The sequence below is a fragment of the Hymenobacter antarcticus genome (assembly GCF_039539545.1).
Taxonomy (GTDB): Bacteria; Bacteroidota; Bacteroidia; order Cytophagales; family Hymenobacteraceae; genus Hymenobacter; species Hymenobacter antarcticus.
In genome coordinates this window covers 1-57,020 of sequence record NZ_BAABDI010000014.1, presented here as the reverse complement: position 1 = coordinate 57,020, position 57,020 = coordinate 1, and the positions used below count along the sequence as shown (strand labels likewise).

General features: G+C 60.8%; 53 protein-coding genes and 1 pseudogene (1 of these 54 running past the window's edge). 31 read left to right on the top strand and 23 right to left on the bottom strand.

Features of this window, described 5'->3' with window-relative positions; all coding sequences use genetic code 11:
- The 5 genes from ABD819_RS11365 to ABD819_RS11345 all read right to left on the bottom strand — a co-directional run.
- Positions 1 to 422, bottom strand: partial view of a heavy metal-binding domain-containing protein gene (locus ABD819_RS11365; protein WP_345124293.1) — the 5' portion only. The gene continues 1,030 nt to the left of window position 1, outside the view; the window shows 422 of its 1,452 coding nt (coding positions 1-422); it begins with the start codon at positions 420 to 422; its stop codon lies off the left edge, out of view.
- Entirely contained in the window at positions 400 to 1,704 is a 1,305-nt protein-coding gene (locus ABD819_RS11360) for a TolC family protein (RefSeq protein ID WP_345124291.1), read from the bottom strand. The genes ABD819_RS11365 and ABD819_RS11360 overlap by 23 nt, the downstream gene beginning before the upstream one ends.
- A 37-nt stretch (positions 1,705 to 1,741) precedes the next feature.
- Positions 1,742 to 3,634, bottom strand: coding sequence for an efflux RND transporter permease subunit (locus tag ABD819_RS11355; protein WP_345124289.1), 1,893 nt, complete (start codon positions 3,632 to 3,634; stop codon positions 1,742 to 1,744).
- Entirely contained in the window at positions 3,627 to 4,994 is a 1,368-nt protein-coding gene (locus ABD819_RS11350) for an efflux RND transporter permease subunit (protein WP_345124287.1), read from the bottom strand. The genes ABD819_RS11355 and ABD819_RS11350 overlap by 8 nt, the downstream gene beginning before the upstream one ends.
- 164 nt (positions 4,995 to 5,158) lie before the next feature.
- Positions 5,159 to 5,554, bottom strand: a complete 396-nt coding sequence (locus tag ABD819_RS11345; RefSeq protein ID WP_345124285.1) for an HYC_CC_PP family protein — start codon at positions 5,552 to 5,554, stop codon at positions 5,159 to 5,161.
- A gap of 433 nt (positions 5,555 to 5,987) precedes the next feature.
- Here ABD819_RS11345 and ABD819_RS11340 point away from each other — a divergent pair, with 433 nt between their 5' ends.
- Positions 5,988 to 7,022, top strand: a complete 1,035-nt coding sequence (locus ABD819_RS11340) for a DUF1259 domain-containing protein (RefSeq protein WP_345124284.1) — start codon at positions 5,988 to 5,990, stop codon at positions 7,020 to 7,022.
- 67 nt (positions 7,023 to 7,089) lie between these two features.
- On the opposite strand, the gene ABD819_RS11335 is transcribed toward ABD819_RS11340, so the two are convergent.
- Positions 7,090 to 7,272: a hypothetical protein gene (locus ABD819_RS11335; protein ID WP_345124282.1), complete on the bottom strand. Its 183-nt coding sequence runs from the start codon at positions 7,270 to 7,272 to the stop codon at positions 7,090 to 7,092.
- 602 nt (positions 7,273 to 7,874) lie between these two features.
- Here ABD819_RS11335 and ABD819_RS11330 point away from each other — a divergent pair.
- The 7 genes from ABD819_RS11330 to ABD819_RS11300 all read left to right on the top strand — a co-directional run bounded on the left by ABD819_RS11330 (position 7,875) and on the right by ABD819_RS11300 (position 17,301).
- Positions 7,875 to 9,212 carry a family 1 glycosylhydrolase gene (locus ABD819_RS11330; RefSeq protein ID WP_345124280.1) on the top strand — a complete coding sequence of 446 codons (1,338 nt, stop codon included), beginning with the start codon at positions 7,875 to 7,877 and terminating at the stop codon, positions 9,210 to 9,212.
- A 46-nt stretch (positions 9,213 to 9,258) separates the two neighbouring features.
- A complete protein-coding gene (locus tag ABD819_RS11325; protein ID WP_345124278.1) occupies positions 9,259 to 10,311 on the top strand; it encodes an NAD(P)H-dependent oxidoreductase in 1,053 nt (350 codons plus the stop codon).
- Positions 10,312 to 10,946: 635 nt separating this feature from the next.
- Positions 10,947 to 12,212, top strand: coding sequence for a PQQ-dependent sugar dehydrogenase (locus tag ABD819_RS11320; RefSeq protein WP_345124276.1), 1,266 nt, complete (start codon positions 10,947 to 10,949; stop codon positions 12,210 to 12,212).
- Positions 12,213 to 12,870: 658 nt separating this feature from the next.
- Positions 12,871 to 13,248 (top strand): ArsR/SmtB family transcription factor, encoded by a 378-nt coding sequence (locus ABD819_RS11315; RefSeq protein WP_345124274.1) that lies wholly within the window; start codon positions 12,871 to 12,873, stop codon positions 13,246 to 13,248.
- Positions 13,245 to 13,904: a mercuric transport protein MerTP gene (gene merTP / locus ABD819_RS11310; protein ID WP_345124271.1), complete on the top strand. Its 660-nt coding sequence runs from the start codon at positions 13,245 to 13,247 to the stop codon at positions 13,902 to 13,904. The genes ABD819_RS11315 and merTP (ABD819_RS11310) overlap by 4 nt, the downstream gene beginning before the upstream one ends.
- A gap of 171 nt (positions 13,905 to 14,075) precedes the next feature.
- Positions 14,076 to 15,863 carry a mercury(II) reductase gene (merA, locus tag ABD819_RS11305; protein ID WP_345124268.1) on the top strand — a complete coding sequence of 596 codons (1,788 nt, stop codon included), beginning with the start codon at positions 14,076 to 14,078 and terminating at the stop codon, positions 15,861 to 15,863.
- An 85-nt stretch (positions 15,864 to 15,948) separates the two neighbouring features.
- Positions 15,949 to 17,301 carry a dihydrolipoyl dehydrogenase family protein gene (locus ABD819_RS11300; RefSeq protein ID WP_345124266.1) on the top strand — a complete coding sequence of 451 codons (1,353 nt, stop codon included), beginning with the start codon at positions 15,949 to 15,951 and terminating at the stop codon, positions 17,299 to 17,301.
- 53 nt (positions 17,302 to 17,354) lie between these two features.
- Here ABD819_RS11300 and ABD819_RS11295 read toward each other — a convergent pair whose 3' ends face one another.
- On the bottom strand, positions 17,355 to 17,804 hold the full coding sequence (locus ABD819_RS11295) for a GNAT family N-acetyltransferase (protein ID WP_345124263.1): 450 nt from the start codon (positions 17,802 to 17,804) through the stop codon (positions 17,355 to 17,357).
- Entirely contained in the window at positions 17,801 to 18,397 is a 597-nt protein-coding gene (locus ABD819_RS11290; RefSeq protein WP_345124261.1) for a hypothetical protein, read from the bottom strand. Before ABD819_RS11290 ends, ABD819_RS11295 begins: the two co-directional genes overlap by 4 nt.
- 369 nt (positions 18,398 to 18,766) lie before the next feature.
- Here ABD819_RS11290 and ABD819_RS11285 point away from each other — a divergent pair, with 369 nt between their 5' ends.
- Together ABD819_RS11285 and ABD819_RS11280 are read left to right on the top strand one after the other, a co-directional pair.
- Complete coding sequence (locus ABD819_RS11285) at positions 18,767 to 18,997, top strand: hypothetical protein (RefSeq protein ID WP_345124258.1); 231 nt, start codon at positions 18,767 to 18,769, stop codon at positions 18,995 to 18,997.
- 48 nt (positions 18,998 to 19,045) lie between these two features.
- The gene (locus ABD819_RS11280; RefSeq protein ID WP_345124256.1) at positions 19,046 to 19,921 is read left to right on the top strand and encodes a sterol desaturase family protein; all 876 of its coding nucleotides are present in this window, start codon (positions 19,046 to 19,048) and stop codon (positions 19,919 to 19,921) included.
- Positions 19,922 to 19,934: 13 nt separating this feature from the next.
- Here the strand turns inward: ABD819_RS11280 and ABD819_RS11275 are convergent, their stop codons facing one another.
- Positions 19,935 to 20,735, bottom strand: a complete 801-nt coding sequence (locus tag ABD819_RS11275) for a DUF547 domain-containing protein (protein WP_345124254.1) — start codon at positions 20,733 to 20,735, stop codon at positions 19,935 to 19,937.
- A 179-nt stretch (positions 20,736 to 20,914) separates the two neighbouring features.
- Between ABD819_RS11275 and ABD819_RS11270 the strand changes: the two genes are divergently transcribed.
- Together ABD819_RS11270 and ABD819_RS11265 are read left to right on the top strand one after the other, a co-directional pair.
- Positions 20,915 to 21,484, top strand: coding sequence for a hypothetical protein (locus tag ABD819_RS11270; RefSeq protein ID WP_345124252.1), 570 nt, complete (start codon positions 20,915 to 20,917; stop codon positions 21,482 to 21,484).
- 29 nt (positions 21,485 to 21,513) lie between these two features.
- A complete protein-coding gene (locus tag ABD819_RS11265) occupies positions 21,514 to 22,443 on the top strand; it encodes a class I SAM-dependent methyltransferase (RefSeq protein WP_345124250.1) in 930 nt (309 codons plus the stop codon).
- 138 nt (positions 22,444 to 22,581) lie between these two features.
- Here ABD819_RS11265 and ABD819_RS11260 read toward each other — a convergent pair whose 3' ends face one another.
- Positions 22,582 to 23,865 (bottom strand): PQQ-dependent sugar dehydrogenase, encoded by a 1,284-nt coding sequence (locus ABD819_RS11260; protein ID WP_345124248.1) that lies wholly within the window; start codon positions 23,863 to 23,865, stop codon positions 22,582 to 22,584.
- Between the two features lie 381 nt (positions 23,866 to 24,246).
- Positions 24,247 to 25,116 (bottom strand): hypothetical protein, encoded by an 870-nt coding sequence (locus ABD819_RS11255; protein ID WP_345124245.1) that lies wholly within the window; start codon positions 25,114 to 25,116, stop codon positions 24,247 to 24,249.
- Between the two features lie 98 nt (positions 25,117 to 25,214).
- Between ABD819_RS11255 and ABD819_RS11250 the strand changes: the two genes are divergently transcribed.
- On the top strand, positions 25,215 to 25,706 hold the full coding sequence (locus tag ABD819_RS11250) for a hypothetical protein (RefSeq protein WP_345124243.1): 492 nt from the start codon (positions 25,215 to 25,217) through the stop codon (positions 25,704 to 25,706).
- Between the two features lie 11 nt (positions 25,707 to 25,717).
- Positions 25,718 to 26,113, top strand: coding sequence for a transposase family protein (locus ABD819_RS11245; protein ID WP_345124240.1), 396 nt, complete (start codon positions 25,718 to 25,720; stop codon positions 26,111 to 26,113).
- Here the strand turns inward: ABD819_RS11245 and ABD819_RS11240 are convergent.
- The 6 genes from ABD819_RS11240 to ABD819_RS11215 form a co-directional block, all read right to left on the bottom strand.
- Positions 26,107 to 27,192 (bottom strand): AAA family ATPase, encoded by a 1,086-nt coding sequence (locus ABD819_RS11240; protein ID WP_345124238.1) that lies wholly within the window; start codon positions 27,190 to 27,192, stop codon positions 26,107 to 26,109. The genes ABD819_RS11245 and ABD819_RS11240 overlap by 7 nt on opposite strands.
- Entirely contained in the window at positions 27,182 to 27,634 is a 453-nt protein-coding gene (locus tag ABD819_RS11235) for an ABC-three component system middle component 4 (RefSeq protein ID WP_345124235.1), read from the bottom strand. The genes ABD819_RS11240 and ABD819_RS11235 overlap by 11 nt, the downstream gene beginning before the upstream one ends.
- A gap of 56 nt (positions 27,635 to 27,690) precedes the next feature.
- Positions 27,691 to 28,944: an ABC-three component system protein gene (locus ABD819_RS11230; protein WP_345124232.1), complete on the bottom strand. Its 1,254-nt coding sequence runs from the start codon at positions 28,942 to 28,944 to the stop codon at positions 27,691 to 27,693.
- Positions 28,945 to 29,084: 140 nt separating this feature from the next.
- Complete coding sequence (locus ABD819_RS11225; RefSeq protein ID WP_345124230.1) at positions 29,085 to 30,065, bottom strand: tyrosine-type recombinase/integrase; 981 nt, start codon at positions 30,063 to 30,065, stop codon at positions 29,085 to 29,087.
- Between the two features lie 126 nt (positions 30,066 to 30,191).
- Positions 30,192 to 30,896, bottom strand: coding sequence for a nucleotidyl transferase AbiEii/AbiGii toxin family protein (locus ABD819_RS11220; protein WP_345124227.1), 705 nt, complete (start codon positions 30,894 to 30,896; stop codon positions 30,192 to 30,194).
- Positions 30,886 to 31,434: a hypothetical protein gene (locus ABD819_RS11215; RefSeq protein WP_345124225.1), complete on the bottom strand. Its 549-nt coding sequence runs from the start codon at positions 31,432 to 31,434 to the stop codon at positions 30,886 to 30,888. Before ABD819_RS11215 ends, ABD819_RS11220 begins: the two co-directional genes overlap by 11 nt.
- A 405-nt stretch (positions 31,435 to 31,839) precedes the next feature.
- On the opposite strand from ABD819_RS11215, the gene ABD819_RS11210 reads away from it, so the two are divergent.
- Both ABD819_RS11210 and ABD819_RS11205 read left to right on the top strand, forming a co-directional pair.
- The gene (locus ABD819_RS11210) at positions 31,840 to 32,559 is read left to right on the top strand and encodes a hypothetical protein (RefSeq protein ID WP_345124223.1); all 720 of its coding nucleotides are present in this window, start codon (positions 31,840 to 31,842) and stop codon (positions 32,557 to 32,559) included.
- Between the two features lie 33 nt (positions 32,560 to 32,592).
- A complete protein-coding gene (locus ABD819_RS11205) occupies positions 32,593 to 33,339 on the top strand; it encodes a T9SS type A sorting domain-containing protein (RefSeq protein ID WP_345124221.1) in 747 nt (248 codons plus the stop codon).
- A 298-nt stretch (positions 33,340 to 33,637) separates the two neighbouring features.
- Here ABD819_RS11205 and ABD819_RS11200 read toward each other — a convergent pair whose 3' ends face one another.
- Positions 33,638 to 35,059 (bottom strand): Glu/Leu/Phe/Val family dehydrogenase, encoded by a 1,422-nt coding sequence (locus ABD819_RS11200; protein WP_345124218.1) that lies wholly within the window; start codon positions 35,057 to 35,059, stop codon positions 33,638 to 33,640.
- 439 nt (positions 35,060 to 35,498) lie between these two features.
- Here ABD819_RS11200 and ABD819_RS11195 point away from each other — a divergent pair, with 439 nt between their 5' ends.
- The 15 genes and pseudogenes from ABD819_RS11195 to ABD819_RS11125 all read left to right on the top strand — a co-directional run bounded on the left by ABD819_RS11195 (position 35,499) and on the right by ABD819_RS11125 (position 50,761).
- On the top strand, positions 35,499 to 35,849 hold the full coding sequence (locus tag ABD819_RS11195; RefSeq protein ID WP_345124216.1) for an ArsR/SmtB family transcription factor: 351 nt from the start codon (positions 35,499 to 35,501) through the stop codon (positions 35,847 to 35,849).
- A pseudogene (merTP, locus tag ABD819_RS11190) lies at positions 35,849 to 36,439 on the top strand (mercuric transport protein MerTP); the annotation flags it as partial. The gene ABD819_RS11195 and the pseudogene merTP (ABD819_RS11190), both read left to right, overlap by 1 nt.
- Positions 36,440 to 36,479: 40 nt before the next feature.
- Positions 36,480 to 36,662, top strand: coding sequence for a GDCCVxC domain-containing (seleno)protein (locus ABD819_RS11185; RefSeq protein ID WP_345124213.1), 183 nt, complete (start codon positions 36,480 to 36,482; stop codon positions 36,660 to 36,662).
- Positions 36,663 to 36,758: 96 nt separating this feature from the next.
- A complete protein-coding gene (locus ABD819_RS11180; RefSeq protein WP_345124211.1) occupies positions 36,759 to 37,142 on the top strand; it encodes a hypothetical protein in 384 nt (127 codons plus the stop codon).
- A 357-nt stretch (positions 37,143 to 37,499) separates the two neighbouring features.
- Entirely contained in the window at positions 37,500 to 37,928 is a 429-nt protein-coding gene (locus ABD819_RS11175; protein ID WP_345124209.1) for a Fur family transcriptional regulator, read from the top strand.
- 150 nt (positions 37,929 to 38,078) lie between these two features.
- Positions 38,079 to 38,429, top strand: a complete 351-nt coding sequence (locus ABD819_RS11170; RefSeq protein WP_345124207.1) for a hypothetical protein — start codon at positions 38,079 to 38,081, stop codon at positions 38,427 to 38,429.
- 153 nt (positions 38,430 to 38,582) lie between these two features.
- Positions 38,583 to 40,979, top strand: a complete 2,397-nt coding sequence (locus ABD819_RS11165) for a TonB-dependent receptor domain-containing protein (RefSeq protein ID WP_345124205.1) — start codon at positions 38,583 to 38,585, stop codon at positions 40,977 to 40,979.
- A gap of 78 nt (positions 40,980 to 41,057) precedes the next feature.
- The gene (locus ABD819_RS11160; RefSeq protein WP_345124202.1) at positions 41,058 to 42,239 is read left to right on the top strand and encodes a hypothetical protein; all 1,182 of its coding nucleotides are present in this window, start codon (positions 41,058 to 41,060) and stop codon (positions 42,237 to 42,239) included.
- A gap of 2 nt (positions 42,240 to 42,241) precedes the next feature.
- Positions 42,242 to 42,943: an ABC transporter ATP-binding protein gene (locus tag ABD819_RS11155; RefSeq protein ID WP_345124200.1), complete on the top strand. Its 702-nt coding sequence runs from the start codon at positions 42,242 to 42,244 to the stop codon at positions 42,941 to 42,943.
- A gap of 152 nt (positions 42,944 to 43,095) precedes the next feature.
- Complete coding sequence (locus ABD819_RS11150; protein ID WP_345124197.1) at positions 43,096 to 44,502, top strand: DUF3526 domain-containing protein; 1,407 nt, start codon at positions 43,096 to 43,098, stop codon at positions 44,500 to 44,502.
- Positions 44,503 to 44,605: 103 nt separating this feature from the next.
- Entirely contained in the window at positions 44,606 to 46,030 is a 1,425-nt protein-coding gene (locus tag ABD819_RS11145) for a DUF3526 domain-containing protein (RefSeq protein ID WP_345124195.1), read from the top strand.
- A gap of 417 nt (positions 46,031 to 46,447) precedes the next feature.
- On the top strand, positions 46,448 to 47,668 hold the full coding sequence (locus ABD819_RS11140; RefSeq protein WP_345124192.1) for a GTP-binding protein: 1,221 nt from the start codon (positions 46,448 to 46,450) through the stop codon (positions 47,666 to 47,668).
- A gap of 16 nt (positions 47,669 to 47,684) precedes the next feature.
- Positions 47,685 to 48,068, top strand: a complete 384-nt coding sequence (locus ABD819_RS11135) for a MerC family mercury resistance protein (protein WP_345124190.1) — start codon at positions 47,685 to 47,687, stop codon at positions 48,066 to 48,068.
- A 59-nt stretch (positions 48,069 to 48,127) separates the two neighbouring features.
- Complete coding sequence (locus tag ABD819_RS11130) at positions 48,128 to 50,365, top strand: carbohydrate binding family 9 domain-containing protein (protein WP_345124187.1); 2,238 nt, start codon at positions 48,128 to 48,130, stop codon at positions 50,363 to 50,365.
- Positions 50,366 to 50,389: 24 nt separating this feature from the next.
- Entirely contained in the window at positions 50,390 to 50,761 is a 372-nt protein-coding gene (locus ABD819_RS11125; RefSeq protein WP_345124184.1) for an FAD-dependent oxidoreductase, read from the top strand.
- 203 nt (positions 50,762 to 50,964) lie between these two features.
- Here ABD819_RS11125 and ABD819_RS11120 read toward each other — a convergent pair whose 3' ends face one another.
- The 5 genes from ABD819_RS11120 to ABD819_RS11100 all read right to left on the bottom strand — a co-directional run bounded on the left by ABD819_RS11120 (position 50,965) and on the right by ABD819_RS11100 (position 56,239).
- A complete protein-coding gene (locus ABD819_RS11120; RefSeq protein WP_345124182.1) occupies positions 50,965 to 51,576 on the bottom strand; it encodes a plasmid pRiA4b ORF-3 family protein in 612 nt (203 codons plus the stop codon).
- Positions 51,577 to 51,680: 104 nt separating this feature from the next.
- A complete protein-coding gene (locus ABD819_RS11115) occupies positions 51,681 to 53,003 on the bottom strand; it encodes a tetratricopeptide repeat protein (RefSeq protein ID WP_345124179.1) in 1,323 nt (440 codons plus the stop codon).
- 1,064 nt (positions 53,004 to 54,067) lie between these two features.
- A complete protein-coding gene (locus tag ABD819_RS11110; RefSeq protein WP_345124177.1) occupies positions 54,068 to 54,652 on the bottom strand; it encodes a Riean_0653 family protein in 585 nt (194 codons plus the stop codon).
- Positions 54,653 to 55,183: 531 nt separating this feature from the next.
- A complete protein-coding gene (locus ABD819_RS11105) occupies positions 55,184 to 55,639 on the bottom strand; it encodes a hypothetical protein (RefSeq protein ID WP_345124175.1) in 456 nt (151 codons plus the stop codon).
- Positions 55,640 to 55,771: 132 nt separating this feature from the next.
- Complete coding sequence (locus ABD819_RS11100) at positions 55,772 to 56,239, bottom strand: ankyrin repeat domain-containing protein (RefSeq protein WP_345124173.1); 468 nt, start codon at positions 56,237 to 56,239, stop codon at positions 55,772 to 55,774.
- Positions 56,240 to 57,020: the final 781 nt, after the last annotated feature.

Sequence of the window (57,020 nt, the reverse complement as noted above, 5' to 3'; positions counted from 1 at the left end):
TCCGTGCGGCGCGTGTCGTATTCCACCCGGCCGGTTAGCGTCAGCGTGAGGTCGGGCGCGCCAGTGGTGGGGTACACGGTGGCCTGGGTGGAGACCACCGTCGCGTCGGGGGAGCGGAGTAGGTTCTGCAAACCGCTGCTGGCCGGGGCCTGGGTGCCGCCCGCCTTGGGCTTTTTCACCAGGTCCATGCCGCAGATGGGGCAGTCACCGGCCTGGTCCCGAATGATTTGCGGGTGCATGGGGCAGGTGAACTGGTCCCCAGGCTTTTCGTGGCTGTGCGCGTCGGCGGCCGGGGCCTCCATCTTGCCGGTGGCATCCGCTGGCTTTTTATCGGCTCCGCAGGCGCCCAGCAGCAGGGCCAGCGGCAAAGCTGCCCGCACGAGCCGGGCCCGCAGCGGGCTATTGTTCCAGCTCTTTTTCATACGCTATTTGCTGAGTGAGTTGCTGTTGGAGGTTGTCCAGGTATTCCAGCCGGGTCCGCTTGAGGGTGGTCCAGGCTTCGAGCACCTGAAAAAGCTGGCCGGTGTTCTGCTCGTAGGCCAGCATGGTGGCCTGGTAGCTGCGGCGCAGGGCCGGCAGGATGCGCCGCTCGAAGGCCCGGGTCTGCTCGCGCCGCAGCGTCAGGTCGGTTTGTAGGCTGGCCAGCCGGCCGCTGGCTTCGTTGAGCACGTCTTCGCGCTGCTTGCGCAGGGCCTGGGCCTCGAAGCCCAACGCCGCCGTGTTGGCTTTGTATTCGCGGGCGGCCCACGGGGCCAGCGGAATGGAAACCATGCCCATCACGGTAAACTGGTTGGGGGTCCGGCCCAGCCCGCGCATGTGGTCGTAGCGAACCCCGAAGTCGGGCCGGCGGCGACTGGCTTCCAGGTTCTGGCTCAGGCGCACGGTAGTCAGGGCCCGGTCCAGGCTGCGCACGTCGCTGCGTCGGCCGGCCAGCGCGGCCGTGTCCAACGGCGCCAGGGCGGGGGTTGGGGAAGTGAGCACGGCGGTGTCCACGGCAAAGGCTTCGCTGCGCGGCCGGTTCATGAGCGTGTTGAGCGCAATCAGGTTTTGCGTGGCCCGGGCCGCGGCTTGGCGGTGGTCGTTGAGGTGCATTTCCAGCCGGGCCTTGGCGTCGTAGATGTTGGGCAGCGTGGCCAGGTTGTAGGGGTAGCGCGCCTCGGCCAGCTTGATGAGAAAGCGCAGCAGCTCCTCGTTCTCGTCCAGCACGGCCAGCTTTTTGGTGAGCACGGCCTGCTCGACGTAGAGGGTTTTGGCTTGCGCCCGCAGCTGCACCACGGTGTTTTGCTGGTCGGCCTGCACCACGGCCGCCTGGCTGCTGAGGTACTCCCGGCGGGCGCGCTGCTTGGCTGGGTTGGGCAGCTGCTGCTCCACGGACACCATCTGCATGCCTTCGCCCTGCCCGTTGTTCATTTCCTTGATGGGCCGCTGGTTGTAGGGCGTCATCCAGAACCCGGCGCTGACTTTGGGCGCTTCCCAGCTGTTGTAGCCGGCCACGGCCGCTTCCTTGGCCCGCGCCTGGTAGGTGTACCGCTGCACGGCCGGGTTGCGGCGCTCCACGATTTGCAGGACCGAATCGAGCGGTAGCACGGGGCCGTCGGGGGGCGCCATGTGCATTTCCTTGCTCATCGACTGGCCGTGGGCGGCCGGACCGCCGGCCACCAGCAAAAGCAGGGAGGACAGGGAGATATTAAGCCAGTGTTTCATGACGCAAAAGGGAGGGAGCCAAGTCCCCGTCCAATTATTAATGTGAGACTTCAAGGACATCGATTTTTCCGAATTTTCGTAGCTCGTACTCCTTGGTGTACAGGAAGATGAGCGGCGTGACGAGCAAAATGTGGGTGGCCGAGGTGAACACCCCGCCTATCATGGGCAGCACGATGGGCAGCATCACGTCCGAGCCCGTGCCGGTGGCCCAGAGCACCGGCACTAGGCCGAATAGCGACACCGAAACGGTCATCAGCTTGGGCCGCAGGCGCTTGGCCGCGCCGTGAAATACGGCTTCCTGCAGGTCTTCCTTGGTGATGGTTTCCCGGGAGTTGCCCTTCAGCGCCACCAGCTTCTGCATGGCGTCATTTAAGTAGATGACCATGATGACGCCCGTTTCCACGGCCAGCCCGAACAGGGCAATGAAGCCCACGGCTACCGCCACCGACAGGTTCACCCCGTAGAAATACACCATGTAGGCCCCGCCAATCAGGGCGAAGGGAATGGTAATGAGGCTCATAAACGCCTCCCGCACGGAGTGAAAGGCGAAGTACAGCGCCCCAAAAATCACCACCAGCACCAGCGGTAGAATGAGCTTGAGCGTGCGCTGCGAGCTAATCAGGTTCTCGTACTGCCCGCTCCACTCCAGGTAGTAGCCCTGGGGCAGCTTGCTCTCCACGCTTTGCAGCTTTTGCATGGCGGCGTCCACGGTGCTGCCCAAGTCGCGGCCCCGCACGTTGAAGAGCACCGCGCCGCGCAGCTGGGCGTTTTCCGAGCTTATCATGGGCGGGCCCTCGGCGTAGCGGATGGTAGTCACGGCCGACAGCGGCACCGGCCCGTAGCTGGCCGTCTGGATGGGAATGCGCTTGATATCGGCCAGGCTGTTGCGGTAGTCCTGGGCTAGGCGCACGTTGATGGCGAAGCGGCGCCGGCCCTCCACGGTGCTGGCGATGGGGGCCCCGCCGATGGCCGACTCCACCACCTCATTCACCTGGTCCACGGTGAGGCCGTAGCGGGCCAGCTCGGGGCGGTTCATGTCGATTTCAAGGTACTTGCCGCCCGTCACGGGCTCCACGTACAGGTCTTCCACGCCGGGCACGCCCTTGAGGGCGGCGTTCACCTGCTGGGCCACGTCGTTGATGGTGTTCAGGTTCTGGCCGTACACCTTCACGCCCACGTCGGTGCGGATGCCGGTGCTGAGCATGTTGATGCGGTTGATGATGGGTTGGGTCCAGCCGTTGACCACGCCCGGAATCTGGAGCTTGCCGTTCATCTCCTCAATCAGCCTGGCCTTGGTCATCCCTTCGCGCCACTGTTCGCGGGGCTTAAGCAGGATGATGGTTTCAATCATGTTGATGGGCGAGTTGTCGGTGGCCGAGCTGGCCCGCCCGGCCTTGCCCAGCACGCTCAGCACCTCGGGCACCTGCTTGATAATCTTGTCCTGCACCTGCAGGATGCGCTTCATCTCCGTGTTCGACACGTCGGGCTGGGCCACGGGCATGAACAGGATGGAGCCCTCGTTGAGCGGCGGCATGAACTCGGTGCCCAGGCTCATGACTAAGGGGATGCTCACCAGCAGGGCCAGCACGTTGATGGCCAGGGTGGTTTTGCGCCAGCGCATCACCCAGTGCAGCATCGGCGAGTACACGCGCTCCAGGAAGCGGTTGAGCGGGTTCTGCTCCTCGGTTTTGAACTTGCCCTTCAGAAAAAAGGAAATCAGCACCGGGGCCAGCGTCACGGCCAGAATGGCGTCGATAATCAGAATAAAGCTCTTGGTCCAGGCTAGCGGGTGGAAGAGCTTGCCCTCCTGCCCGGTGAGCAGAAACACCGGCAAAAAGGAGGTGACGATGATGATGGTCGAGAAGAAGATTCCCCGCGACACCTGCTTGCTGGAGGACTCGATGATTTCGAGCCGCTTTTGGTTATCCATGAGAAACGGGGGTTGGGGTGGAAGGAGCCGGACCGGCGGCGGCAGGCAGGGCGGTTGGCGGCTCGGGGCCGGCGTCCGGCGGGCCGCCCGCACTCTCCCCGGCCTGGTACTCGGCCAGGTTGCGGTAGGCGTTTTCGGTCATCACGATGCCGTTGTCGACGATGACGCCGATGGCCAGGGCAATGCCGGTGAGCGACATGATGTTAGAGGAAATGTCGAAGGCGTTGAGCAGGATGAAGCTCGTGGCGATGGTGATGGGAATCTGAATCAGGATACTCAGCGCGCTGCGCCAGTGAAAGAGGAACAGCAGCACGACCAGCGACACCACCACCATTTCCTCCAGCAGGGTGTGCTTGATGGAATCCACCGAATCCTGAATCAGCCCGCTGCGGTCGTACACCAGCTGAAACGAGACGCCCGGGGGCAGGCCGGCGCGGATTTGCTCCATCTTGGCCTTCACCCGCGTTATCATGGCGTCGGCGTTTTCGCCGTAGCGCATTACCACGATGCCGCCCACGGCCTCGCCCTCGCCGTTGAGGTCCATGATGCCCAGGCGGGCTTCGCCCGTCATCTGCACCGTGGCCACGTCGCGGATGCGCACCGGCGTGGTGCCCTGGGTGATGACCGGCACGTTTTCCAGCGTGGCCATATCCTGGATGTAGCCCGTCGTTTTGATGATGTAGCCCACGCCCGACTGCTCGAACTTGCGGCCCCCGGCCTCGTTGTTGTTGCTGCGCACCGCCGCCAGCACCTGCGGCAGCGTGATGCCGTAATACGTCATCTTGGTGGGGTCCACCGTCACCTGGTACTGCTTCTGGAAGCCGCCGAAGCTGGCCACCTCGCTCACGCCGGGCACGTTTTGCAGGCCGAACTTGACGTACCAGTCCTGCAGGGCCCGCTGCTCGCCCAGGTCCAGGCCGGGGGCCTTGAGGGTGTACCAAAGCACGTGGCCCACGCCCGTACCGTCGGGCCCCAGGGTGGGGGTCACGCCGGTGGGCAGCAGGCGCTGGGCGTAGTTGAGGCGCTCCAGCACCCGCTCGCGGGCCCAGTAGATGTCGGCGTCGTCCTCGAAAATCAGGAACACGAAGCTCATGCCGAACATGGAAGTGCCGCGCACGGACTTCACCTTGGGCAGGCCCTGCATGTTGGTCACCAGCGGGTAGGTGACTTGGTCCTCCATAATTTGGGGGCTACGGCCCATCCACTCGGTGAAGACGATGACCTGGTTTTCGGACAGGTCGGGGATGGCGTCGATTTTACTCGCGCGTACTGAGTACGCGCCCCAGGCAAACAGGCCGGCGGCCAGCAGCAGCACGAGGTAGCGGTTCCGCAGGGAAAAGGAAATGAGTCGCTCAATCATATATGATTAGCAGCAAGAAGATGGGAAGCGTCACGGCGCCGGAAACCCCAGGCGAGGACATCGGCGGCCCGGTTGGCTTGTCGCGGGTGCGCGCCGCTGGAAGCAGCAGTACGCACGAAAGCCCCCAGCCGACTGGCCGGAGGAGACGAGCATCAGCCCACCAACTAAATCAGAAAGGCGTGCCCGCGCACGTAGGCGGGGCACTCCGGCGGCTGGGCCGCGTGGGCCAGCAGGCGGCTGGCGGGCTCATCAGCGGGGTAAGCCACTTGGCTAAGCTGCCACACGAGCCGCAATACAGCGGGCGGCGGGGCCACGTCGGGTGCCTGCAGCAGGAAGTGCGTGGCCGTGAGCTTGAGGTCTTTAGTCGCGCTGACCACCTTCTGGTCGTGGCAGCAGCCGCAATCCGGCGTACCCTTTTCCTGGCAGCAGCAGTGCTTGTCGGCATCGGCGGCCACCGTCACGGCCGTCAAATCCTGCCCACAGAAGTGCATGCTGTAAGCCAGCCCGGGGCTGGACAGCAGGTAGCTAAAGAGCAGGAATAGGCTGACGTAGCGTTTCACAGGATGGTAAAGGCGGATTACGCCGGATTGCTCGCAAAGGTACGCCGCGGGAAAACGCAGGGTTTTACACAATTCGGATTTAGATATGCGTAATTCCCCGGCGGCGCTTGGTGCAGCAACCCGTCGAGGACCATTCGGGCGAAACCGAGCCCGAACAAATAGTAATTGTTGCCGATTGGGCGCAGTGCATACGGTACTGCACCGCGGCCCCCAACGGCCAGGTCGCCACCCGTCATGACAATAAGGCCGAGTACAATACTCCCGAACTCAAGGTGACCCTGGACCAGTTGGCAAGGCAAATTTCTGGTTGCCGGTTGTGTCCAGACCAAGCCAAACTTGCTGCTACAAATTGTGCTCCATGCCGGAGCAGGTTGAGCTAACCAGGTGCCTTTTCCTGCGTAAACAGAGCCTTTTAACCCATACTCTGTGCTCGATGAATGACTTCCGCTTTTCCCGCCGCGGCTGGCTCAAGACCATGGCCCTGGCGACCACTCCTGTGCTGCTGGGCACCCTGCCCGCCTGGTCGACCGCCGCGGCCGCCGGCAAAACCCCCGCGCTGACCGCCGCCGAGATTGCCGCCGTGGAAGCGGCCATGGGCAAGAAGGGCACCTACGTGGAAGCCCAGGCCACGCACACCACGCCGCTGCCGCGCAACGATTTAAAAATCACCATCAAGGGTGAGCCGGTGCCTATCCCCTTCGGCTTTGGGGGCTGGGTAGCCATCAAGCACACCCTGGACGGCAAGTCGGCCATGCTCATGAGCGACACCGTGCTGCTGCAGGAAGAAGTCAACCCATTGATGTCGGCGGCGCTGGCCCAGGGACTGGAAATTGGGGCCGTGCACAACCACTTTTTTTACGAGGAGCCGCGCATCTTTTACATGCACATCCACGGCATGGGGAGCCCGGCCGAGCTGGCCCGCAAGTTTGCCGCTGCCCTGAAAGACTCCAAGCTACTGCCCGCCAACCAGCCCCGGCCCAGCGCCGGCGCAACGGCCGACCAGCCCGGCAACAACGCCACGCCCGCCGCCGGCCCGCCCACCGGCAAGGAGCTGTTCGACCTCCCGGCGCTGGATAAGCTCATCGGCTATCAGGGCGTGGTAAATGGCCCCACCTACAAGTATACCGTGGGCCGGGCCGACCTGCAATCCATCATGATGGGCACGGAGATGACGGCCGCCATCGGCCTGAACTCCTGGGCCGCCTTTGCCGGCAAGCAGGCCGACAGCCATATTGCCGGCGATATTGCCATGCTGGAGCACGAAGTAAACCCGGTCATCAAAGCCTTGCGAGCGCACAACCTGGAAGTGGTGGCCGTGCACAACCACATGCTCTTCGACCAGCCCCGCATGATGTTCCTGCACTATTACGGCCGGGGCCCGGCCCAGCAACTGGCCAGCGGGTTTCGCGCTGCGCTTGACCAACTCGGCAAAGCCAAACCCGGGGACAAGGATGGCATGAAGCACTGATTGCGGAAGACGGCCGGGCGTTTGCCCGACTTACGCCGATTACGGCGTCATTCTCTTGATTCAGCGGCTACAAACCAGGCGCGTCAGCCAGTTTGTCCAGCGCCGCTCTTAGCGGTGCCGCTTTGATGAGCCCCAGCCAGCGACCGCGCACCTGCAACTTCTCATCCAGAAGCACCACCGTGGGATAAGCTACTTGCCCCTGCTCGTCGCGGGCCAGCGCCAAGCCAAGGCGCTGGCCCGTGGTCTGCAACGTATAGGTACGCCCGGCCAGCTGGAGGGGGTTCCCGGCTTCCCACGTTCAGGGCCGCGGCGTAGACCCTTGTGTTCAGGCGGTCGTTTACTCCCTTATCCCGGAAACTGTTCAGGTCCTGCAGCTTGTAGTAACGGCACGAGGGCGGCTCGCCTCGTCTTTTTTGGAGGCCATGCGCCCAATTTTCGGCCGGCTGCTACCCTACTGCCATGGCCTGTACTCGCTGCAAGACCCGGGCTCAAGCGTGCTTGCCGGGCACCCAGCCCTGGCCGGCGATGTCCCAGCCGTGGGCGGCCAGGGGCGCGACGAGGGGAGTGGACATGGGCGGGTGGGAATGACTTGGGGGTATTATGAAGCAGCGAACAAAGCTGCACCAAATACCGGGATTGGCCCGAGCCTGGCATCCTGGCCGTGACGACGCGATGGCCTTATAACAAGGCAAATTGTCGGGTGGCCGACAAAACCGCATTTTACAGTTGCCCATGTCTTGGTGTGGCCCGTACTAACAAGTAGCCCGGCTTATGGCGGGCCAGGCAGGCATTTTCCTGCCCTTGGTACGGGCAGGTTGACCCAGTCCTCTGTACCCACCATTTCCTGAATATATGGCCCACTCTTTTCTGACCAACATCAAACGGCACTTCGGCAGCGGCGGTTACGCCGGCGACGAATACGGCGGGGCCGGGGGCACTTCCGGCCGGGGCCTGCCGAGTGGCAATGCCGGCAATTTTATGTTTGCCACGGGCATCGAGTGTTCGTACCCCACCATTGGCAACGGCAAAATCCGCCGCGACCTGCTGGAAGAATGTGGGCACTATGAGCACTGGCAGAAGGATTTGCAGCTCGTGCAGGATATGGGCCTGAAGGTGCTGCGCTACGGGCTGCCCTACTATAAAATCCATAAGGGCCCCGGCGAGTACGACTGGGAATTTGCCGATAAAGCGATGAACGAAATCAACCGGCTGGGCATCACCCCAATTCTGGATTTGATGCACTTTGGCGTGCCCGACTGGCTGGGCAACTACCAGAACCCGGAACTGCCCATTCACTTTGCCGACTATTGCGGGGCCGTGGCCGAGCGCTACCCCTGGGTGCGCTACTACACCCCCATCAACGAAATTTACGTCACGGCCAAGTTCAGCGCCAAGGATGGCGTCTGGAACGAGCAGCTCAAGTCGGACGAAGCCTTCGTGACCGCCATGAAGCACTTGGTGGCGGCCAGCATCATGGGCAACCAGCAAATCGCCCGCCACCGCCCCGACTGCGTGATTGTGCAGAGCGAGTCGGCCGAGTTTACCCACGAGCTACGGGCCGAGCACTCGCACGAGGTGCAGCTGGGCAATAAGCTGCGCTTCCTCTCGCTGGACCTGCTCTACGCCCACCACCCCGACGGCGACGTGTGTGCCTACCTGCGCAAAAATGGCATGACTCAGAAAGAGTACGACTGGTTTATGGCTGGTGAACCCCCGGGCTACCAGATTATGGGCAACGACTACTACGGAACGAACGAACGCATGATTCTACCCGGTGGGGAAGTACGCATCAGCTCGGAGGTGATGGGCTGGTTCAACATCACCCACGAGTATTACCTGCGCTACCACAAGCCGGTGATGCACACCGAAACCAACGTCTTCGACGCGGAAGAGGCCCCCACCTGGCTCTGGAAGCAATGGGTCAACATCCTGAGGATGCGCAAAACGGGCGTACCCGTGCTCGGCTTTACGTGGTATTCACTTATCGACCAGATTGACTGGAACATTGGACTGGCCCGCAAAGAGGGCACCGTGAACCCCTGCGGCCTCTACGACCTGGACCGTAAGCCCCGGCCCGTTGCGGAGGCCTACCGCCAGCTACTGCGGGAATACGGCAACATCACCATTGTGCCGCATGGCGAGCTGTTTGAGCAAACCAACCGCCCGGCCACGCTCAAAACGGACATCTAGCCGGCCGTATCCTCTTCCGTCCTTCATCCTTCATTCCTCCGCTCCGATGCCCACCCCAGCCGACCAGATAGCTCCCCCCGCCGCACCGCGCCGCCTGCGCGTGCTGCTCATTGCCGGCTCCAACCGCCGCCAGTACAACTGCCCCGGCGTGGACAGCAAGGCGCGCACGCTGATGAACCGCCTGGCCGACCGCCTGCCCGCCACCTGGGACATCGACACCGAAGACCTGGGCAACGTGTACGGCTGGGCCCGCATTCAGCCCTGCAACGCCTGCGTGAGCACCAGCATGGCCCTGTGCGTGTGGCCCTGCAACTGCTACGAGAAAAACAGCCGGCTCGAACCCGACCTGATGTGGAACCTGGACCTCTACAGCCGCCTCGACCAGGCCGACGCCTGGTGCATCATCGGGCCGGTAAACTGGTACGGCCCCAGCTCGGTACTCAAGCTGCTGTTTGACCGGCTGGTGTGCATGAACGGCGGCAACCCCAGGGAAGACCTTATCGACCACAAAGACCCCGAAAAGGCCATGGCCCTGGAGCACACGCCCGAGTGGGAAAAGCTCAGCGTCAACCATCTGGAGGGGCGCACGGCCGCCTTCTTCTGCTACGGCGACGGCGGGGGCGACGAGCTGGACGCGACGGGCCGCCCCAAAATCCTGCGCCACAAATCCTACTTCGACCCCGAAAAAGAGCCGTTCGAGGATATGCGCGACACCTACGCGCCGCTGGTGTGGCAGTGCCGCTACGGTGGGGTGGAAGTGCCCGATGAGCTCTGGCAATACGGCGAAACCGGCTACGGAAAAAAATACTCCGACGACCAGGCCGAGGACATGGTGCGGGACGACCCGTTTATGGCGCAATTTGACCAGTGGGCCGTCGCCATCCGCGAGGCCGTGGAGGCCAAGGGGCCGGTGCCGCCCGGCCGCTACCGCGCCTACGGCCACGAGGCCCCCGGCCACCTCTGGGCCGACGTGAAGCTGGGCTGGCGCACGGCCCGTATGCTGCTGGGCGTGCCACCCGAAGGGTCGTCGCCTGAAGCCCAGCAGGAGCTGGGCCTGAACCAGGATACGCCCCTGCGGCCCGATTTGCCCAAAACCTAAGGAGAAAACGGCCACTACCCACCAGGATAGAGCCCTGCTGATTAGATGGTGTTGAGATACCTGGTAGTGTATGAAGGCCTCAACCTTGTTGTGAGTATTAGAGCTACTATCACTTGATGGTGAGATTTTTATATAATTTAGAACGTCATGCTGAGCTTGTCGAAGCATCTCTACCGCTTCGTATGAGCCGTTCAACGAAGCGGTAGAGATGCTTCGACAAGCTCAGCATGACGTTCTGAGTGTAACCCTTTAGCAATCAACTGATAATAACTCTATTAAGTCCTGAGCAGGAAACGGGGCGAAAAAAACCCGGCGTTCCTGGAGTGCCGGGTTTTTTGCATGGCAGAAAGAGCTCATTTAACGCCGATGCATTTATTCCGGGCAATTGTCGGGCAGCGGACAAAGCGTTGTTTTTAAGCAACTTAAAGCCCGGCTCCGGCGTAAGCCACACAGCGAAGCTTTATGCCAACCAGTGCCCTGGCCGCCTGCGGGACCAGGGAAATCCCTCTCCGGGCCACTTCTCCGCCAGCTCCGCCGTTCGCGGCCAGCGACTGCCCTGCCCCAGCGCCCCGGCCTTCTCCCCTCGTCCTACGCTTGCCGCTCCTGCTTTTTTCATACTTAAACCCCCGATAACCATGCGTTGCTATTTACTTGCCACCGCCCTGTTGCTGAGCCTGGCCGCCTGCAACAAAAACAACGACCCCGAAGTGGACCCCGCCACCCAGGATTTCCCCACCGAAGTGCTGCAGCCGGTTACGACCACCGTGCGCCTGGTCGATTTGCCGGCACCCTTCGCCAGTACGTCCGCCACCAACTTTCCGCAGGTGCTGGCCGCCCGTCCCGCCAATGCTCGCCTGCGGGTACCGCAGGGCTATGCCGTCAATATTTTTGCGGAGGCACCCAATGCCCGCTGGATGACCGTCGCCCCCAACGGGGACATCTTCCTGGCCCAGCCCAGCCTGAATCAGATTACGGTGCTGCGCGACGCTAACCGCGACGGCCGGGTCGATGAAACGTTTGTGTGGGATGCGGGCGGCGTGCTCTTCCTTCCCCACGGCATGGCCTTCGACGGCAACTTTCTCTATGTCGGCAATACCAACTCCATCATCCGCTACGCCTACAGCAGCGGCCAGACACGTGCGAGCGGGGCCGCTACTCAGCTCGCGGTCCTGCCGGGAGGCGGCAACCATGTCACCCGCACCCTGCTGATTCACAACAATAAGATTTACGCCGCCGTCGGCTCGGCAAAAAATGTCGGGATAGAAGACGACGTGGAGCGGGCCAGCGTTCAGCAGTACAACCTCGACGGCACCGGCCGCGTGACCTACGCTTCCGGCCTGCGCAACCCCGTGGGGCTGGCCCTGAACCCCCAGTCCAACGCTATCTGGACCGTGGTTAACGAGCGCGACGGCTTGGGCGACGAACTGGTTCCGGACTATGCCACGGCCCTGGTGCCCAATGCCTTCTATGGCTACCCCTACGCTTACCTGGCCCCCGGCAACCGCGACCCGCGCATTACCGCGACCAGTCCGCTGACGGCCACCACCCGCACCCCCGATATTTTATTCAAATCGCACTCGGCACCGCTGGGCCTGGCTTTTTACACCGGCACGGCGTTTCCGGCCGATGCGCGTGGCGACGCCTACGTGGCCTTTCACGGCTCGTGGAACCGCTCCGCCGGCACGGGCTACAAAGTGGTGCGGCTGAAGATGAACGCCCAAGGCCAGCCCGAAGGCGGCTACGAAGATTTTATAACGGGCTGGCACCTGAACGCCGACCAGCCCGGCACGCCCCAGGTATTTGGCCGGCCAGTCAGCATCGTCACGGCCTCCGATGGTTCGCTGCTCGTTTCCGACGCCGTAGCGGGGATTATCTGGCGCGTGCGCTACCGGGGCAATTAGCCGATAACAACCGGAGAGGGCCGGCACTCGGCTGGCCCTCCCTGCACAAGGCAGCAGCGGGCCCAGGGCTGATGCCAACTTAAACAGCTTCTAAGCGAAGGCGGTGTCGCCCCTGCGGCCTGGGCCGAAGGTAGCAAAAGCCGGGCGGCTACCTGCCGGGTGAGCACGCTTCGGTGAGTCCGACCACGTTTTTTCAGCCGGACCCCGGATGCGGCAGTCGTTGGCACGGGGGGTAGCCTTACAGGGCCGGGCAACTTTTTTTTCGAAACTAAAAAACGAGCTGATTTTTCTTTGGTGCCTTGTAAGGTGGACCGGTGGTAGCGCGACCATCGGCAGTGTCGGGCACCGGCAGCCCGGCATTATCCCTGCTGCTTGTGCGCCCCACCGCTGCCCTTCGTGCCTGTCGGCTGCACACCCGGTTGTTCCCGCGTCCGGTGCTGAGGCTTGTTTCTGTGCATTTACTCAACTTTTTTCGCTGTCCTTCTGTGGCAAACCAGCTGCTGGCAGTTGTCCGGAAAGCTCAGGGGGTGGTCCCTGCTCCAACTGTTGTGCTATCGTTGTTGCTGGCGAGGAAAAAACGCAGAAGGGGGTTGAAACCTTTGTGATTTGTTTTAGCTTTCACTTAAATAAGCAACTAATAAAACGTGTTTTCTTCGTCATGAAATCCCCCTCCTGCATCCGGGTTTTCGCGGATACCCGTCACATTGAACACTGCCAGCAACTGCTCACCGCCGTGGCCCCGGACCTGCGGGCGCTAGCCGCCCTGCTCAACCTGGCTGGCAACGAGGTGCGCCTGAAAATCCTGTTCCTGCTCCACGCAGAGCAAAAGCTCTGCGTGTGCGACATCGCCGACGTGCTGAACATGAACGTGTCGGCCGTCTCCCAGCACCTGCGCAAGCTCAAGGATGGCGGCGTGGTGGGCGCCGACAAAGTCGGCCAGACCATCTTCTACTACCTGCAGCCCGCACACCTGCCCCTGCTCAAGCCTTTGTTTGCGACCATCGCCGCTTCCCCCCTTACCAAGCTGCCCCAATGAACCCCTCCACCCCCCAATCCCCGAACACGTCGAATCCTGAAACGTCCGGCACCAAGTCGCTGGTCGGTGCCGGGCTGCTGGCCGCCTTCGCGGCCTCGCTCTGCTGCATCACGCCCATCCTGGCTGTGCTCGGCGGCATCGGCGGCGTTGCTTCCACCTTCTCGTGGCTGGAGCCCTTCCGGCCCTACCTGATTGTCTTGACCGTCGGCGTGCTCGGCTTTGCCTGGTACCAGAAGCTCAAGCCCCGCCCGCCGGCTGAAATCGCCTGCGCCTGCGAGGCAGACGAAAAGCCCTCGCTGCTGCAATCGAAAGGGTTTTTGGGTGTGGTGACGGTGCTGGCCGCCGGGCTGCTGGCCTTTCCCTACTTCTCGGGCAGCCTCTTGAAAAACAACGCCCCGGTGGCCACGGCCACGGCCCGGGAAACGGGGCAGGCCCGCCTCTCCATCGCGGGCATGAGCTGCTCGGGCTGCGAGGTGAGCGTGAACCACGCCCTGAACGCCACGCCGGGCGTGCTCACCGCTTCGTCTTCTTTCTCCGAGGGCCGGGCCCTGGTCACGTTCGACCAGCGCGAGGTGAGCGCCGACCAGCTGGCCAAAGCCGTGACCAAAGAAACCGGCTACGCGGTGACCAAAGTGGAGCTGGTCCCTCAGCCGTAATCCCTTGCATCTCCTCCGTTCACAGCGCGCACGACCCTGTTCCCATTGGCCGGCCTTTCCCGGGCACTGCCCATGGCAACCAAAGCCAGCGGCAAGGCGGCTAAAAAAGCAACCCTGGGCGGCGGTGACTGCTGCTCGTCCCTTTCCAGCCTGTTTAACTAAGTCTTTATAATGGCAACCAAAACCATCGAATTCGGCATTGGCGGCATGACCTGTACCGGCTGCGCCACGGGCATCGCCAAGCAGTTCGTAGGCAAGCCCGGCGTCCTGGCCACCGACGTGAGTCACCCCGCCGGCAATGGCACGTTTACCTACGACGGCGACGTTATTTCGAAAGAGGAGATTGCCGCCACCATCACCGCCTCGGGCCACTACGAGGTGACCGGGGAGATTGCCCCGGGCCCCGCCGAGGGTACCGCAGCTCCCATCCCCGAAGCCCTAACGCCCGCTACCCAATCATCCACCGCCCCCCGGACCGGCACCACGGACCGGCCCGCGTCGGCAACGCCTTCGGCCGAGCTGGCCGGGCACGGTCCCCAGGGCACGTTTTTCGACCTGGTTATTGTCGGGGGCGGCTCGGCGGCGTTTGCGGCGGCCCTTCACGCCAACGAGCAGGGCCTGTCCACGCTGGTCGTCAACGGCGGCCTGCCCCTGGGCGGCACCTGCGTCAACGTGGGCTGCGTGCCTTCCAAGTACCTGATTCGCGCGGCCGAAAGCTTTCACCACGCCGGCCACTCGGCCTTCGCGGGCGTGCAGGCCGGCCGACCCGCCCTGGAATTTGCGAAGGTCATCCGCGAGAAGCGTGACCTGGTGAACCAGCTGCGCGGTAAGAAGTACGAAGCCCTGCTTGCTGACCTGGAAAACGTGCGCGTGGTAGCCGGCTGGGCCGAATTCGTCGACGCCCGCACCATCCGCGTGAAGGGCCCGGACGGGAAAGAGACCGAGTACACGGGCCTCAAGTTCATCGTGGCCACGGGCGCGGCCCCGCTCATCCCAGCCATTGAGGGCTTGGATAAAGTGCCCTACTTCACCTCCGAGTCCTTGTTTGAGCACGAGGAGCTGCCCGAGTCGCTGACCATCATCGGGGCGGGCTACATCGCGCTGGAAATCGCCCAGGCCTACCAGCGCTTCGGCAGCCGCGTGACGGTGGTGCAGCGCTCGGCCCACGTGCTGAGCACCCAGACGGCCGACGTGGCCGAGGAGCTCACCCGCCACCTGCGCGCCGAGGGCCTGACCATCCTGACCGGCGCAGCCGTGGAGCACGTGGCCACCGACGGTCCGCGCGTCACCGTGCGGGTTCGGGTGAACGGCAGCACCCAGGAAATTGGGAGTACCCACTTGCTGCTGGCGGCCGGCACCCGGCCTAATACCAGCACGTTGGGCCTGGACAAGGCGGGTGTCACGCTCACACCCTCCGGGCACGTGCAGGTGAACGCACAGCTGGAAACCTCGGCCGCCAATATTTACGCGGTGGGCGACGTGACCCCCAACCCGGCCTACGTGTACGCCGCCGCCTACGAAGGCAAGCTGGCCGTGCAGAACGCCTTCGCGGGCGCGGGGCGGGCCACCGACTTCACGGCCCTGCCCTGGGTGGTATTCACCGACCCGCAGGTGGCGGGCGTGGGCCTCGACGAGCGCGGTGCCGAAGCCGCCGGCCTGCCGGTGGAAGTGCGCGTGCTGCCGCTCTCGGAAGTGCCGCGCAACGTGGCGGCCAAAGACACGCGGGGTTTTATCAAGCTGCTACGCCACGCCGAAACGGACGTGCTGCTCGGTGCCCGTATCGTGGCTCCCGAGGGCGGCGAACTGCTCTCGCCGCTGACGCTGGCCCTGAAGGGGGGCCTGACCGTGGCAGATTTAGCCAACACGTTCTATCCCTACTTAACCCAGTCCGAAGGCATTAAGCTGGCCGCTCTGTCCTTCAGCCAGGACGTTGCCAAGCTCAGCTGCTGTGCCAGTTAGGCCCTTGTGGTGCCTACGCTGCGTTTTCCGGTATTGATTGCCGGGTGATTTCCCCTTTTTTCCCCAACACTTATTCTCCTGTATTATGTCACAACACTCCTTTGATGTCCTTGTAATCGGTACCGGCGGCGGCGGTAGCGTAGCCGCCCGCAAGTGCGCGGCCGCCGGCAAGCGTGTGGCCATCGTCGATGCCCTGCCCTTTGGTGGCACCTGCGCCCTGCGCGGCTGCGACCCCAAAAAAGTACTGGTGGGCGCCGCCGAAACCGTGGCCCGCTCGCGGCAGCTGCTCGGCCACGGCCTGGCGCAGCAAGCCGTCATCAGCTGGTCGGAGCTGATGGCCTTCAAGCGCACCTTCACCGAGCCGGTGCCGGAGAAAAAGGAGGCGGGCTTTCAGAAAGCGGGCATCCACACCTTCCACGGCGTGGCCCGGTTCACGGGCCCGCACACCGTGCAGATTGGCGCGGACGTGCTCGAAGCGAAACAGTTCGTGATTGCCACCGGGGCGCGGCCCCTGCCGCTGGGCATCCCCGGCGAGGAGCTGCTGCTCGACAGCACCGACTTTATGGAGCTGCCGGAACTGCCGGCGGACCTCACCTTCGTGGGCGGCGGCTACATCGCCTTCGAGTTTGCCCACCTGGCGGCCCGCGCCGGCGCGAAGGTGCGCATTCTGCACCGGGGGGCGCGCCCGCTGGAAAACTTCGAGCCCGAGCTGGTGGAGCACCTGCTGATTGCCACCCGCGAGGCCGGCATCGAGGTGGTGCTGAATACCGAAGTAAAACGCGTGAGCAGGACGCCCGACGGCCAGCTGCACCTGCACGCCGAAACCGATGGCCAGGCCCGGGAATTCACGGCCAGCCTGGCCCTGCACGCCGCCGGCCGGGTGCCGGCCCTGGCCGAGCTCAACCTCGAAGCCGCGGGCGTGGCCTACACCCGCCACGGCGTGACGGTGAACGAGTACCTGCAAAGCACTTCCCACCCCGACGTGTACGCGGCCGGCGATGCGGCGGCCTCGGGCCTGCCCCTGACGCCGGTGGCCGGCAAAGCCTCACACGTGGCGGCCGCCAACCTGCTCGAAGGCAACCACCAGGTTATTGACTACGGCCTGATGCCCTCGGCGGTGTTTGCCCACCCGGTGCTGGCCAGCGTGGGCTTGGGCGAGGAGGAAGCCACCCGGCAAGGCCTCAAGTTTCAGGTGAAGCACGACGTCACGACGGGCTGGTTTACTTCCAAGCGGCTCCGGACGCCCCGCTCAGCCTTCAAGGTGCTGATTGAGGAGGAGACGGACCTGATTCTGGGCGCCCACCTGCTGGGCCCCAACGCCGAGGAAGTCATCAACCTGTTTATGCTGGCCATGCACGCCAAGCTCCCGGCCGCCGAGGTGCGCAAGCTGATATTCGCCTATCCCACAGCTTCGTCCGACATCATTTATATGTTATAAGAAAATTCGCCCCGTTGCGGCAGCGAAGGGGCGGTTGGGGAAGGAGAAGCCACTTAGCGGTGCCAGGTCAGGTTGCGGCGTCCGTCATCGGCGAAGCCGAGCGACTCGTAGAGCTGCCGGGCGCGAGGGTTGCCGGGCTCAGTTTGCAGGTGCAGGGCCACCAGCCCCCCGGCCCGGGCCTGCTGCTGGAGGGCCAGCAGCACGGCGCGCCCCACGCCCTGGCTACGGGCCGCCGGGGTCACGTACAGCTCGTCGACCAGGCCGAAGCGGCCCCGCAGCTCAAACGAAAAGCCGTAGGTCAGCGCCGCGTAGCCTGTGGTCTGGCCGCCATCTTCGAGTAAGTACAGCACGCCCCACTCCGGGTGGGCGAGGAAGTCGGCGGCCACGGCCTGCTGCGCGGCGGGGTCATACGGATAGCCGAAGTGCTGGTAGAAATCGGCCATCAGGGGCAGCAGCGTGGCCAGGTCCGGCGGGGCAACGGGACGAAGCGAAAAGGAAGTCATACCAGGGGAAGGGAAGGGGTAGGCGGATATATGATGCAGGCGGCCTTTAGCTCACTTACTACGGGCTGCGCCAGCGCCGGGGCCGTGGTAGTAGAAGCCGGCCCCCAGCCCGGCTGCAAAGTAGAGCGTGAACAGGCCTTCGGCCAGCGGCAGGAACCCCCGAGGGTGAGGGGCGCCCGCGCTTCCTTATCGCCCGCAGGTAGTACGCGGCCCCCGCTGCCTTGTTTGGGCGGGCGGATAAACGGCGTGGCTTTGCCCCAAAAGCCCAGGACCACGGCGCGGGTGTTGTGCAGGGCCAGCCCCATCGATACGGCCAGAAACAGCACAAACTGCGGCACAAACCAACGGCCGGTAGCGGGGCCGCCGGCCAGCCGCCAGGTGGTGTGGTAACAGTGGGTGAGGGGCGCGAACGCGAGCACAAACACCGCCGCCAGATAAAACAGGGGGTTGAGCTCGGGCCGGTGCGCCCGCACCAGCACCAGCGGCACGCTGAGCACGGCCATGGGCAGAATGACCGTGAACACCGAGCTGTTGAGCAGGTGAAACGTGGCGTGCAGCCGGGTGGCCAGCGACAGGCGCGGGTTGCGCCACACCCGGCCCAGGTGCTTGCGGGCGGTTTCGGCCGCGCCCTTATTCCAGCGGTACTACTGCGACTTAAGCGCGTCGGGATGAGCGGGCAGCTCGGCCGGTGCCACAATGTCGGGGCAGGACCCGCACACCAGTATTGCCGCCGAGCTTACCTTCTGGGAATCCATTCAGCGTACTGCTTACCAGCCCGATTATGAAAACTGATTTCACGCACTGCGGGTCCATTTACTGGGTGTTCGCCCAGCTCTGCAACGACAAGTGCGACCATTGTTACAATAGCGCCGCGCCGCTGGGGCCGCTAAAATACGTTTTCAAAACTCCAGGCCCACCTCTGGCACCATGCCCAGGAGCTGCCCAAGGCGCGTCGCCACGGCGTGAATTTCGCCCTGACGCTGACCGTGTGGGACTACCTGTTTGGCACGGCCTACGTGCCCACCAAACAGGCCCACCTGCCGCTGGGCTGGCCCGGCGTAGCGCAGTGTCCCGCTACGTTTGTGGCGCAGCAGCTGGAGCCGTTCAGTCAGCTCAGGCCCCGGGCGGCTTCCGCACCACTGCCGGGGCGGGTGCTGGCTGCCGGGGCAACCCCGTTGGCTTCGGAGAAGTAAGTTAACTGGCTTCCGCTGCCATTATCTGCTCATCTAACTCCTGTGCCCGTGCCTTTACTGCCCCTTTCTTCTCCCTTGCTGCGCCGTTTCGACCGCTGGGCCGGGCCGGCGCTGGCCGTGGTCGCCCTGGGCCTGCTGCTGCTGGAAACCCGCCGCCCCCTGCGCCGCCGCACCCGGCCCCGGCCCGAGCGGTGGCTGCGCAACGCCCTGGTGGCCGCGCCCGCCCTGCCGGCCATGCGCCTGACGCTGCTGCCGGCCATGGTGGGTCTGGCCCAAACCTGGGCACCGGGCCGGCCGGTGCTGGCCCGCCTGCCCGCGCCCCTGCGCCTGGCGGCCGAGGTGCTACTGCTCGACTACCTGGGCTATACCTGGCACCGGTTGCTGCACGCGCCGCTGCTCTGGCGCCTGCACCGCGTGCACCACTCCGACCTGGACATGGACCTGACCACGGGCTGGCGCTTCCACTTCGGCGAGATGCTGGCCAGCATCCCCTGGCGCGCGGGCCTGCCCGCGCTGCTGGGCGTGCGGCCCGCCACGGTGCTGGGCTTCGAAGCCGTATTTGAAGCCTGCACGGCCTTTCATCACAGCAACTGGCGGCTGCCCTTTGCCGTGGAGCAACAGCTCGTGCGCGTGCTGGTCACGCCGCGCACGCACGGCATCCACCACTCGCAGGTGCAGCGCGAAACGGACAGCAACTTCGGCGTGGTGCTCACGCTCTGGGACCGGCTGCATTGCACCCTGCGCCTGAACGTGCCCCAGCAGGACCTCACCATCGGTGTGCCCGCCTACCCGGAAGCAGCTGAAATGACGGCGGCCCGCCTGCTGGCCCTGCCGCTGGAGCCGCTACAGCCCTGGGCCCGCCCCGACGGCTCGGTGCCGGGCCGGGCGGAACCTACCGGCCCGCTGCACGAGCTGGTGCCGTAGGGCCGATGTCCTACTACTCGTTGAGCTTCCAGTTGTAGTCCAGGAAGGTAACCGGGGTTTGCTCGTCGATTTTCGTTTTCGAGTACCGGTTTACCCACTTGGCCACCGACTGACCGTTTTTAGTCCAGTCGCCCTTGTACCAGTCGAAGTATTTGGAGAGCTGCGCCTTGCCGGGGCTGATGCTGTTTTTGGTCGGGTTGTTCAGAAAGTCGCGGCCCTGGTCATCGAGTTGGTCATCGAGGCGGATGGCCGTGTAGGCTTCATTGCGCAGGCGCGGGCAGGTCAGGGCCGCGCACACCAGCGCGAAGTGGATGCGCGGGTCGTCGTACTTCTTGCGCAGTGTGCCGTGCTCGATGTTGTCGAGGCTCATCTTTTCGCCCCCGATGCTGAAAAACTTCGCCGCCCAGGGCGTTGTCACGAAGGGAATCTGAATGGAGGAGCCGATGTCCTTGATGCTCTTGACGGGGTAGTAATTCAGAATCAGCCGGATGGTGTAGGCATTGTAGGCATTTATCCAGTATGCCATCTGTTCGTCCTTGCTCCAGCTGGCCGCCGGCGGGTTTTTGCTCAGCAGCGCCAGGTATTGGTTGAAAGCCTGCTCGTCGGCCTTGAAGCCTTTATAGTTGACCAGGCCCTTGTCGGTGACGTACTTTTTCAGCAGCCGGTCGTAGCTGCTGTGGTCCACCACGGGACTGGCAGCGGCCACTGCGTAAGTAGCCCCCGGCAGCAGGGCCGGATTCAGCGTAGTGAAGGCCGTCAGCGCAGCGGCTCCTCCGGCCAGGATGGTCAGGACGGGCAAGGCAAGAATTTTCATGGTTCGGATTTGGCAGCGGGATTGGTGAATCTGAGGCCGTAGTCGGCCGGCCAGCTCCGGCCTTACAATGCCGCGCATAATTCTCTATCTGCGGCAACTTCCGGACAAGCCTCACTTGTCGGCATCACTGAGGTGGTCGGGTGAAACAGGAGAGAATTAGGTGTTAACTTCCCAAACCCATGGAAAAAGCCCCTCCTACAAAACGGCCGCGTTATGATGCGGTCTTCCGCGCCGAAGCCCTGCGGCTAGCCAGCGAAAGCCGCTCCACGCTGGCCGCCGCCCGCGCCCTGAATATTGATGCCAAGCGGATTTATGCCCGGCAGAAAGCTACCCAGCCGCCTTTGCCCGCCGACCCGGCCGAGGCCGCCGAAGTGCGGGCGCTGCGCACGGCCAGCAAACGGCTGGCGCAGGAACTCGATATTTTTAAAAAAAGCCATCGCCAGCAAACGCTTGAAGCGCGTTATCTCGCATTCCCCGGCCCTGTGAGTATGCTGTCATTCATTGACCAGCAGCGTACTTGCCATCCCGTCCAGCAGCTCTGCCAGGTGCTCGGGGTCGTATCCAGCCGCTACTACGCCTGGCGGTTGGTGCAGGTGAATGGGGCGGTGGAGAAGCAAAAGCCGGCTTGGGAAACGGAAATAGCGGCGGTTTTTGACCACCACAAACGCCACTCCAGTATTGGTTATCAGAAGCCGTACAAATTTCACCAACAACAACTTAACAATATCACCCAAGTCCCTCTTGCTTAACTAGACCACCTCATATCTACCTCAAACCTATGCGTCAACTTAACAATTGTCCTATTTGTAACGCCACCTCTATTGGTTCTTTTATTAAAACAACGGCTCAGATGCATTCGAATAATGAGTTGTTTAATTTTGACCAATGTGCTGAATGTAAACTGGCTTTCTTAAATCCTCGAGTACCGTTAGAACAACTAAAAAACTACTATACTTCTCATTACCTGCCTTACAGAGGAGCAAAAGCGTGGGGTAAGTTTGAAAAATTGGTAGAGAACAGCCAGCAGACGTTAGATTTAAAACGGGTGAAGCGGGTAAAAGATGCTCATACCATATCATCAAAATCTTTGATTCTGGATGTTGGCTGTGGTAAGCCAAGCTTTTTAAAGGCTTGTCAGCAAGCGTTAAATTGCCAAACCATGGGTATTGACTTTAGTGATGAGGGGTGGAAAGTTCAATCTGCTCCTTTCGAAGGGTTAGATTTAAAAGTAGCAGAAATTAAAGACCTGCCAAGTAGCCTGCAGCCGGATGTAATTACCATGTGGCATTATTTAGAGCATGATTACACTCCGCTTGAAAACCTAAGTTTTCTGCAATCCATTGCGAAACCGTCTACCACACTCATCATTGAAACTCCCAATTTCGATTCAACGAGTAGAAGAAAATATGGTAAAAACTGGGCAGGTTGGCATACACCTCGTCATATTTCATTGTTCTCCCCAGATAATGTGACGCTACTGCTTCAAAAAAGTGGTTGGAAAGTTTCCAAACTACTTACTTATGGAACCATGAACCCTTATTTGCTCTACTGGATGAGCGAGATGGAACAAAAAGGAATCGAGTGGGATAAAAATATGGAGAATAACTTTTTGGACTTTATGCTCGGAATGGTACAATTTGTACCCAAAAAATGGATGGAGAAAAGTTCATCGCTTGGAATTATGACAGTAATTGCAACTCCACAGTAGCGTCTTTTAAAAGTTCAACAGGTCTTTATCTTCCCAAGTCCCAGTTGAGTTGGGTACTTATGTTTTTTCACTGGTGACGGAGCGGCTCCGGTCAAAACGCGTAAAAAGCCTTTTTATTCCGGCGCCCAGGGCACCGGTCTACGGCTTACGCAGCGGGGGGACCAGTTTCCACAGCTCGCCCTTTGCCTCATCCGTGACCACGTACAGCGCCCCGTCCGGCCCCTGCCTCACGTCCCGGATGCGTTGTTTGCGGTCGGACAGCAGCCGTTCCTCGCGCGTCACGCGGCCCTGTTCCAATTGCAGCCGCACCAACGCCCGGTCTTTGAGCGCGCCCACAAACAAGTTGCCGCGCCACGCCGGAAAGGCATCGCCGGTGTAAAATTGAGCCCCTGAGGGCGCAATCACCGGGTCCCAGTAATAGACGGGGTCCACATACTCTGGGTTGGTCGTCGTGGCGTTCGGAACGGGGTCGCCCGAGTATTCCTCGCCAAACGTGACCAGCGGCCACCCGTAGTTTTTGCCCCCTTCTATCCGGTTCAGCTCATCGCCGCCTTGCGGCCCCATGTCCACGGACCACAGCTGCCCCTGCGCATCGAAGGCGGTCGCCTGCACGTTGCGATGGCCCACCGTCCAGATTTCGGGGAGGGCCCCGGCCTGGCGGGCAAACGGGTTGTCCGGAGCGGGTTGGCCGTCGGGCGTGAGGCGGAGGATTTTGCCCATGTGGCTGTTCAGTTGTTGGGCCTGGGGTCGAATTTCCAGGTCGGAGCGCTCGCCAAGGCTTACGTACAGCATCCCGTCGGGCCCAAATGCCAGGCGGGAGCCAAAGTGCATGTCGCCGTTGTAGGCCGGCATCGCCCGGAATATCACCCGCACGCGGCTTAGGCTCCGGCGGTCGGGGGACAGCACGCCCTTGGCCACACTCGTGGCGTTGCCCTCGCCGCGGGGCTCGGAAAAGGACCAGTAAAGCGTCTGGTCCGTGGGGAAGGCCGGGCTGAGCGCGACATCGAGCAGGCCGCCCTGTCCCGAGGCGTACACTGCGGGCAGGCCCTGGATGGGCGCGCCGACCTGCCCCTGGGCGGATACGATGCGCAGCCGGCCCGGTTTCTCCGTAATCAGCAGGTCCCCGTTCGGCAGCGGTTCGACCGCCCAGGGGGTTTGGAGTCCAGTGGCCAGTACGACCACGTCGAACGTCGCGGAGGAGGCAATGGGGCAGGCTCGGGTTTGGTCGGGAGTCGTGGGGCGCTGGCCGGGCGCGTTGGCCACCCGGGTTTCCAAGGGCGGGCAGCCAGTTTGGCCCGGGGCCTGCGCGGTGGTTTCCGCACCGAGGGCCCGCAGGCGCGTCTGCTGTCCGGGGTAGTGGCAGGCGGTCACAAGGCCTGCCAGCAACAGGGTGGTCGTGCGGTTCCGTTGGCGACTGTCCATGAGGGATTGGGTTAAGGGATGCAAGCGGTTGCAGGTCGACGCACTGCCGGCAGCGGCACCAACACCAAGGCGCTGGGGTGTCGCTCCGGCAGGGGAATCGCCTGGCGCCAGGCGGCAGCAGTTCGCTAGTCTAACTACGCTTCAGATAGCGAATCGTTTCTCCTCCTGCCCAAAGGCACGGAGTTGCCTTTAGTATACGGCGGGAGAGGAAACAATAACGCCCGCGGTACGAACGCGTGCCGCTTTGAGCAGGGGGAGGCAACCGCCGCTCACGAAGGCGGGCCCCAACGCTACCGGATAAGGTCCGATAAGCTTCTCTTATCGGACCTTATGCTTTGGCTTATTTCAACGACTGTTATTCGTCTTTATAAACAAAACGAATCAGGGTGCATCATCAATAAAGCCTTTCGTAGTACTTTCTTGGCCATTATCATCAAAATGCTTAACGATGTATTGCTGTAAAGTGTCTTGAATTGTTTCAGGCAAGTCGTTATCAACTACTATGAGTTGATGCTCGGTGCTACTTTCACTCAATTCAATAAAATACTTGTACATCTCGATGTATTTTGACTTATCGTTGCTACTAATCCCTTCCTCTTTATCGCTTTCAGTAATAGTATCATTATGTTTTAATGTCGTCTTTCCCAAGTATTTACCAACCGTATCTATCATCACTAATTTTGGATGATTGGAATCGTTTGCAAAAGCATACTGAAGGATGCTAAGAATATAACCAACGGAAGTAAGTGTCCTTATTCCCCCCGATGTAATCTCATGATATTGTTGATTTCTTACAATTGGAAGAAAAGTACTATTATTGATGGCTACATCTTTAAGAGATTTAACTTTAGTAGCCTTCAAGAACTCGCTGAGATAGTCAGCTATTTTTTCACAGACTCGCTGGATACTTGGTGCTTCATCTTTTGTAAGGGATAATTTTTCTTTCAAAATTGTTACCTGATTATCAATATCAATAATTTGAGTATCAATTTCGCTTAAAGACCGACGTATCTTAATCAAATGTTCTACTGAACGCTTAGATTCAGTGAGCGTGGCTTTCTCCACGATTAATGCTTCAAGCTGAGAAAGAAATGGAGAAACCATTTCACTTGACTCACGGTCAAGACGATTCCTTAATCTATTTAATGACTCCTTTACGACATCTAATAGCTCTTGCAGGTAGTTATTACCATCTTTAAGTTCATCTATAAGCGCGTCAATCTCTTTGACTCTTTTAGTTAAACTCTTCAACTCTGAGTTTAGAGCCTGTTTATCGTGTACTTCAAAACTATCCTTTAGACTAGACTTGTTGCAGCGGCTTGAGCGGTGAAGATTGCGGATATTTGGGCATGAAAATTTCCATTCAGGATTTAAAAACGCCTCGCCAATGGCGGTCCGCTTTGGGGTGTGATGCGCACCATTTCGCGCAGCTATTGGTCGTATTCCAGCGTGCTTATGCGGCATTGCATGAGATGCAACTCGCTGAACGAATGGTTATTCATCCCGCCGGAACGCGCATGAAGGATGAGGAGGACTTGCTTTTCTTTACCCTTTTCAGTTGCAAATCAGGGCTGACTTATGACGTGCTGGGATTGGTCTGTGGCTTGGACGGGGCCACGGCCAAGCGCCGGCAAGACGAAGGATTGGCTGTACTGCGCGAGGCGCTGCGGCTGGCCAATTGTTTGCCCGAACGTGAATTTCAATCCCCAGCCGAATTACAACGCTATTTTTCCAAACGGCGAGCCGTACTCGTCGATGCCACCGAATTTGCCACGCAACGTCCGCAGGAAAAAGCGGCGCAAAAAGCGCAGTACAGTGGTAAAAAAAACGCCACACCCTAAAAGCGCTTATTTTGGCCGATGCCCAGCGGAAATTAATTTACGTGGGCCGATTAGTGCCGGGGGCAATACACGACTTTACGTTGCTGAAACAGCAGTTTCCGCCAGATAAGCAGTGGTTTAGCAGCCTGACTGTGCGCCTGGATTCCGGCTTTCAAGGCTTCGATAAAATCTACGCGTGCGAGAAATTATTTCTTCCAACGAAAAAACCGCGCGGTGGGCAATTAACCAAAAACAAGAAATTTCGCAATACGCAACAAGCACGCAAACGCGTGGTGGTGGAACACAGCATCGGGGGCCTAAAACGGTATCGTATTTTGTCTGACCGCTTGCGCATCCACAACTTGGAACAGTTTGATGTAGCGCTGGAGGTATGCGCCGGCCTGTGGAACTTCTGTTTAACTCATTGATAATTCGGCACAACAAGTCTACTATTCACTGACACCATTGAAGAGCATAAAGGACAAGAAAATTCGTGTTGGGTATCCCCATGAATCTTTTCAATTGCTTCTATAGAAGACTTTATCCTATTTATATCTTGCTGGTAGTCTTTTCTCAGGCTTGCATTATTCCGTATTGATATGTTATTAAATTCTGTTTCAGATACTATTTTTTGAAGCTGTTGGTCTTCCTTAGCAATGGAAATCCGGAGTTCATGGTGCTGGCCAGAATCGGACACCATAGACTCATGCAATTCATCGATAGAAACTTGTAAGAAAACTCCTTTACGGTGTATTGAAATCAGAGAATTATCAAGTGTGGTTTCGCTTTCGACTTGTGTGTCTCTGAGAAACGCCGAGATAGTCTTGTGCTTTTTAGCCAGTTCATTTTGACTCTTAGTCTGTTCCGATAAAGCTTTATTAAGCTCAGCTATATTGGAATCAAGAATATTGAAAAGGTATTTAAAAACCTCTTGATTTTTTACTCTTACAGAATATTCGCTATTGTTAGAACTTAGCAAAGTTCTGCTACCTACTTCATCCTGTGTTAGGTAACAATACTTGAACACATCTCTGAAGCTAAGACGAGACATCTTAGAATCCTGTTTAGAAGGTGAAACTTTAAGTTCCAATTTAGGAATGGCCAGTGCTTCAAGCAAGAAATCAGAATAGTAGCCTAGTTCCCCCTGAGGCGTGAAGGTTGGATAATACTTCACAGGAAACACATCAAGTATTCCTGAAATGGGAGAATGATAGACCTCTATCTCTTTCTTGTTATCGAATATATCCCTTACTATGGTGTAAATTCTTCCATTGACCTTGATTTCAAGTTGACAGGATGTAGCTGCTTGGCGAATTTCCGGATATTCATCCACGGTTTTTCCACCTAACATGTAGCTTATAAGGTTCAGAATACTAGATTTACCAGTATCGGAATCGCCTAATATGATGTTAAGGCCATCTCTGAACTTCACCTCGTAATTCTTTCTAATACCAATAAGACTAAGCTCTCTTATTTGAAGTCGTGGTAATTTAAAGCTAGTTTTCATCTAGAACTTGGTTTAGGCTGGACCTGATTGCTGGGATACTTACTGAGTGAAGCATTTTTACAGCCTCACTAATTTCTCTAATTCTTACAAAATAATCGGATTTAAACCCTTTACTCAGGTCTCTACCTTTCTCCGTAACCACTATTGACGGCATCCTTGTTATGACGTCAGGGGCTATTTCTACCATTCCAAAAGCATGTAGGAGCTGAATCATGCTTTTGGTTTCCTTGAGTCTATAATAGCGAGCCTTATTAGGATAAGTAGTTGCTATATTGCCTATTTCATACTCCTTGATATCAATGGGGACCTTTTTATTGAGACTCAGAAGAACGTTAGCCAAGGCCAAAGGATTTTTTAACAAAAAAGCGTAGATAGTAGCCCTTTCTATACTTAAAATCGGTTCTTGCTTTTTGTTTATTGACAATTCATCGATTAGTATCAAGTACAACCCGAGATTAATATGCAAACCGGAGCCTAGGTCTATAAAATGCATAATGCTTATTCAGATTTTTTGGCTTTATACTCTTCTAGTGTTTTGATAGAATGCTCTCGTGCCCACCATATGTCCTCATTGACATTGGCCAACTGATGTACCATACCAATCTTATGCAGAAAAGTAATCTCAGATATAGACTTTAATAAGTTCAGATTTTCTTCACCAATTCTCCGGTGAACATGGCCTAAGAGCTCATCTCCATCTTTTATTTTGCCAGCCAAAGCTTCCGAAAATGCATCTGTATATATCTGCCCGATTGCGCTGTACAGAAAATCCATCTCCTTATTCATGTCCATCTGTATCAACACGCGTCTAACCCTCTCCGCATCATAAAAACGTTGCTTAGCGTTGGCTATCAAATTACTATGGACATCTGCAATTATCAGCTTTAAAACAAAATCCTGTTTTTCTAATTCGGATAAATCCGCCGCCTCTTGATTAGATAGTTCATTAATGGCTTGATTCTTAACAAATCCCAATAGCGCATTAGCCACGGATATGCATACTAGCGCTGAAGCTGATTGGGGCTTTGCAATTGAAATGTGGTCGTCATCACAAAATTTTATTTCCGGTTTGTTAGCATCAAACCCAACAGAACTTGCACCAACAACTATATCATCCATTTTACCCTGAAAGTAGATGATTTTAGGATTGAAATCTTTATTAGAAATCCATAGATGGTTTATTTTATTAACATCATCATTTAGCGGCATTAAGTTTTTAATTTGGACATTAGACAAAACCCTTTCGCCAATATCAGCTAAATGCGAACCATTATGAGGTACTGCAAGTGAAAATATTAGCTTGATTTTCTTTACTGCTGCATCCCCAGAATGGTGTACAATAAGAGACTTCGCAATCAAACCACCCAGACTATGGCATACCAAAATCAAGCTATCGTATTGATGCGTCATCTCACCCAAGTAGGTGGACAGCAAATCAGATACCTCATTGATATGCAGATTTTTATCTACTTTAGCGTGAGGTTTGCCCAATAGCCCTTTAAAAAACCCAGTATATTTTTTAACGATTTCAGGGATATTGAATAGGCTAGTGTAATAGTTAAAGTAGGCAAAATCGAAGTTCCTTTTTATTTCCTCATCTTGAATTAATAAGGATGGAAATGATTTGCCGCTTGCATTAAGCCAAGTGTTTTCACTTCCTTGTAGCCCATGCACGAAAATAACTAGGCTCTTGCTAGCCTTTGATTTATGTAAAAAATCAAGCATAATTTTACTTGGGTGGGTAGAAATCAAGAAGAATTACTTATGCCACTTTTAGCGTTTTCCAGCCTAAGTAGAAATTGCGTTAAAGGTATGAAGAATATACATTACCGAGAGAAATATTTCAGAGAGTAAAGTCATCATGTCAATCCATTTTTCATTGGCCTTTTGGCTTATAGCCCTAAATACTGAGCAGCGTTGAAGCGTTTCACATCATCCAAGCGAGCATAGCGCTCAATCATTAAGTCTGTCTTCTGCTTCGTTTGGTTCTTAATGGCCTTGTTTGATTGCCCCGCTTCTACCGCCACAGTTACAAAAGACGCTCTTAAAGAGTGCGCAGTGTAAGTAGGTCCAAGATGTCGCTGGACTAAATCATTCACACTTTGGTCTGATAAACGCGCCTTTCCTGGCTGAGCAGCACGCACTTTATTGCCTCTGTTCATTCTAGTGAAAAGGGCACCTGAAACTCGGTCAATACATTCAAGCCATTCCTGAGCTGCCCGAACTGGGCAAAAGTCTGCACTGGGCGCATAGAAAACGGCTTTGTCTTCGCTTTCACCATACTGATTGGTTTTGCTGCGTCGTAAATGTATCACTAGTGCCTGACGTGTCAACTCGATGTCTTCCACATTCAAGGCTACCAGTTCAGACCGCCGAAAAGCACCGGCAAAACCCAGCAACAATAAAGCACGGTCACGAAGACCAGTGGGTGTCGTCAGGTCCATAGCCCGAACCGCTTGCTTTAACTCCGCCACGGTAAAAGCGGCCGCTTGCCGCTGACGCTTGCCAATCACCCGGGTTATGCCATCGAGCACCACATGCAATGCTTCGTGACTAGTCGGTGACGGCTTGCCCGCCAACTGGTGCAGTTTTGCGATAGCTGCCACGTGCCGGCGGATGGTGGCCAACTTCATTCCCCGGTCGGCCATCTGTGAGACGTACCCGGCCACCGTCGTCACATCGGCCGGCAGGTACAGCTGCTGGTGTTGCTCACAGTAATCCTGGAAGCTGCGCAGGTCAGCCGCATACCCGCGCTTGGTATTCTCGGCCCCGTGCAGGCCGGCCTCGACATACCGACTGACGGAAGCCGGCATTTCGACCATCGCGTGCGAACGGGTGGGAACCAGAATCGGGAGCTGTGAGTCGTTTTCCATGTAGCCTATAGAATAAGGAGTAAAACCCCGACTTTTGGTCGATTTCCAAAGCTACGAACTTAGTACCGACAATTAATTATTATCGGTACTAAGCTGGAGCCGCAGTTCTGCGCGCCAGCTTCCAGCTTACGGGCCCCAACCGGCTCGTATCTGCTCCAGTCGCCGGGCAATCTCCACCTTGCGCTCATAGCCGGAACCATAGGGCAAGGTCCATTCCACCGCTTCCAGGAAATCAGGGTGCGTGAGGAGTTCCGCCAACCGCTGCTGAATGTCGGCCCGCACATCGGCCGAAGCGGCGGCTATTTCGGCCGTGAGCTCCGAGCGGTTGTCGACCACGTGCACCAGGTCTTCCAAATCCTGACTCATCCGCAGCTCGTCCCAGCCCCGGTCCCGCAGCGCCACGAGTTTGGTGGCCACGAAATACACCGGGCTTAAAATGCGGATGGCCGTTGCATCGGGCAAGGCATAGGCAATGGCCCGGGTAAAACCAGCCGGGTACCACGGGTTGCTGAAGCCTAAAATCTCGGGCTCGGTGGGCATCACGTCCACCGTCAGGCCCTGGAATTGCCAGCGGCAAATCACGCCGGAAGCGACATCGTTGGCAAAGCCCAGGGCCCGCAATTCCTCCTCCAGCGCGTAAAAGGCCGTGCGCGGCGCCACTTCCACGATGCAGTCCACATCGTCGGTGATGCGCGGTTCCGGGGTGCGCGTGGCACTCGTGCTGTAGAGGTTCACAATGGCCCCGCCCACGAACACGACGCGCTCGCGCAACGGGCCCAGGGCCCGGGCTATGGCCATCAGCCGGGGCAGGTTGCGCGGCTCAGGCAGCATGGGGGGCGGTTGACCCGTTACGTATCGCTTCCTCCAGGAGCTTGCCGGCCAGCGCGCACTCGCGCGGGCGGCCCAGTCGCAAAGCATCAGCCAGGGCCAGGAGTTCGTGCAGGCGGGCATCGCGGCGCGCGGCCGCGGGCACCCCCGGGTATAGGGGCTCAATGGCTGCCCCCCATTGCTCGCCTTCCGCGCTGGGCCACACGTAGGCCGGTTCTACCCCAAACGTCTGGCTGAGCGGCGGGGCGCTGGCTCCCGTGACCAGCCCCCGGGCGGGTGGTCCCGGATGCGCCGCGAAGACGTAGGGCAACCCGTGGAGCAGAAACTCCCCCAGCGCCCGGGGTTGCACCTGAAAGGAGGCCGGGTCCGGCGCGAGCAGCCGGCTGTAGCGGCAGCGGGCCAGCGACTCCGATATCTCCGACGCGCTCAGGGACAGTTCCCGGGCCAGGTGTTTGCCCAGCCACCGCCGACTGCTTCCGCCCGCCACCAGTTTCAGCAGCAGGACAATGTCCTGGGGACGGATACCGTTGAATTTGCGCATAATTCTTGATTCGCGAATTGCGAATATACCACTTATCCGGCTGGTTGGCCAGGGAAAGCTATTCTACCGCCACGCGGGTAGCATACGGCCGGCCTTGCTTATCCGTGGCGCGGAGCGTGTAGAGGCCCCGCGCCATCCCCAGCACCGATACTTCTCCCGCTGCCGAAACGGTGGTTTCGCGGGCTACGCGGCCCAGTACATCGACCAGGGTTGGAGAGCATCAAAAAGTGTGGGGCAGTTGGAGTCACCCGGCTCCTGGCTTATCTTGGAGAGCTGTAACTGCCGGTGCAGGCCATACCCCAACCAATCGCTGCTGCCGCTGCTGCCCCATACTTTTTGATGCTCTCCATACTACCGTACTTTGTCGGTAGCAATCAGTAACGCTTGGACCTAATGAAGTGGCGCATGAAACATCTTTCCTCTTGGGTGGTGGGCTTGCTGTTTGCCATGCCTGCGGCGGCTCAGAACCTGAACAACGTCGGCGCGGCCATTGTGTTGCAGTCTGGCGCTGTGCTGTACGTTGGTACAGGCGGCCTCAATAACCAAGCCGGCGGCACGCTCACTAACCTTGGCACCTTGCGCGTGGACGGCCCCCTAACCAACGCCGGAACCCTCAACTTGAGCGCCGGGGCGCTGGAAGCGCGCGGCAACTTCGTCAATTCAGGTACGCTGGACCCTGGCACCAGTCCCGTCACGTTCAGCGGCTCGGCCGACCAATTGGTTACGCCAGGTGGGAGCACCCTCTACCAACTGCTGTTAAACAAGCCCACGTCCGGGGCAAATACCCTCCGATTGGCCGGCGACTTGACCGTGAGTAACCTGCTTAGCTTGAGCAATGGCTTCATCACCACTAAAACCGGAAGCACCGTTTTCACGCTGCGTCTGCCCCACGGAGCCACGCTGGTCGGCGAGGGGCCCAGCCGCTACGTGCTAGGTGCGCTTGAAATTACTCGCAACGGCTTGAGCGGGGCGGCCATCGATTTCGGTCACGGCGCGTTGCTCAACCCCACCACCAACAACTTAGGCACCGTGCGCATCACCCGCACGGCGGGACTGCTCACGGACAACGTCAGCCGGGGCGTAAATTTTACCATTCCCAGTTACAAGGGTATCGACCGCATCTGAGACATCAGCCCAGACACTCAGGCCAGCGCCGCCGTGCAACTCACCCTCAGCTGGATTGCCGATAACGACAACGGCCTGACCGATTTCACTCAGGCCCGTGTGTGGCAGCAGACGGCCGCCGCCCAGCCCTGGGCCGTGCGTGGCCCCGTTGCCAACGCCAGCGCCCGCAACATCAGCATGAACCCGGCCACACTTAGCCGCTTCACGGTGAGCAACGCGGCGAACCCGCTGCCCGTCACCCTACTCGACTTCGCGGCCCGCGCCGAGGGCTCGGCTACCGTGCGCCTGAACTGGGCCACTGCTCAGGAACTTAACAACCTCGGCTTCGTCGTGGAGCGCAGCCTCGATGCCCGTAGCTTTTCCGCCATCGGCACGGTGGCCGGGGCTGGGACGAGCAGCACACGCCACGACTACCAATTACTCGATGCAAAGCTTCCCGGTGGCGTGACGCTGCTTTACTACCGCCTGCGCCAGAACGATTTAAACGGGAGCTTCAGTTTCTCCCCGGTGCGCTCGGTTGCTTTAGTGACCCCGGTAGCGGGGTTTGCGGTGTACCCTACGCAGGTGCCCGTGGGGCAGGCCTCGGCGTATAGGTACACCGGACCGGCTGAGCCGGCTATTCTGCAGGTACTCGACCTACTGGGCCGGGTCGTGCGCACCGCCCAAGTGGATGGCCGCGTCCAAGGTAGCGTCCCCTTGGCCGGGCTTTCCAGCGGCAGCTATTTGCTGCGCTACACCACGACCACTGCCTCCTTCGGAGCGCGCTGTACAGTATATTAAATCTGTCCTGGCGTTCATTTAGCTCATTTTGACGGCCATGAAAGTTCGCCTCACCCAGATGCAATAGTGCGGGCCGGCAGACTTGCTGGTCAGTGCCAGTTCGCCGGCCTACGCTCAGAACAGCTGAATATTGCCACTTACTTACTGCTGTTACGCGCCAGCCCCGCTGCGTAACAGCAGTTCTGAGCATGGTCCCAAAGTAAGGCCCGAATGCGCGAGCGCCGAAAAGGCCGGGCGCGCCTCTGCCCCGGACCTCTGCCCCGGACCTCCGCACGGCGCACAGCCGCTGCCGCTGCCGCTACGGAAAGATGCCGAGCGACTGGTAGCTAACGCCCACTTTCTCAATGGCGCTGTAAAAGGCCGCGGTGCGCAAATCCTGGATGCCCTTTATGTCGTTCATCACCGCCCGAATTTCGTGGTACGCGACTATCATGGTGTCTTCCAGACCGGAGCGGACCAGGTCGATTTCGTCGGTGCCGTGCACGATGAGGGCGCGTTCCTGGGGGCTGATGCTCTTGCCCGTGCTTTGCTCGATGGTGTTCACCAGCCGTTGCAGGGAAGCTTCCTCCGCGCGCTTGCCCATGCGCCCAAAGCGCACGTTGGAGAGGTTTTTCAGCCATTCGAAGTACGAAACCGTCACGCCGCCGGCGTTCAGGTAAAGGTCGGGGAGGATGACAATGCCGCGTTCCAGCAGAATCTTTTCGGCCGCCCGAGTTACGGGGCCGTTGGCACCTTCGGCAATGACTTTGGCCTTGATGCGGGCGGCGTTGCCCTCGTGAATCTGGTTTTCCAGGGCGGCGGGCAGCAAGACGTCGCATTCGTATTCCAGCAGGTCGGCGGTTTCGGTCACGTTCTTGGCGCCGGGGTAGTTCAGCAGCGAACCGCTATCGGTGCGGTGCCGCACCACGGCTTCCACGTCGAGGCCATCGGCGTGGTAGATGCCGCCTTCCCGCTCGGCGATGCCGGTTATCAGGGCGCCGTCTTTTTGCAGAAAGTGCGCCGCGTGGTACCCCACGTTGCCCAGTCCCTGCACGATGACGCGCTTGCCGGTGAGGCCACCGCTGAGGCCGATTTTCTGGAGCATCTCGCCGTCGGCAAACAGCTCGCGCAGCCCGTAAAATACGCCCAGGCCGGTGGCTTCGGTGCGGCCCCGGATGCCGCCCTGGCCCACGGGCTTGCCCGTGACGCAGCCCAGCGCGCTGGTGTCGCCGTATTTGAAGGTGAGGTAGGTGTCGGCAATCCAGGCCATTTCGCGGCTGCCGGTGCCGTAGTCGGGCGCGGGCACGTCCGTGCCGGGCCCGATGAGGTTTTTCTTGATGAGCTCGCTGGCGTAGCGCCGCGTCACGCGTTCCAGCGTTTCGACGGAGCTGGTGCGGGGGTTGATTTTCACGCCGCCTTTGGCCCCGCCGAAGGGCACGTCAACCAGCGCGCACTTAAAGGTCATGAGCGTGGCCAGGGCCTTCACCTCGTCCTCGTCCACGTGCACGCTGTAGCGGATGCCGCCCTTGCTGGGCAGTTTATGGTGGCTGTGCTGCACCCGGATGCCCTCAAACACCTGAATTTTCCCTTCAACCTCCACCGGAAAATTCACCTTGTAAATACTGTTGCAGGCCTTGATTTGGGCCAGTATGCCGGGGTCCAGCCTGGAGAAGCTGGCGGCCTGGTCGTAGAATTGCAACACGCTGTCGTAGAAATCCTTTCCCTGGATTGGCTGGCTCATGCTGAGAAGAGTAGGTGACGGTATCTGCTTGCTAACGGCAAATCCCGCGGCACCGTTGTCCTGTTGACGACCAACTCGATAACCAGTCAGACCCGGCACTTACAGTGGTTCTCAAGCCAGTGTGCTGGCTAGGCAGTAGCGCGAAGCGGTGCTTCGCGCTACTGCCCGGCATTAAACATATACCAACCAAGCAAACGCTTTAACTGCTGTTACGCGCCGGCCCCGCTGCGTAACAGCAGTTAATAAGTCACGTCTTGTAGTTAACAAGAGCCACTGATTAACGAGATAACCAAACGAGATGCATTTATGCCTATCATTCAAAACTGACCTAATGGCATTAAAACGCCCGTATTCTGAGACACCCCAACCCAACCGAAATTCAACCCCACGGCCCTAACGGGAATTTCTGTTCTTACTCTTGCGCTACCCCTGTATCCTGGTGTTTGCCGACACCATCCATATCCAGCAGTGCCAAACTCGCTTAGCTCATGTCGAGCCGGCTCTTCAGTCCCTGGCGGCGGCCCTGGCCCTAGCCGGCAGCGAGGTGCGGCTGAAAATTCTGTTCCTGCTGGCCGATGAACAGCAGCTTTGCGTGTGCGACATTGCCGACGTGCTGCAGATGACCGTTTCCGCCGTGTCTCAACATTTGCGCAAGCTCAAGGATGGCGGCGTGCTACACGCCCACAAGGTCGGTCAAACGGTGTTTTATGCCCTCGGCCAACCCCATTTGGCCATCCTGCGACCGTTGTTGGCAGGCTTAGCCGCAGTTTCTACTGCCCAATCGGCCTAATGAACCAGTTCCCTACTTCCGCTTACAAGCCCCTATTGGGAGCGGGCCTGCTGGCCGCGCTTGCGGCTTCGCTCTGCTGCATCACTCCCTTGCTGGCCGTGGTCGGCGGTCTGGGCGGGGTGGCCTCGTCCTTCTCCTGGCTCGAACCCTTCCGGCCGTACCTGATTGTGCTGACCGTGGGCGTGCTGGGCTTCGCCTGGTACCAGAAGCTCAAGCCCCTGCCGGCCGATGACTGCGGCTGCGCGTTGGACGCCAAGCATTCATTGCTGCAATCCAAGGGCTTTCTAGGGGTCGTTACCGTACTGGCGGCTCTGCTGCTGGCCTTCCCTTACTACGGGGCCAAATTGTACCCCACCGCGACCAGACCGGCTCCATTAATTACGAGTGGGGCCGCGCCGGTATGGCAAACAGCAAATTGCCGCATCGGAGGCATGACCTGTGAAGCCTGTGCCAAGCACGTCGAACACGCGGTGCAGCAGCTACCAGGTGTGCGAAGCGTGTCCGTATCCTACGACCAGGGCACCGCGCAGGTCCGCTTTGACGCAGCCAAAAGTCCCGCCGCGCAGGTCGCACAAGCCATTAATGGCACCGGCTACCAGGTGCTTGCCACGGACCAACCCCCACTGCTCTATGCTCACGCTCGAACCCAAAGCCCCGCTACTCACCTCCGTGCTGACGTGCCCGGTGTGTGGCCATGCGCAAGCCGAACAGATGCCAACCGACGCTTGCCAATATTTCTACGAGTGCACAAGCTGCCACACAGTGCTTAAGCCGCTGGCCGGCGACTGCTGCGTGTACTGGGGGTCGCACTAGAGTAGGAACAGAAAACCCCGCTAAGGAATTCGAAGCTGATAATTTCTAATTCGTCTTTGACTACCTCCGCTCTGCCTTTCGTCGTTCTTTTACGGCATGGAAAAGCTCCTCCAGCCCCGCCACCCCCTAGACAAATACCACCAGTCACAGCTGGGCTTCTTAGCGGCGCTGCCGCCAGAACAACGGGCCTATCATGCCCGTCTGTTTCGCTTGGGCAATGCGGGTTACCGTTACCAGCAGCAGGCCGACGGCGAGGTGACCGAAGACGACTTCCACCATTGGCTTGAAGGCTTACCCGGGAAGATGCGGGTAACCATGGCACGCGACGGCTTCGAGGCCAGTAAGAAGAGTCTCCCGCTGCGGCGGCACGCATTGGAGCGCCGCGATTTGGGCCATGATGCGTTCTTACAGGCTATCCTGTCGCCGGAAGACTGGGCTTATCAGCAGGAGTTGGCGCAGCCGCCAGCACCCGAGCAGTAACTCCGCTAATGCGAGAAGAAACGAGCGGCCGCCAGCTGGTTTCAGGCGACCAAATACGCTTTTCGGGCCAAAGTTTCATGTTAAGAACGTTCGTTTGGAAAACGTGACAAGCTCCTAGGGGACTGCTTTACTTGCTGTGCACGCTCGTTTACAAGATGTAAAATGGCTAGCTCAGGAAGTCATCGGTGCAACTGCATGTAGTCCACTTGCGGGTGTTGTTAATCAGGCTACACCCGGTAAGGCGATGCGTACTGTATAAGTTGGCATGCCTGCTTAATGCAACTTCGTTACTTTTACGCTTGTTAACTGTGTGTTGCCTTGCCTATAGGCAGGTGCTACTCAACTTACCCAAACCGTATGCCTGCCACCGACCGCCTTTCGCAATCCCTGACCCGGCACGGGCTGCGTCAAACCGCGGTGCGGCGGGCCGTGCTGCAGGTCCTGGCCGAGTCGCCCTACGCGCTGTCTGGTGGCGAGATGGAGCCGCTGCTTCCGCCCGACACTGACCGCATCACGCTGTACCGTACGCTGAAATCATTCGAGGAAAGCGGCCTGATTCACCGCGTTATCGATACGAGCGACGTGGTGCGCTACGCGGCCTGTTCCATTGAATGCAGTGCCGACGCGCACTTTGACAACCACGTGCATTTCAAGTGCACCAATTGCCTGCACATCTACTGCCTCAACCAGGTAACCATTCCGGCCGTGACGTTACCCGCCAAATTCGAGGCCCTCACGCGGGACTACCTCCTCGGGGGCGTGTGCCGCGAGTGCCAGCCGGCCTAGTTCAGACTTTTTCGGTGGGGCGTCCGTGGCAGCTCCCCGTTGCCAGCCGCCTCGCCGGCAATCTGCGACGCTACTTCGCAATTAATATGCAATGTTGTTGCATTTAAACCCCGGCTGATTACCTTTGGGCTCTTTATTAGCGGAAGGTGAATGCAACGTTTGCGTAGCAGGTTGGGAGCGTGGTGGCTGTTGCTGCTGTTAGGGCGCGTGATGGCCCCCGAAGCGGCCGTGCTGAGCCTGCACGCCCATCAGCATACCGTCGAAGTCGCCCACCGGCCAGCCGTGCGCCCGGCCCACCACCCGGAAGCCGAAGTTTCGCCCCAGCACCGGCACTGCCACACCGAGCAGCTCTACGATGCCGCGTTCCAGCCCGCGCTGCCGCCTGGTGTGCCCCTACCGCGCGTGCGGCCCCTTTATGCCACGTATCAGGTACTGATGAACGTGTGCCCGGCCCGGCACTTGCTGCCCGGCGCGGCCCTGCGCGGCCCCCCCGTGGCGTAGCCCAACGTGGCACGTTGGGCAGCCGGTGAGGCGCGCTAACCGGCGCGGCTCCACGTCACGGGTTGGGTTGCGTGCCACGCAGCCTGGCTGGTTCCTTTTGGTTTCATGTTATTTTATCTTCCACTTCCCGCTTGGGGAAGAGGTGGTTGGCGCTTGATTTTGCTGCTGCTGCTGCTGACGGGGTGGCTGGGGCCGGTGGCTGCGGTTGCGCAGGCCGGCTCCGGGGCGGGTACTCCGCCAGCGGTTCGTGCGGCCTGTGCCTCGGTCCTGACCGTGCGCGTAACCGACCACGAAACCGGCCAGCCCCTGCCCGGCGCCACGGTGCGCCTGCTCGAAACGGGTGAGGCGCTGGCGGCCGACGCCGCCGGCAACTGCCGCTTTCAGGCGTGTCCCGGCACGTGCCAGGTCGAAGTCCGCCTCGTGGGCTACCGTGCCGAAACCGGGCGGGTGCAGTTGCGCGCCGGGCAGCCCGGGCGGCTGGAACTGGCTTTGCGGGCCACGGCCCAGGAGCTAACCGCCGTGCAGGTGGAAGGCCAGTCAGAAGCAACGACGTTGCAGCGCAGCGCGCAGGCCGTGGCCGTGCTCGACCTGCGGCCCTACTACGGGCAGGCTTTCGGGCTGACCGAGCTGGTGAACCGGGTGCCGGGCGTGCGCATTCGCCAGGACGGCGGGCTGGGTAGCAACGCCAACCTCTCACTGAACGGGCTGGGCGGGAAGCAGGTGCGCGTGTTTCTGGATGGCATTCCGCTGGAATTCTACGGCCGGGGGCTGGGCCTGAACGTGCTGCCGGTGAGCCTGCTGGAGCGGGTGGAAGTGTACCGGGGCGTGACGCCGGTGAGCCTGGGGGCCGACGCGCTGGGCGGGGCCCTGAACGTGATAACGCGCCGCGAGCAGTTCTCCTACCTCGATGCCTCCTACGAGTTGAGCGCTTTCAACACCCACAAAGCGGCGCTGAACGGACGCTACGTGTTGCCCGCCAGCGGCTTTTACGTGGCCGGCAATGGCTTTTACAACCGCGCCGACAACGATTATCAGGTGCAGGCCGAAGTCATCAGCCCGGTGGGCACGCCGGAAAAGCAAACGGTGCGGCGCTTTCATGACCAGTTCAGCAGCTACCTCGGCCGGGCCGAAATTGGCTGGCAGGACCGGCCCTGGGCCGACAAGCTGGCCCTGACCGTATTCGGGGCCGGGGTGGATAAGCAGCTGCAACACAACGTGCAGATGCTGCAGGCCTACGGCGCGGCCCGCTACGCCGAAACCAGCGCCGGGGCCGCGCTCAGCTACCAGAAAACCGCCCTGCGGCCCGGCCTCGACGTGCGGGCCTACGCTGGCTACACCCGCGTAGCGGGGGCGCTGACCGATACGAGCCGCAACATCTACAACTGGGACGGCCGCATCACGGAGCGGCGGCGCGTGAGCTCGGGTGAGATTGTGGGCATCGGCAGCTTGCTCGCGCTGACTTCGCACACCGGCGTGGCCCGGCTGAACGCCACCCAGGCGCTGGGGGCCGGCCGCCGGCTGGTGGCCAACGTGCTGGGCAGCTCCTTCCGGCGGGCGGGCGACGACGCCATCATCGCCGCTCGCCAAGAGCGCGACTACGCCCGCGACGCGACCACGCTGCGCAAGCTGGTGGCCGGCCTGGCCTACGAGCACGACTGGGCCGGCGGGCGCTGGGGCAGCAGCACGGCCGTGAAGTATTTCGGCTACCAGTCCGACGGCTTCGGCAAGCAGGACAGCGGCCTGTACCTCGAAACCCGGCAGGCCCGGCAGTGGCTGGGGGCCAACCAGCTGCTGCGCTGGCAGCCCGCGCCGGCCTGGGTGCTGAAAGGCAGCTACGAGTACGCGGCCCGCCTGCCCGACGAATACGAGCTGTTCGGCGACGGCGTGCTGGTGCGCGCCAACCCGGCCCTAAAGGCCGAAACCAGCCACAACGCCAACCTGGAGGTGCGCTACGCCCGCCCCACGTGGAGCGCCGAAGTGGGTGGCTTTCTGCGGGCGGCCGACAACGTGATTTACCAGCCGCCGTCCATCCGCGACACCCAGAACCAGAACCTGCTGAAGGCCCGCACCCTGGGGGCCGAAGCGGCGGTGCGCTACGCCCCGGTGCCAGCGCTCAGCCTGACCCTGAACGCCACGTACCAGGACGTGCGCAGCCGCACGCCGCTGGGCCAGAGCGGGGCCGCCGATGCCCGGTATTTCAACGCCCGGATGCCCAACCTGCCCTATTTCTTCGGCAACGCCGAGGTGCAGCTCAGCCGGGCCAACGTGGGCGGGGCGGACCGCCGCCTGAGCGCCTGGTACCAGGCCAGCTACGTGCAGGCCTTCTACCTGTACTGGGCCACCGATGGGTTTGCGGCCACCAAGGCCACCATCCCGAGCCAGCTGGTGCAGCACCTGGGCCTGAGCTACGCCCTGGCCGGCGAGCGGCTCACCCTCAGCGCCGAAGTCCACAACCTGGCCGACGCCCCGGCCTACGACAACTTCAACGTGCAGCGCCCCGGCCGCTCCGGCCACCTCAAGCTGCGGGCGTTTCTGCGCAAAAACAGCTAGCGGCGGGGCCTGATTTCATCACTCCTCAAAAAAGCATTTTTCATTTTTTCTTACCCATTCAATTACCCATTCAACCACATGCACACTTCCTACTTCCAAAGCCGGCTCCTGACCGGCACCCTGGCCGCCGCGACGCTCCTGCTCGGGGCCTGCGACAAAAACAAGACCGACGACAGCAAGCCCACCGTAGCTACCAACTACGCCATGAGTACCGTGGGCGGGGCTTTTCCCAGCCAGACCACCTACATCCAGGGCCTGACCGACCTGAACGCGGCCACCCTCGACACCCGAAACGCGACGGAGCAGGCCAGCTTCGCCGCCATGTGGCACTACAAGCAGGCGCTGTACATGTCGAAATTCAGCGCGCCGGCCACGCTCACCAAGTACACCTTCGACCCCGCCACGGGCCGGCCCGTGGAGGCCGGCCGGCTGGTGGTGCCGGGGGCCAACACCTTTTCCGACGTGCAGTTCATCAGCGAGACCGAAGCCTACGCCTCGGTGGGTGGGGGCCTGGCCCGGCTGGTGAAATTCAACCCCACGACGTTCGTGACGACGGGCGAGGTGGACCTGACCCGGCTCCAGAAGCCGGGGGCCCGCCGGGTGTATTACCTGGGCTCGATGGTGCGCGACACCAAGCTGTTTTGGGGCGTGTACTACGAAACCCCCTCGTTTGCCTCGCTCACCGACTCCGCCCACGTGGCCGTGATTGACCTGCCCACCGGCCGCCTGGAAAAGGTGATTGCCGACCCGCGCACGGGCACCGTGTTTTCCTCGGGCGCCATTTCGTGCTTCAGCAAGGACGCCAACGGCGACATCTACGTGCAGGGCGACGGCACGAGCCGGGTGCCGAGCGGCGTGCTGCGCATCAAGGCCGGCGAAACCCGCTTCGACCCCGCGTATTTCTTCGACCTGAAAGCCGCCACCGGCAAGGACTGCAAGGGCCTCTACCTCTTTGGCAACGGGTTGGCCTTCACCACCCGCATCGAGGACCCCACGGACTCGTACGAATTCAGAGGCCCGAATTACCGCTACTACCGGCTGGATTTGAACGCCCGCACCTCCGGCGGCGCGCTGCCCGGCCTGCCGCTGATTTTCGGCTCGCAGTCCTCGCTGATGCGCAAGTTCGACGACCAGAACCTGCTGCTGAGCGTGAACACCCGCACGCAGAACAGCATCTACCAATACAAGCTCAGCGACGGCACTATCAGCAAGAAGATGGACGTGCCGGGCTTGCTCACGGGCTTAGCCAAGCTGAACTAGTCATGCTCGAAGCCCGCGACCTGACCAAGCGCTACGGCGACTTCACGGCCCTGCACCCGCTGAACCTGACGGTGCGGCCCGGCGACATCTACTGCCTGCTCGGGGCCAACGGGGCCGGCAAGTCCACGACCATCAACCTGTTTCTGGACTTCATCGAGCCCAGCGGCGGGGCGGCTTTCATCAACGGCCTGGCCGTGCGCGAGCACGGGCCGGCCACCAAGCGGCTGCTGGCCTACATCCCCGAAAACCTGATGCTCTACCCCGACCTGACGGGGCTGGAAAACCTGGATTTCTTCTGCGGCCTGGCCGGCAAAGTGCATTCCAAAACGGAATTGCTCACGCTGCTGCACGAGGCCGGGCTGCCGGAGGGCTTTGCCCAACGGCGGGTAGCGGCCTACTCGAAAGGGATGCGTCAGAAAGTGGGCATTGCCCTGGCCGTGGCCAAGGAAGCCAAAGTATTGCTGCTGGATGAACCCACCTCGGGCCTCGACCCCAAGGCCAGCAACGAATTCTCGGCGCTGCTGCTGCGCCTGCGCGAGCGGGGCGTGGCCACGCTCATGGCCACCCACGACCTGTTCCGGGCCCGCGATACGGGCACCCACATCGGCATCATGAAGGAAGGCCGGCTGCTCGAATCTTTCGGGGCCAGCAGTGTGGACTACAACGAGTTGGAGGAGCTGTATTTGCAGCACATGCACGCTTGAAAGGGAATTAAGAATTAAGAATTAAGAATTAAAAATGGGTGGCCCTGGCCGCGCTGCGCTATTCGACTGGCTGCTTAATTCTCCCTTTCAAACCGCTTCATTTTTAATTTTTAATTCTCAATTTTTAATTCTTAATTCTTAATTAAAAGCCCATGCTCTCTCGCATCATTGGCAAGGAAGTCCGGGCGGCCATCCGCAACCGGCAGGTGCTGCTTTTCGGGCTGGTGGTGGCGGCGCTGCTGCTGGCGGCCAGCGCGGTGGGCTACGTGAGCTTCGACCGGCAACGCGCCCAGATGGCGCAGGCCCAGGCCGAGCGCCGGGCCGAGTGGCTGGGCCAGGGCGAAAAGCACCCGCACATCGCCACGCACTTCGGCACGTTCGTGTTCAAGCCCAAAACCGGCCTGAGCTTTTTCGACTACGGGCTGGAGGCCTACACCGGCACGTCGGTGTACCTGGAGGCGCACTACCAGCACGAGTTCATGTTCCGGCCGGCGCAGGACTACTCGGCCCTGATTCGGTTCGGGGAGCTGTCGGGGGCGCTGGTATTGCAGGTGCTGCTGCCGCTGCTCATCATTTTTCTGTGCTTCGGGGCCTTCACCCAGGAGAAGGAAAGCGGCACGCTGCGGCTGGCGCTGAGCCAGGGCGTGAGCCGGCGGCAGCTGGCCTGGGGCAAGGTGCTGGCCTACTACGGCATCGTGCTGGCGCTGGCAGTGGCGCTGGGCGGGGCGTTCTGGCAGGCCGGCCTGCCCTGGACCGGCGATTTGGCCCGGCGGCTGGCGCTGCTGGCCGGGGGCTACGCGGGCTACTTTTTCGGATTCGTGTGCCTGGGCGTGCTGGTGTCGGCCTGGGCCACTTCTTCGCGCAACGCCCTGCTGGCCCTGCTCACGGTCTGGATAGGCTTCGTTATTATCCTGCCCAAAACGGCCGCCGCGCTGGGCGACAACCTGCACGCGCTGCCCTCCATGCAGGCCTACCAGCAGGGCATCAGCCGCGACATGGACCACGGCCTGCCCGGCGACACCACCAAGGCCGGCCGCAGCGCCCGGCTGACGCGCGCCTACCTGACCCGCTACCGCGTCGACTCGGTGCAGCAGCTGCCGCTGAACGTGGAATGGGTGACGGCCCAGGCCGGCGAGGACTACCTGGACCGGGTGCAGACCCTGCACCGCGACAGCCTGCGCCAGACCCTGGAACGCCAGAACCGCCTGAGCACCTACGCCAGCTTCGCCGACCCCTACCTGGCCCTGCGCAACCTGAGCATGGCCCTGACCGGCACCGACCTCTACGCCAGCCTCGACTTCCAGCGCCAGGCCGGGGCCTACCGGCTGGGCCTCATCCGCACCCTGCACGCCGACGCGGCGCAGAACTCGAAATACGGCCAGTTCTACGAGTACCACCCCGGCCGCGCCCTCTGGACTGCCGTCCCCGACTTCACCTACCAGCTGCCCGCCGTGGGGCCGGCCCTCCGGCCTTACGGGCTGGAAATCGGGGCGCTGCTGCTCTGGGTGCTGGGACTGCCGCTGGCCCTGCATTTTTCCGTCAACCGCTTTCCGCTTTAGTGCTTGGTTGTTGGTGCTTGGTGCTTGGGCTGTTCTCGCTGCCCTTTGCATAAAGCCATATCAAGCACCAACAACCAAGCACTAACAACTAAGCACCAAACCTATGCTCTCGTTGATTATTCGCTACGAATGGCGGCGCTTCCGGCGCAACCGGCTGCAGGTCGGGCTGCTGGCGGTGCTGACCCTGTTTGGGCTGTATGCCATTTACTACGGCCAACGGCAGATGGCCGGGCAGCGGGCGGCCATCGCGCAGGTGCGGCAAGCCGAGCAAACCGAGTTTGCCGGCTACCGCGCGGCGGCCGCCGCCGACCCGGCCCGCCTCAGTGAGAAGGACGCCTACGAGCAGGCCACGCAGCCCACCTATGCCTGGCACCGGCACGGGTACGCGGCCACCGCGCCGCCCGCGCCCCTGGCCGCGCTGGTGGTGGGCCAGCGCGACCTGAACCCCGGCGCTTACCGCCTCACCGGCATGGGCCTGTATTACCAGCTGTTTCAAAACGAGCTGGCCAACCCCCAGAAGCTGCTGGTGGGCAACTTCGACCTGGCGTTTGTGCTGGTGTACCTGCTGCCGCTGTTCATCATCGTGCTCAGCTACGGGCTGCTCTCGGCCGACCGCGAAAACGGGGTGCTGCCCCTGCTGCACGTGCAGGCGGCCTCGGTGCGCCGGCTGCTGCTGGGCAAGCTGCTGTTTGGCTTCGGGCTGGTGGCGGGGCTGGCCGGGGGGCTGTCCGTGGTGGGGTTCGTAGTAGCGGGGGCCGGGCGGGCCACCGGCCCGGCCGTACTGGGGCTGTGGCTGCTGACGGTGCTGGCCTACTGCGCGTTCTGGTTCGCGCTGGTCTGGCTGATTGTGAGTTTCAACCGCAACTCGGCCGTGAATGCGCTGACGGCGGTGGGGCTGTGGCTGCTGTTTCTGCTGGTGGTGCCCAGCGTGCTCAGCGCCGCGCTGGCCGTGGTGCGGCCCGTGGACAGCGCGCCGCTGGCCACGCTGGTGCGCCGCGCCGCCATGGACAACGAGGACAGCGAGCCGGCCGTGCGCGCCGTGATACGGACGTACCTGCGCCAGCACCCTGGCCTGGCCCCGCCCGGCGACACGCTGTTTCAGCCCAACCTGCCGGCCAAGGGCTACGCCGCGCATTTCCAGCTCACGGCCCAGCGCCAGAAGCCGCTGGTGGACGAGTACCTGCGCGCCATTGCCGCCCGCGAAACGCTGGCCGCCCGCTTCAGCCTGCTCAACCCGGCCGTGAACACCCAGAACCTGCTCAGCCAGTTGGCCGGCACCGACCTGCCCAGCTACCTGCGCTTTTTCAACGCCCTGCCCGCCTTCCACCGCCGCATCGTGGATTTCTACTTTCCGCGCCTGTTTCGCAATCAGCCCCTGACGGCGGCGGACTACGGGGCCCGGCCCACCTTTCAGGCCCCGGCCCCCACCGGCGCGGGCGTGGCAGCGGGCCTGCTGGAGCTGCTGGGGGCCGCGGCCGTGCTCTTCGCCCTCGGCTACGCGAACCTGCCCGGCCGGCTGCGCGGCTGACCAGCCCTTTTTCCATCCCGCATTATCTGCTCCTGCCTCACGCAACGGCCATGCTTACCCAACCACTTTCTTCCCTGCCGACGCGGCCCCAACTGCCCGTCGCGGTGCTTACCGGCCTCACGGGCGCGGGCAAACGACCGTGCTGCGGCACCTGCTGCGGGAGCGCGCCGGGCTGAATGCGGCCGTTATCGGGAGCGGCGACGGCCCGGCTGGTCCCGGCCGCTTCTCGCACACCGGGGAACGGCCAGGACCTGGATGAAGCCCGGCTGCGGGCCAACCTGGAAAGCTGCCCGAGGACCCCGCTGGAAATCGGCTGCTGGCGACGGGGCACCGTTTTCTCTGACCCGTGGCCCCGCGGGTAAGAGCAGGATTTATCGACTCATTTTTCTCATTACTAATTCATTGACCTCTTTTTTTATGCCTTCTGACTCCCCCCTCCGCGCCCTGCGCAAACTGCCGGTTACCGTGCTCAGCGGCTTTCTGGGCGCGGGCAAAACCACCCTGCTCAACCACGTGCTGCACAACCGCGAAGGCCTGAAAGTGGCCGTCATCGTCAACGACATGAGCGAGGTGAACGTGGACGCCAACCGGGTGGCCCGCGAGGGCGGCCTCTCGCGCACCGAGGAAAAGCTGGTGGAGATGAGCAACGGCTGCATCTGCTGCACCCTGCGCGAAGACCTGATGCTGGAAGTGGAAAAGCTGGCCCTCGAAAACCGCTTCGACTACCTGCTCATCGAAAGCACCGGCATTTCCGAGCCCCTGCCCGTCGCCCAAACGTTCAGCTTCGTGAGCGAGGACGGCGCCATCGACCTGAGCCGCTTTTCCCGCCTCGATACGATGGTGACGGTGGTGGATGCCTTCAACTTCGCCAAGGACTTCGGCTCCCTTGACCGCCTGCTTGACCGGCAGCTCAACGAAGCCGACCCGCAGGACGAGCGCACCATCGTGAACCTGCTCACCGAGCAGGTGGAGTTTGCCAACGTCATCGTGCTCAACAAGGCCGATTTGGTCGAGCCCCGCTTTCTGGGCGAGCTGCGCGCCATTCTGGGCCAGCTAAACCCCGGGGCGCGCATCGTGGAAGCCACCTTTGGCAAGGTCGGGCTGGAACACGTGCTCAATACCGGCCTCTTTAATTTCGAGGAAGCGGAACAAGGCCGGGGCTGGCAGGAGGAGTTGAAAAAGGCGCACCACACGCCCGAATCCGAAGAATACGGCATCGGCAGCTTCGTCTTCCGCGACAGCCGCCCCTTCCACCCGCAACGGTTCTGGGACTACATCGCCGACGGCTGGCCGGGCGAGGTCATCCGCAGCAAGGGCCTGTTCTGGCTGGCCTCCCGCCCCGCCGACGCCCTGAACTGGGGCCAGGCCGGCGGCTCGCTCCGCACCGAAAGCGCGGGCTCCTGGTGGGCGGCCATCGAGCGGCCCGAGCTAAACCCCACCTTCCGGGAAAACCGCGCCAACATCATGGCCCGCTGGGACAGCCGGTTTCAGGACCGCCAGAACGAGCTGGTCTTCATCGGCCAGGACGTGCCCGAGGCGCGGGTGCGCCAGGAGCTGGCCGCCTGCCTCTGCACCGAGGACGAAATCGGCCACTGGCAGCGCGGCGGCGCATTCTCAGACCCCTGGCCTGCATTTTAACCCTCGGCTCCACCTCATGCAAATTCCTTTTTTTCGACAAGCCGCCGACTACGGCGGCGCCCTCAACGCGGCCCTGTGCGCGGCGCATTGCGCGGCCGGCCCCCTGCTGTTTGCCTGGTGGGGCGCCCGGGCGCCGGCGGCCGCCGCCGAGCAGTGGGAGCCCTTATTCCTGGTGCTGAGCGGGGTGCTCGTGGCGCTGGCTACCTGGCGGCGCTCGTCGGCGCGGCTGCGGCTGGCGCTGTGGGCGCTGTTTGGGGTGTTCGCGGCGTCGGCGCTGCTGGCCGAGCAGTGGCCGGCGCTGGAATATGCACAGTACGCCGCTTCGGCCGGGCTGCTGCTCACGCACCTGCTGAACCAGCGGCACTGCCGCCGCTGCCAGGGCGGAAGCTGCGCCACGTGAAACAGGGAGACTGGTGGCCGCTGGCGCGGTGTTTCTTTCCCCTCATAATTTTCTGAATCATGCCGTTACGCTTTCGCTTCCGGGACTGGCTACTGCTTAGCGGGAGTATGCTATTGGCCCTGCTGCCGGTCGGCCGCGCCGCCCACGCCCAGGAAATTTTCGCGCCGCCCGCCACCCCGCCCGTGGTGCGGGCCGTGCGCGCCGCCGGGCCCGTTACCGTGGACGGCCGCCTCGACGAAGCCGCCTGGCGCGCCGCGCCGGTGCTGAAAAACTTCCGGCAGGTGGAGCCCTACCAGGGCCAGCCGGCCCGCCCCGACACTTACGTGCGCATCGTCTTCGATGCGCGTAATCTATACATCGGCGCGCTCTGCCCCGATTCATTGGGCCGCCGGGGCGTGCGTGCCCCCGACATGCGCCGCGACTTCGGCTACTTCGACCAGGACTTGTTCGGCGTCGCCTTCGATGCGTTTCGCACCCAGCGCAACGCCACCGCTTTTCAGACCAACCCCTACGGGGCCCAGCGCGACCTACAAGTATTTGATGACAACCTGTTTGACCGGGAGTGGGACGCTTTGTGGAAGGTGCGCACCACCCGCACCGATTCGGGCTGGGTGGCCGAAATGCAGCTGCCCTGGGCCACGCTGCGCTACCCCGGCGGCGGCAAAAAGAACGCCGCCGCGGATTCCGCGGGCTGGTTCGTGAACTTCAACCGCATTGCCCGCCGCCAGAACCAGATTTCGGGCTACCCCGGCTACCCGCGCGCCTACACCACCTACCGCATGGGCTACGTGGCCGAGCTACGGGGCCTGCAGCCGCCGCCGGCTTCGGCCAACATTCGGGTGGCCCCCTACACCGTGGTGCAGCAGGACCGCCGCCGCAACGCCGGCGACCAGCCTACCAACATTGACACCAAAGTGAAAGTGGGCGGCGACGTGAAGTGGGCCCTCAACCCCCACGCCGTGCTCGACCTGACCGTGAACACCGATTTCGCCCAGGCCGATGCCGACCGGCAGGTGATAAATCTGCGCCGCTTCAACGTGTTCTTCCCCGAGCGGCGGCAGTTTTTCCTGGAAAACGCGGCCTTGTTCGCGCCCAGCACGCCGCTGTTTCAACCCTTCTTTTCGCGCACCATCGGCCTCGGCGACAACGGCCTGCCGCTGCCCCTCACCGGCGGGGCCCGCTACACCGACCGTACCGTGGGCCGCGGCATCGGCGGGCTCTACGTGCGCCAGCAGCAGGACGACTTCGCCGGGGGCCAGAACCCGGCCCACTTCGGCGTGGGGCGCTTCCTCAAAAACTACGGTCGGCAAAACAACGTGGGCCTGCTGATAACCTCGCGCTACGACGAGGCCGGGGAGGGCCGCGCCTACGGCCAGAACACCACCGTGTCGGTAGACGGCCTCATCCGGCCCAGCCAGCCGCTCACCCTCAGTTACCTGCTGTCCACGTCGCTTACGCGCGGGAGTGGCGGCGAAGGCGTGGCCGGGCACGTGGGCGCGAGCTACAGCACCAATCAGTACTACGTCGGCATCCAGCACTCGCTCATCACCGAGCGGTATTTGCCCGTCATGGGCTTCGTGGCCCGCCAAAACCTGATTTACCACAACCCCAGCGGCTACCTCATCTGGCGGCCCCGCTGGAAGCCCAAATTCATCCGCTCCATCGAGCCGGGCTTCGACGTGCAGGTGTACCAGGGCGCGTCCGACCGCCGGTTTCAGGAAGGGCTGGCCCGCCTCTACCCGCTGTTTCTGGTGTTCCAGAGCGGGGCCCGGCTGGTGGGGCTCTACGAGCTGAACCGCCAGCATTTGCCCGTGGACTTCAACCCGGTGGGCCTTCTCATTGCCAAGGGCCAGTACACCTACCACCGGGGCGAGCTGAGCTACAACACCGACCTCTCGCGCAAGGTGTCGCTGAGCGCCTTCGGGGCCACGGGCGGCTACTTCAACGGCCGCCTGCACACCGCCTCGGGCACCCTGCGCTACTCGCCCTCGGCCCACGCCGCCCTCAGCGTGCAAGGGGAGTACAACACGCTGCGCGGCGTGGGCATCGGGCAAGAAAACCGGGACGCCTGGCTGCTCGGCCCCGAAGCCCGCCTCTCGCTCAACCCCCGCGTGCAGCTCACGGCCTTCTACCAGTACAGCTCGGCCGCCCGCCTGGCCCGCTGGAACGTGCGCGCCAGCTGGGAGTTTCAGCCCCTGAGCTACGTCTATCTAGTGTTTAATGAACTGGATAACAGCCGGCTGGATTCTCGTCAGCAGCAGACCATCGGCAAGGTGAGCTACATCAAACAGTTTTAATTCCTACGCGCCACGACTTCATTTTTGGCAGTTGAATTTATCATCGTCGGCTGCTCCTACGCCGGATTGAGCGCGGCCATGGCCCTGGGTCGCGCCCGCTGCCGGGTGCTGGTGCTCGACGCTGGCGAGCCGCGCAACCGCACCACGCCCCATGCCCACAACCTGCTGCTGCACGACGGCGACGCGCCCGCCGAGCTGGCCGCCCGCGCCCGCCAGCAAGTAGCGGCCTACCCCACGGTGCAGCTGCTCCCGGCCCGGGCCACCGGCGCGGAGCAGCTTGCGGACGGCACCTTCCGAGTGACTACCGCGGCGCACGGCGCGTTTGCAGCGCCCACGCTGCTGCTGGCCACCGGCATGCGCGACGAGCTGCCGCCCCTGCCCGGCTTTGCCGACTAGGGTCATTGCACCAAATGCACAGTTACCGCCTCTGCTGTTGAGCTAAAGAAAAACACCCTTCGTTTCCAGTATCGGGAGGCCCTTTCTGCTACCAAAATCTTTCGGATAGCGGATAGTGTCACCAGCCACTTACGGCTACTCTGCTTAGGCTTTTTAATGCTTACAGTCAATGCATTAGGCGAATAATCTCGTCTTTAAAACATCTAACTGCGTATTTGGTGCAATGACCCTATATCGAAATGCTCCGGTCGATAGGTCCAAAACCAGGTCGGTACATCGTCCTCCCGGATATCCTCACCGGCCAGCAAGCGGTCATGGGCTTCGTAGGCCCAGCTGAACTGGTCGAGCGTGCGCTGGTCGTAGCCACTGGCGCCGCCGACTTCCTCGGGTGGGCAAGCACGGCGGCCACTCACGCACACCGGGTGGTCCACCAGCGAGGTCGGAGGCAGCATTTTCTCCACCCGCACCTGGTGAAACCAGTAATCGCCGAAATCGTAGGTGTAGGTGAACTTGTCGTTGACCCGCCAGGGGAAATCGCCCAGGTGAACCCGGCGGGCGTCGTCGGCAAAGTAGATGCCGCCGGCGTACGGCATCCCATACTCTTTGCCCCAGAGCTTGAAGCTATGCAGGTGCCAGTTGTCCCAGCCCATCACCACCTGAAAGACGTGATGTAGTTCGGCCAGCGTCGTATCGCCCCGCACCACCACGCGCCGACAAATCTGCGGGCTGCTACCCAGCAGATGAATCTTGAGCTGATAGACCGCCGCCAGCCGGTCAGCACCGGATAAGATAGGAGCAGCAGCTGGTTGGGGCATGGCGTTCACCGACAAAAACGGATTCTCAAGTTACGCCAGAAGGTGATTATCTCCCATTGCCCCACACTTTTTGATGCTCTCCTCTTTTGTGGCCGGAGAAGAAGTTACCGGCTGCTCAACGCCAAGTGACTGGACGGACTGACGGCGGCCGTCGCCGGGTGTTTGCTCAGGTAGGTGCGGGCTTCTTTGTACAACTCGGACTTGCGTTCGGTTTGGGCGAGCACCTGTTCAAAGTAGCGGCGGGCCTCGGTCACGTCGCGGTTGGCCGCGGCAATGCGGCCCAGGTTGGACAGCGAAAACAGGTAGTAGCCGCCCTTGGTCTGCTGCACCGACTCGCAGAACACCAGGCAGCGCTGGTAGAAGTCCTTGGCCTTGGCGTAGTCGCGGTAGCGGTTCTGCATCACATAGCCCAGGTAGTAGGCCGCCACGCGGCCGCTAAAGCCCTCGTAGCCGGGCAGGCCCTTGCCCAGCTTGGTGAGAATGTCGCGGCTGGTCTGCTCGCACTCGGCCATCTCGCCCTCGGTAAAGGCGTGGTTGGCGAAGGAGCGGGCAAAGCAGGCGTTGTCGGGAAACTCCCGCACCAGGCCCCGGGAGGTCAGGATGGCTTCCTCCGTTTTATTCTCCCGCTCGCTGGCCATAATCCGCATCTGGAAGAAGCGGGCCTCGGTGCCGGTGTAAAAGCCCTGGCGGGCCACGGTCTGGAGCTGCGCCAGGCCCTTTTGCTTGTCGCCCTTGGGGAAGAACAGCAGGATGGGGCGCAGGAAAGGGTACTCTTCGGCAATCCAGACCGAGTAGTAATTAAACAGGCCCTCCCCGAAGGCAAACTCCGGGCTCAGCCCGTTGGCCTCGCGGCTCTTTTGCAGGTAAGTGAGTGAGCGTTTGCTGCTCACCGTGGCCTTGCGCCAGTCGCGCCGCTCGGCGTGCAGCCGGGCGTCGAAACCGTAGGCGGCGGAAAGGAAAAAGCTGGCTTCGTAGTTATTGTTGTCGGCGTCGTAGAGCCGCTGGGCCTTGACGATGGCCGTGTCCATGTAGGCGTAAAAGGTCTTGTCATACTGCTCGTTGTGCGTATTGGAGGGCATGATTTTCCACCACGTGCTCAGCCCCATCAGGAAGTAGGGCATCGGGTGCTCGGGGTAGCGCCGGCGCAGCGAGCGAAACTGGCGCTCGGCCTTGTCAAACTTGAAATTGTAGAGGTTGTGCACCGCCCCGTCCAGCTCGGTTTGGATATCCTTGTTGAGCAACAGCCATTCTTTGGTGTCCACGGCCACGGGAGCGACCGTTACGCTGTCGAGCGCGACTTGCTGCATGATGGGCACGATATCGGGACCGGGGGGGGCGAGCACCTGGGCCTGCGTGGCACCCAGGGTAAGCAGCGAGGCCAGGCCGATGAAAGGGAGCAGCCGGCGAAGAGAGTAGAATACATTCATAGGGCGGGACTGGTGAAGTGAAATAAGGCTTTAGTGCAACTGGAGCAACGGCAGGACGCGAACCTACTCGAAACAAAAAAAGGCAATTCGACGATAATCGGCTGATAAAATGCCCCTTAACCCAACGAATATAGCCAGCGCCGCCGTCCCGATAGTCCTATCCCGGGTCTGGTGGGGCAAGGGCGGGAAAGATTCCCCTATTGCTTCAATTCTACCCGCTTTTTATCCGGTTTTTCCCGGCGGTGTGCCCCCATGGACACACCACCCCCCGCGGCCATTTGGCGCGCCGGTTCCTCTCCCACCAAACCCCTCTGCCCGGTCAGCACCGGCCCGCGTTGGGTGTGCCAGCGGCTCACCGGCGCGGAGCCGATGGGCGGGGTCGCAGCAAGCCCCATCCAGGGCGCGACGACTGGCGTGAACGCGGCTTTCCCCAGCGAGCGCGGGCAGGCGTTCGCGTTCGTTTAAGTCCTATCCGGCGAGCCTCAGTACATGTGCGTGAGCCGCCCGCTCGTGTAATCCAGGTCCACCGCGCTAAAGTGGCGTCGCCCGTGGCTGTTACCCACGCCGTGTAGGCCTTTTTACAGCTGCGAGGGGATAATGTTACGAAGCCAACGGCACGCGCCGCGTCGTCCCAGCCACCCCAGGGTGTTTTTGGTGGTGGTAGGGTGTTGTTAAACAAATAGGGGAAAACCTCCGACTCGTAAGCCAATTGGTCTGAATGCTGGGGATAAGGCACAAATGCGCCGTAATAGCACCGAGGAACGATGGTCTTACACGCTCCTTAACGCAATCGAAATTGGGTAGCGAAAACGAACGTTAAGGCTATTGTTTTGACCACACGCCGGATAATATCTTGTCAGCCAAGGTGCTAATCATAAAAACGAAGCAGCTGTGCGCCCGAGTCGGAGGTTTAGGGGTCGCACGATAGTAGGAACGGAAAACAACGGTAAGGAATTTTGAGCGGGCAGACTATCTCATAAAACGTCCGATTTTCCGGCCTACAAGCGGGCCGAGTCATGCACGGGATTGAGCACCTGCGGGCCCCGTCGGCGCGGAAGAAAGCGCTAAAAGGAACAGTCGAACCGGCCTTCGGTGACGCGCACGCTGGTCCCGGTCGTGGCCTGGCGGGCCGAGAACTCGAACGTGCCCGACACAACGCGGGAGATGGTATCGAGCCGGGTCACGACCAGGCGGCCCGGAGCCCCGGGGCCCGTCAGCAGCTGCTGGTTGGGGAACGCCCGGGAGAAAGTGAAGCCGCCGTAGGCTGGGTTGGTGCTGCCGAACTGCGGGTTGGCGGCTTGGTCGAGGACGAACGTGCCGGGCCGGGTAATGTCGGGCACGAACAAGCTCACGTGGGTTCGGTCATGCACCTGCGGCCCTTTGATGGACTTGCTCAGTAAGAGCGAGAGCCCGTGCCCGCCCGTTGCGGGGGACTTGCTCCACCGGGCCGAGATGGGGCGGGCACCCATAAAGTCGATGTAGTCGTAGCCGGGCAGCCAGATGAGGTCGTCCACGCGGCAGCCGGCGGTGTTCGCGCCGGTCTGGGTGGCGTCCGGCAGCGTTTCCACTGGCGCAACGGCTTCGGGCATAATACACTGGCTCAGGCCCAGCAGGGAGGTCAGCAGCAGGGCGGAGGTCCGGGGTTTCATAACAGAAAAAGGGGCCTTGATTAAAAGTTGGGTCCAAAGTTAAACGGGCCGATGGTTGGCTTTGGTTATGGCCCCGGGGGGTTAGGGCTTCCGCACCAAATTTCGCGGTTTTTGATATTTTTGCCTTGGCTAAGCTGCTTTAGCAGGAACTTCCAGCGGTTATTCACCGAGGGAGCAAAACGAAGAGCGGATTTTGTCATCGACAGAAACCGGCAACCCGTCAAATAGGGCTAAAAACCGCGAAATTTGGTGCGGAAGCCCTACCGGGGGGTTAACTTTGGGTGTTCCCGTTTCATAGATGTAGAAGTCAGGGTGTACCAGCACCCGCTTCGGACCCCCCGGTTGTTCCACCAGCCGGGGGGTTATTTATGGGCATAGGGGTTGCGTTCGTAACCCTTTTTACGTGCTGTGAACGACCGTTTGCAGTATGTAAAAGAGCCTCTGCCTTACTTGAATCACCGTTTGCGTGAACCCATCAGATGAAAAATCCACTAGGAAGGCATGCGAAACAAAGCGAATTGCTAACTAGGCTTAACCGAACGCAGTGCGAATGGAGAACAGATAGCTTGTCCACAGCAGCAGGGGTAGCAAGACCAAGGCCCGCCTTAGCCACGGATGCGCCGGTAAAGTGAGCCAAGAGCTGAGGGGCGCTCGCCACGCCTGCATCGTACAATAGGAGCTGACCAGTACGAGCACGCCAGGAAGCAGCCCCAGGGGCAGGAGCCAGTTCCACTGCCATTCCTTCAGGATACCACCCATGAACATGATGCTGTAGGGCAAGAGTAAACCACAGCCCACAGCACCCAGCCAGAGCCCGACACGCGGATGGTAAACAAGGGCGGGGGCCGCAAAAGTTGAGAGCACCAAGGTCCCGACGAGGGCGAGAACCGGCACGGGACTGGCAAACCCTGCTGAGACGCCATAGTAGAGCATCACCAGGTAGAAACTCAAAAGGGCAGCCAGCAGATAGGCAACGTAAATTCGCATAGGGCTTACTGGTCGAACGGTTTCGAGCTTTCTTACCAGCCTACGTTACCGAAAGCAAAGAAAACGCTCCTTTTACCAAACGAAACGCGTTTAGCTTGGGACCCTTTCAGTGAACGCTAAGGCAGTGGTGGGCTACTGCGCAAAATACTGTTTGACGTCGAAGTTGGCAATGGTTTCGGCCAGTTGCCGCGGGCTTACGCCGCTGTCGTTGGGCTGGTCGGGATTCGCCCCGTGTGTGAGCAAGAGGTGCAGCATAGCGCCCCGCCCACGCGATTCAAACGCGGCCCGCCACAAGGGGGTACTGCCAAAGGTATCCGGCACGTCGACCCTGGCACCTGCCGCGAGCAGTAGCGCCGCCATTTCCACGGCATAGGCTTGGGCCGCGAAGTGAAGCGCCGTCCACCCGTTGCGGTCTTGCTGGTCTAACGCGGGGCCTTTTGTGAGCAGCCACTGTAGCATGGCTGCGTCCCCGTAGTTTACCACCAACGAAAGCACGCTCCGGCCATAGCTGTCGGGTAAGTTGACGGTAGCGTTCGTAACAAACTGCTCCAGCGTCGGGTACTCCTGCCGATGGACGGCCCGAATGAGTTCGGGAGACAACTGAGGCGAAGCTGGAGTGCGAAGTTTGCTCATTGCACCAAAATAACGCTCCTTTCCGTGAACCCCTAGCAGCTGGCCAGCACCAGGTGCCAACTGGCCATTGCAGGGCTGGAGGAGTTTACGAAACTCGTCTACGATTCAAAGTTTACGAAACTCGAAAACGAGATGAGTTTCGTAAACTCAAAACCAGGTGCTTTCCCGGGCCTGGGCGAACAGGATTTTGGGAGCCGCATTACCGCAAGGGCCGCAACACCTCCGACCGGGGCAATCCAACCACGTGGTACGCCCGCCTGCTGGCACTCGACCAACGAGGGGCCGCCGTTGCGCCTGGATTGCGGAAGAGGCTAAATGGGTGTTGCCTTAGATGCTCATTTGGCGTCGGAATCCTTGCTAAGGATGGATACCCATACTGCACGTAATACTGCGAGCTAGGGCTATCAAAAATTGAGCGATGTGGTGCAGGAGACCTCGCATATTCTTAGCTGATGAAATTAGTTAGAAACAGTCCAGGAGCAATAGTAACGGATTGCTTGCAAATAGCGACGGCACTCTAATGGGACAGGAAAGGGAAAACGGCCCGCTGCGGGCGGGCTCCCTTCGCGGAATCTGCACTTAACGTAACATCCGTTATCCGACCGACCTCGGAATAGTGGTGGTTTTGGTCACCGTTAATGCATCTTTCTTGAAGGGTATTTTTTTAAGATTAGCTTTCGCGAATCCACTGCTTTTACAGGCGTTGTAATGCCTGACTTCTACACAATATCTCGTCGCTAATGCTTAA

Bases quoted from the DNA above. Each gene is read 5' to 3' on its own strand.
- ABD819_RS11360 (WP_345124291.1), bottom strand. From the start codon at position 1,704: ATGAAACACTGGCTTAATATCTCCCTGTCCTCCCTGCTTTTGCTGGTG.
- ABD819_RS11355 (WP_345124289.1), bottom strand. From the start codon at position 3,634: ATGGATAACCAAAAGCGGCTCGAAATCATCGAGTCCTCCAGCAAGCAG.
- ABD819_RS11350 (WP_345124287.1), bottom strand. From the start codon at position 4,994: ATGATTGAGCGACTCATTTCCTTTTCCCTGCGGAACCGCTACCTCGTG.
- ABD819_RS11340 (WP_345124284.1), top strand. From the start codon at position 5,988: ATGAATGACTTCCGCTTTTCCCGCCGCGGCTGGCTCAAGACCATGGCC.
- ABD819_RS11330 (WP_345124280.1), top strand. From the start codon at position 7,875: ATGGCCCACTCTTTTCTGACCAACATCAAACGGCACTTCGGCAGCGGC.
- ABD819_RS11325 (WP_345124278.1), top strand. From the start codon at position 9,259: ATGCCCACCCCAGCCGACCAGATAGCTCCCCCCGCCGCACCGCGCCGC.
- ABD819_RS11320 (WP_345124276.1), top strand. From the start codon at position 10,947: ATGCGTTGCTATTTACTTGCCACCGCCCTGTTGCTGAGCCTGGCCGCC.
- ABD819_RS11315 (WP_345124274.1), top strand. From the start codon at position 12,871: ATGAAATCCCCCTCCTGCATCCGGGTTTTCGCGGATACCCGTCACATT.
- merTP (WP_345124271.1), top strand. From the start codon at position 13,245: ATGAACCCCTCCACCCCCCAATCCCCGAACACGTCGAATCCTGAAACG.
- merA (WP_345124268.1), top strand. From the start codon at position 14,076: ATGGCAACCAAAACCATCGAATTCGGCATTGGCGGCATGACCTGTACC.
- ABD819_RS11300 (WP_345124266.1), top strand. From the start codon at position 15,949: ATGTCACAACACTCCTTTGATGTCCTTGTAATCGGTACCGGCGGCGGC.
- ABD819_RS11295 (WP_345124263.1), bottom strand. From the start codon at position 17,804: ATGACTTCCTTTTCGCTTCGTCCCGTTGCCCCGCCGGACCTGGCCACG.
- ABD819_RS11275 (WP_345124254.1), bottom strand. From the start codon at position 20,735: ATGAAAATTCTTGCCTTGCCCGTCCTGACCATCCTGGCCGGAGGAGCC.
- ABD819_RS11270 (WP_345124252.1), top strand. From the start codon at position 20,915: ATGGAAAAAGCCCCTCCTACAAAACGGCCGCGTTATGATGCGGTCTTC.
- ABD819_RS11265 (WP_345124250.1), top strand. From the start codon at position 21,514: ATGCGTCAACTTAACAATTGTCCTATTTGTAACGCCACCTCTATTGGT.
- ABD819_RS11260 (WP_345124248.1), bottom strand. From the start codon at position 23,865: ATGGACAGTCGCCAACGGAACCGCACGACCACCCTGTTGCTGGCAGGC.
- ABD819_RS11250 (WP_345124243.1), top strand. From the start codon at position 25,215: ATGAAAATTTCCATTCAGGATTTAAAAACGCCTCGCCAATGGCGGTCC.
- ABD819_RS11240 (WP_345124238.1), bottom strand. From the start codon at position 27,192: ATGAAAACTAGCTTTAAATTACCACGACTTCAAATAAGAGAGCTTAGT.
- ABD819_RS11225 (WP_345124230.1), bottom strand. From the start codon at position 30,065: ATGGAAAACGACTCACAGCTCCCGATTCTGGTTCCCACCCGTTCGCAC.
- ABD819_RS11220 (WP_345124227.1), bottom strand. From the start codon at position 30,896: ATGCTGCCTGAGCCGCGCAACCTGCCCCGGCTGATGGCCATAGCCCGG.
- ABD819_RS11215 (WP_345124225.1), bottom strand. From the start codon at position 31,434: ATGCGCAAATTCAACGGTATCCGTCCCCAGGACATTGTCCTGCTGCTG.
- ABD819_RS11210 (WP_345124223.1), top strand. From the start codon at position 31,840: ATGAAACATCTTTCCTCTTGGGTGGTGGGCTTGCTGTTTGCCATGCCT.
- ABD819_RS11200 (WP_345124218.1), bottom strand. From the start codon at position 35,059: ATGAGCCAGCCAATCCAGGGAAAGGATTTCTACGACAGCGTGTTGCAA.
- ABD819_RS11185 (WP_345124213.1), top strand. From the start codon at position 36,480: ATGCTCACGCTCGAACCCAAAGCCCCGCTACTCACCTCCGTGCTGACG.
- ABD819_RS11180 (WP_345124211.1), top strand. From the start codon at position 36,759: ATGGAAAAGCTCCTCCAGCCCCGCCACCCCCTAGACAAATACCACCAG.
- ABD819_RS11175 (WP_345124209.1), top strand. From the start codon at position 37,500: ATGCCTGCCACCGACCGCCTTTCGCAATCCCTGACCCGGCACGGGCTG.
- ABD819_RS11170 (WP_345124207.1), top strand. From the start codon at position 38,079: ATGCAACGTTTGCGTAGCAGGTTGGGAGCGTGGTGGCTGTTGCTGCTG.
- ABD819_RS11160 (WP_345124202.1), top strand. From the start codon at position 41,058: ATGCACACTTCCTACTTCCAAAGCCGGCTCCTGACCGGCACCCTGGCC.
- ABD819_RS11155 (WP_345124200.1), top strand. From the start codon at position 42,242: ATGCTCGAAGCCCGCGACCTGACCAAGCGCTACGGCGACTTCACGGCC.
- ABD819_RS11150 (WP_345124197.1), top strand. From the start codon at position 43,096: ATGCTCTCTCGCATCATTGGCAAGGAAGTCCGGGCGGCCATCCGCAAC.
- ABD819_RS11145 (WP_345124195.1), top strand. From the start codon at position 44,606: ATGCTCTCGTTGATTATTCGCTACGAATGGCGGCGCTTCCGGCGCAAC.
- ABD819_RS11140 (WP_345124192.1), top strand. From the start codon at position 46,448: ATGCCTTCTGACTCCCCCCTCCGCGCCCTGCGCAAACTGCCGGTTACC.
- ABD819_RS11135 (WP_345124190.1), top strand. From the start codon at position 47,685: ATGCAAATTCCTTTTTTTCGACAAGCCGCCGACTACGGCGGCGCCCTC.
- ABD819_RS11130 (WP_345124187.1), top strand. From the start codon at position 48,128: ATGCCGTTACGCTTTCGCTTCCGGGACTGGCTACTGCTTAGCGGGAGT.
- ABD819_RS11120 (WP_345124182.1), bottom strand. From the start codon at position 51,576: ATGCCCCAACCAGCTGCTGCTCCTATCTTATCCGGTGCTGACCGGCTG.
- ABD819_RS11115 (WP_345124179.1), bottom strand. From the start codon at position 53,003: ATGAATGTATTCTACTCTCTTCGCCGGCTGCTCCCTTTCATCGGCCTG.
- ABD819_RS11110 (WP_345124177.1), bottom strand. From the start codon at position 54,652: ATGAAACCCCGGACCTCCGCCCTGCTGCTGACCTCCCTGCTGGGCCTG.
- ABD819_RS11105 (WP_345124175.1), bottom strand. From the start codon at position 55,639: ATGCGAATTTACGTTGCCTATCTGCTGGCTGCCCTTTTGAGTTTCTAC.